A 57,671-nucleotide genomic window follows, 5' to 3' on the forward strand; every position below is an offset into this window, starting at 1 on the left:
CATTAGTATGATTTTGTCTTTTGGGTCTAAGGAAACTGAAAAAGTATGGAACGGGGAACGAGTGCGAAAGTGGCCGATTGAAATACAAACTGCCGGACGAAGAAAGTTGAGAATGTTAAATAACTCTCAAAAAATTTCAGATCTAAGAATTCCTCCTTCCAACCGACTTGAAAAACTAAGTGGAAACTTAAAAGACTTTTACAGCATACGAATTAACGACCAATGGAGAATTATTTTCTTGTGGGAAGATGGAAATGCTAGTAACGTTGAAATTATTGATTATCACTAAAAAATGAAGAATATGGAAAAGCTACCGAACATACATCCAGGCGAAGTACTATCAGAAGAGTTTTTGAAACCCATGGGAATTTCTGCTTATCGCTTATCCAAGGACTTGCATATTCCACAAACACGAATAAGCGAAATATTGAAAAAGAACCGAAGGGTAACCGCTGATACAGCTTTAAGATTGAGTAAGTACTTTGGAACAACTCCGAAATTCTGGCTTGGACTTCAAGATGACTATGATATAGAAGAGGAACTCGGAACCAAGACTGACGAACTAGAATCAATAGAAAAAGTGACGACAGCCCAACAATATGTATAAGGCATGTGCTTACGTGCTATTCACATTCTGCATCAGAACTTGACCGTGAATCTACCGCTGGGAAAAGGCTGTGCTTTTTACTGACTTCAGTTCGCAGGATTTTTCATCTTTTCCCAAAGGATGCCTATGGCACTGAACGCAGTGCCATTATGATACTTTGTGAGCACCCCCTTGCCTGGCGCGGTAAATTCATTAGTTTTATCGGAACTTGCCAAGCTCGTGTGCACTCCTGCTAGCTTTGCGTCACGATTCAGCCATCATCACAATGAGACATTTATTTGCCACTATCTTCTTAATCTTTTTTATCGCCGTAACTGCGAACTGCCAAACACAAGCAGAGATGAACCAAGAAGCAGCAACTGACTACAAGAAGGTAGACGCTGAACTCAACAAGGTTTATCAACAGATCATGAAGGAGTATGCTGACGATCCAACTTTTCTAGACGCTCTACGAACATCTCAACGTAACTGGATTACATTTAGAGACTCTGAACTGAAAATGAAATATCCTGACCGTGAATCTGGATGGTATGGAAGTATTCATCCAATGTGCGTTTCATATTATTTGGCTGAACTGACCAACGAACGAACTACTAAACTCAAGACTTGGCTAACAGGAATAGAAGAAGGTGACGTTTGTGCGGGATCGGTAAGGCCGAAAAGTTAACAAGCGCTTCCATGAATAATCTATTGGGGCCTGCAGCCCATTCAAGTCAGCAAAAACCCATCATACTTTCTTTTTTCGATCTTCTTTTTCCAGTTCTTCGGGATTTGCAATCCTGAAGAAATGAGCGCTGGGATTGACAATCCGGTTATATTATGATTGGTGTGGATGGAAAATCTCCAACTCCAACAGTCAGATTAGAAATCCCAATGAACTAAGAGAATGAAAATTTGCTATGCATATTTCCAAACTCAATTGTTTCCTAAAAAAGAAACTTTTATTTTTGACTTAGCGTTAAATTTTACGACTTGAAGAGATTTGAAGTAAGCTTTCTTGAGGAAGCAGTAGAATTCCTGGATCAATTGGATGAAAAGGCAAGAGAAAAAATTATTTATAATGTTAAGAAAGCTCAATGTCCAATGATAAAGAGCTTTTCAAAAAGCTAACCAATGATATTTGGGAGTTCAGAACACTCTTCAAGAAGACATATTACCGTTTATTCGCTTTTTGGGACAAGACTGAAAGTACTGAAACACTCGTCTTAACGACTCATGGACTTGTGAAGAAGACAGGCAATACTCCTAAAGGCGAAATTGAACATGCTGAGCAGATTAGAAAAAGGTATTTTGAAAACAAATAGTTATGGCAGCTTTAAAAACATACACCCTTGACGAAGTAACTGATAAATTTATCGGTAAAAGAGGAACAGCGAAAAGAGAAGCATTCGAATATGAGCTTAAGCTTGATCTTATAGGAGAAGCCATCAAGCGTGCTCGAAAGGAACGAAATCTAACTCAGGAACAACTGGGAGAACTGGTTGGCGTCAAAAAGGCTCAAATTTCCAAATTGGAGAATAGCTTAACCGATGCAAGGTTTGAAACCATAATCAGGGTTTTTAAAGCCTTGAATGCAAAAATCAACTTCAACGTGGAACTCCTAAACGAACACATGGAACTGACTTAAAGCTGATAACCAACACTTCCATGAATGGCCTAGCCGGCCGAATCAAACTGCCTATCTGATATTTCAGTGCAACTCGACCGAAAGTCTCCTATAATCATACCCACTAAAAAACCCAGCCTCATCGGACTGGGTTTCACTAAAACCGCAACGTTCTAGCATTGGTCGCCTAACCTAAGTAAGTCTGGAATCTCAATTAGTTGGGCTTCCTTTTATCGTAGAGTTTCTTCACGCCGTAGGCTCCACCGGCTGCTAAGAGGAGGGAAAGTCCTCCGTCTATAGGTGTGGCGGGTGGTGCACTTTGCGCCATCAGCGGCAGCATAAATGCGAAACTTAGAATGCTGTATATGATTCGTTTGTTCATGATTTCTAGGACTACCAACGATGCTATACCCGAGATTTCCCGTAGTGTTTCTCTTTACGGTATAGGTCCCGTTCCCAACCAGACTGCCATTCACCTGCAATGTGCCCCCAGACTCTAATGTTAAATTAGCTCCTGAAACTACGGCTAGATCTTGAGTGCGTACAATACTCGCTGAGGGGATCACCGGTTGGTTTCCTACAGGCTCGATGATGATGTTACTACCTAATCCAGGTATGCCAATATCCCAGTTGCTTGCGTCATTCCAATCACTACTCGTAGCACCAGTCCAGGTATAAGCAAAACCAGCCAGTACTATATCCTCTACTGAGATATTCACTGATAATGAAGCAACATTCCCACTAAAGTCTTCTGCCTCTACTTCGATTGCATATACATTGTCTTTATCGAAATCTTGCGGATTGCTGTAGTCAGGTGATGCGACAAAAGCAACAGCTCCAGTAGTACTGTTGATCGTGAATAATGAAGCATCTGCACCCCCAGTGATGGAGTACATGGTTACGGCACAGTTATCAGTGGCTTCTACCAGGTAAGCAGTACCACTACCTCCATCGTCAAAACTGGCAGTGTTGGCTGAAGTGATGACTGGGTTTTGGGTATCATTTACCGAGATGGCAGTAGAGTGAATCAGTGCAGTACAGCTGTTTGCGTCTCTTGCATAGATGTCGTAAGTGGCATTGGTCAGATTGTCAAAGCTACCCGATGGCTGAAAGTTGGTTCCGTCCAGGCTGTATGTATAAGGACTCGTTCCTCCGATGGCAGAAACTGTGAGTGATCCATCGGTATCTCCATCGCAAGAGACTGGTTGTGTTTGTGCCAGGTTCAAACCCAATTGAGCTGGTTCAGTGATGGTGATTCCGGTCTGAGAAACTACGCAACCTTCGGCGTCTCTCACACTTGCGGTGTAAGTGCCTGCCGATAGTCCGGTAAACGTATTGGATGATTGATAAGCCCCTCCAATACTGTATTCATATGGAGTGCTGCCACTATTTGCCGTTATAGAAATGGTGCCATTGGCATCTCCAAAGCATAGGTTATTGGTAGAGTTAGTGGATACCCCTGCTATAGCTAAATCATTTTCTGTTAAAGTCAGATAGACCAATGAATCATACCCTTCGGAAGAAGCCATCATCTCAATATAGTTGCCTCCGCTTGTCAGTGATTGAGATCCAAAGGAGTAAACTGTGGCAGGGCATAGAACATCATTGGTGGATTCTTCATACCCATAGGAGTACACCTGAACTGCGCCAGCATCCACAATGGCTCCATTATCCTTTCTGCGTAAGCCAACAGCATAACGATAACCAGACCCTATTAAAGCTAACCCTTCACCTGAGCTCCCAGTAAAACCATCACTGGAAACAGTGGTGATTGATTGTGTGGAGAGTCCTCCCCATGTGGTACTATAGTTTACCAAATAGGCATAGCCGGTTCCGGATTCGGCGATGACCATAACATCACCAGTCGTGTTCAGGTCTAGACTAAAACCCAAGAGTGCACCGGTTCCAGAGCCCTCTATAGTGCTTCCTTTTTGTATCCAGGAAGTGGTGTTGCTATCCCATTCAAAAACTTCTACCATGCCACGATTGGTCGATGTGGTACTATGGCTGTAGGCTCCTATGGCGATAGTACTGCCATCACCACTCAAGGATAGTCGTGCTCCGAAGTAGTCTCCAGAGGCAGAGGATCCCGTAATTTCCGAGCCCATGAGTGACCATGTGTTTGAAAGGTTTTGATAGATGGCCACTGCACCATTACCACTGTTATGACCTAGTGCCACACGCGTCCCATCATCACTCATATCAAGCGTGAAGCCCGAATAACTGGCGGAAGAAGTAAATGAATTACCAACCTGCACCCAATCACTGCCATCAAATTCATAGACATAAACCGCACCTGTTTGGGAGTTCTCGAATGGAGCAGATACAGCCACAATATTTCCACCAGCACTTATTTTGACTCTACTGCCATAGCCCTCAGTACCCTCAGTGAGATCGCTACCTCGCTGTACCCATGAGCTTCCATTCCACGCATAGACTCTAACGAACCCATTGGTTCCCAGGAGACTTCCACGATTGCTGGAGAACGCAATGACACTACCGTCTCCATCTACACTGACATCTAAGCCGATACGTTCATTGGTAGATCCGACAATCGGTGATCCTTTGAGGCTGTAATCATCTTCAGTGAGTTCCAAAACAGCTACTCGCCCCTGGCCGCTACCATAGGAGTTGGAGCTGATAATATAAGTGGATCCATCACTTGAGAAATCAATGGTTTCTCCAATCTCCTCACTTGTAGATTGTCCTAATATTTCGGCACCCAACGTATGCATAGTTTGAGAGAACCCTTGGACTCCTAAAAATCCAAAGAGTATTACAAATAAATGTCTTTTCATGATGCAATTTTTTATTAGCAAATTGCAAAATGGATATGCTGTAAAGTGACGTGTTTAGTGAACGATCAGAATGACTTAAGGAATGCGACCAGTGGATTGAGGATCGATCACGAGAGGCCGATTTTGGCGATTAGTTCTAAAAACTCCTCTTTCTTACGCTGGGCGATGGCAATCATACTTCCTTCGCTCATTTCCACGTCTCCTCCTTCAGCTTTGTGGATTTTTACCACATGGGCAATATTGATCAGATGTGACTTGTGAACCCTGAAAAACCCCAAAGAGGACAATAGTTCATGATAGTACAGCAACGTCTTAGAGACGATGATGCGTTCGCCGCTGGTGAGGTGAAAAATGGTGTAGCTGGTGTCGGACTCACAACGCACGATGGTTTGTATGGGCACTACATGGATCTTGTCCAGTGTTTTTAGTACCAGTTTTTGGTCTTTTTTAGCTTCCAGGTTGTATCGCAGAGTTTCCAGATGAAAGCTAGAAGCCTCTCCAATGGCCTGTGATGCCTTCTCTATATTTTCTTTTAGTGCTTTGAAACTCAGTGGTTTCAGGAGGTAGTTGACCGCACTAAACTCAAACGCTCGCAGGGCGTATTCACTGTGTGCAGTGACAAACAGCACTTTAAAAGGAACTCGATCGAACTTGGCCAATAAATCGAAGGAGGTGTGTTCCCCAAGTTTGATATCCAGAATAACCAGGTCAGGGTTGGTGTCCTTAATGGCGAGAAAAGCGTCATCTATATTGCCCGCGGCACCTACTACCTCAGCAGGTAAGTCCTCGAGCATCGCCAGAGTTCCCTCACGAACATTCTTTTCATCCTCTACTACGAAGATTTTCATATAAACTCTTTTATTGGGAGTGTAATTCGGACAACAGCTCCCGGATGCCTGGAGTTGTTTTCCAGCACAATATTATACTTTTTAGCATCCTGATAAAGTAGGTTGATTCGATCATTGGCAATCTGAATGGCTTTTGATGAGTCTTTTTTCGTTTCTTTCAAGCCCACTCCATCATCAGAGATGGTAATAACCATGTCATGACCATTTGCTACTAATTCAATGGCAATGTGACCTCCGGTAGTTTCTTTAAACCCATGTACAATGCTGTTTTCCACAAATGGCTGGAGCAGGAGTGGAGGTATCAGGGTCTCTACTAATGGTTCCTCACAGTCGATCCGAAATTCAATCTCAGGGAATCGTAGTTTTTGGATCTCCAGGTACTGCTCAACGATACTTAGCTCTTCTTGTACGGTAACCCACTCTTTGGAGGAATAGGTGAGCAGCTTACGGGTCAGCTCACTAAAGGTGGTGAGGTATTCACTCGCTTCATATTTATTGCCAGTGAATATAAAAGCGTTAATTGAAGCCAATGCATTGTAAAGAAAGTGAGGGTTCATCTGCGATCTCAAGAGTCGTTGTTCGGTCAGAAGTTTTTGCTTTTCGGTAGCGATTCTGCGCAGCCTGGAGACGAAATAGAGCAGCCCAACGACCAGAAGTATGATGGCAGCTAAGCTTACAATGAGAATCAGCTGACGGCTGTATCTCAGTTCGTTGATTTGATTTTCCTGCTTGAGGCTAATGATCTGCTGTTCTTTTTGCTCAGTATCATATTTGGTTTGCAGTTCTTGGATCGACTTGATTTTCTCTTCATTGAGGATACTGTCTTCAAGCAGACGAATGGCCTGCAAGGTTTCGATGACTTCTTCATAGTTGCCTTGCCGTTGGTTGATGTATGCAGACAACTCCATAAAGTACAGTTTATCTTGTCTTAAACCGTAGTGTGCTGCAGACCTTATTCCTCCATCAATTTGTTTGGCCACCTCGTCCAGTTGGTTCAGCTCCAGATAGCACAGGGTGAGCAGGTATCTGGCCCTCACCAGTATAGTGGGCTCACCATTCTGCTCGGCTTGCTCAATACACCGCTTCAGTAGAGTGATGGCAAACGTATAATGATCCTCCCGATACTCCAGACTACCCATGTTGTACAAGATTAGAGGGATTCGTTTGAACTGGTTGGTGAGTTCGGAAAGCGCTAATGCTTTTTCGAAAAAGAATCTGGCAGAATCGTAGCGCCCCAAATCAATGTAGGTGGATGCCAGGTTTGTTCGGTCCAGTATCATCAAATCGGAATTTTCCATGTTGTCAGCAAGGTCGATTAGTTGGATTTCCAATTTTTTGGCTTGCTCAGGCTCGTCCAATACGGAGTGAAGGTTAGCCAGGTTTTGAGTAGCTCTATGGATCCTGAGCGGATCGTTTAAGGTGTTGGCTAACTTGAGGATCTGAATGGCCAGGCTCATTGCTGAGTCGTATGCATTCATTCGCCTGAAACTGATACTCATGTTGTGTGCCACATCAAACCTGCTGAGCGTATCGGTAAATGTGGTGATGGATTGATTTCCTTGACGGATCACTTCTTCATATGCTCCGTTCTTTCTGAGAAATGAGATGCGAGCAGCCAATGCGCGCTGTTTCCATACCGATTCGGCAGAGAATAGTGTTAAGGATAAGAGTGAATCAGTTTTGTCAATTGCCACCTGTGTTGGCAATAGATTGTAGGACTTGATTAAATAATAAGCGTGCTCAGATGTAAGTGGATCCATGCTACGAACAGCGAGTTGCATAGACTGATAATCATTGGTCCTGTCGAAATAGGCCAATGAGTCGCTATCCTGGTTTGCCAATAAACAATGCTTGGTTATAGCTATTAAAAAGATGAAGCTTAATATGAACCTGGTCACTTGGATGAAATTAGTGATTAATTCTACTTAAGCAAAAAGCTATCGAAAGTAGAATCCATTCCCTTGTGTGAGATGGTTTATTCCGTTATTTTGGAGGGATGAAAACTTGCTAGCTGTAACTAAACGTTTAATAAAACGGCTAGCGAGAATTATAAGGCGTATATGTTTCACCAGTGAAACATATACGGATGTTATCGGCAATACTCGCCAAATCATCATGAACTGCATCTTCTGTAAGGAGCCATCGGACAACTCAAAAAGCGTAGAACATATCTTGCCTGAATCTCTTGGGAACGAGGATCATGTTCTCAAACCGGGTGTAGTCTGTGATAAGTGCAATAACTATTTCGCGACAAAAATCGAAAAGGTTGTTTTAGATAAACCATACTTTAAAAATGTAAGACACAGAAACTTCATCAGAACGAAAAAGGGAAGATTGGTTCCAGATAAGGTGTTGTTTCCTCATAAGGATGCAGGTTGGACAGACTTTTGGATCGATGAAAAGGGATTTATCCTGAACTCAGAGGATTCCAACATTGCTAAGATGATCAAAAACGGTCAACTCAATAAAATGATAATGCCTATCATAGGTGATCCTGAACCGAATGATAAGGAGGTTTCACGATTTCTAGCAAAAGTTGGATTAGAGTTTTTAGCCTACAAGTTTCAAAATGAACAACCTTGGATTGATGAGTTGGTAAATAAAGTAGAGCTGGATCCAATAAGAAATTATGCACGATATGGTGAAGGTACTTATTGGGAATATCATCAAAGACGAATTTACACCGAAGAAGACAGATTTGTTGATCCTGTAAATCATCCTGAACCCTACGAAATACTCCATGAATTTGACTTTTTATATACAGAGTCTCAAATAATGTATTTTGTGATGGTCATTATGGGAATCGAATATGCAATTAATTTAGGAGGTTCAGAAGTTAAAATTTATGAAAACTGGCTAACTGAACACAACAACATTTCACCTATACGCAGATTTTCAGAATATATGATTGACAGGAAAAAAATATGAATTTTCAATGGAAAAAGATCGCTGACAGGGGTCAATACGCAATTGGCTTTATTGATATCTACGAATTGCAAGGCAAACAAAAAGCTATTGCAATAATTCACTACTTACCCCAGCATAGCGACAAACAACAGAGAGTTGTACTAACGCTAATTCTTGAAGGCAAAAAAAGGGAATGGACTGACGGAACAATCAGCAGCATTTTCGAAGATGCTGAGTTTAGAATTAAGAATTCCGAATACTTCAAATTCAACAATTTGAATTCCCTAGAATACATGGATACGCAGCTTTTTAACGTCAAATCAATTGAAGGATTTGATTATCTCAATCACGGAGATTTTTCATTCGAAAAACAGTAATAATTAGGAGATAATGGAAACGTGCCTAATTTGTAATAAGAAACTGGTTGATAGGACATACTACGAAGCAAACAAATCAGAATTTTTTGAAGATCCAGCATTCAAACACAAGGAACATATTATCCAAAACGCTATTGGAGGCAGACTTAAAAATTCTGAAATACTCTGTGAAAGTTGTGGTGGCATTCTTGCAGAATTGATTGATGCCCCTTTCGTTAAACTATTTCAAATATTTACTGAGAAGTTAAAAGGAAAAATATCCAAGGAACGAAATAACAAATCCAGTCCAATTATTAATGGAGTTGATCTGCGAACAGGTCATCCGGTTATTTATAAAGATGGCATTGTAAGTCCAAAAAATCCCTATTATATCATAGATGAGAACTTATTACTGATCAAAATTTATTGCAATCAATCTAGTTTGAAGCATTATCGAATCCATGCAATAAAAGAGATCAGTAATTCAGGGGTCGATACCAGCAAATTCAATATTGAAGAAAGTTGTGAATTCCCATTAGATGAAAATATAGGCCTCAACTTTTCACAAGATGTTGAAAATTTCAATGAAAAGTGGAAAATGGGATTCATTAAAATAGCAGCAGAATTTGCGTATTCTCATGGTATCAAAAGATCAGAAATGCCCAGAGTATTAGATATTTCATCTAACAAATTAATTGACTCTGGAAATGTCATTCCTTTTTTTCCAATAGGAACAATGGATTCATTTTTAGAACAAAATAGAATGCATATAGAAAGAGAATTTCCAACGCATACTATTATACTTTTTACTGAGCCTAAAAATGACGGGAATTATCAACTGACATGTTACGTAGACTTATTCAGCACTTTTCAATATTACATAGTACTTAACGACAATTTCAAAGGTTTCGAAATCTATAAGACCTTTCATCAAAAGTTATCAAAAGAATTAAAGCCAGATATTGACGTCAGTAAAGTAAGAACAAAGTATCTGAAACAACTAGCCGAATCTATCCAAGTAGATTTTGAAAAAATTAAGGGCAAAACAATCCAAAAAATTCGAGAATACTTGCAGAAAGAATATGATAAGTTACAACCTAATTATGAGTTGGATTTGGAAGAAGAACTTAATCATATGCTGAACAGACTTATGATCGGTCTAGTGACTTCAAGAGGCCCAATCGTCAATGTACCAGAAGACATCATGCATGTTGCCAATTCATTTAACGGAATATCTGAAGAAATGCGATTATCCATCATGATGGATTTAAAAACATACTTCGTATCAGAAGATAACTTTAAATCTGAACACTTTCGGCAACTTTTTATTGAGCCTGACGGTAATAATGGATTTGAATCAATGTCAACCCCTCAGGAAATTTTAATAGAGCTTCAAAGAGACATGGAAGCTATGAGGAAGTATGGTAGTTTGAAATTTGGACACCTCAACTATTATGTTGACAATGAGTTCAATAAGAAAAAAGCCGATAACAAATGATATAGCACATGCCTCTACAGAGAAACTTGATACTGATATGTAAATCCGAAACTTTATCGATATTTGAAAGACCAGAGGCACGTGCCATATCTGGTCGTTAGCGAGAATATATGAACTTAGGTCTTCCAGATAAACTTCATCAACTCTTAGTGGCTGTCGGCTTATTTCTGCTGGGTTTTGGCTTTCTAAGGATGGACAACAAGGATGAACAGTACTTTAGGGCAATAGATGAATATCGCTTTCTGACCGATTCACTTGAACTGTTAACTCTTGAGCGTAACTACTCACAAAACTTATTGACCGATCAAAGTCGAGTATTATCAAAGAAATATGATGTTGATGACCCAATTCAGGTCAATGATTCAACATTAACATTCATAAGAATTTTGAGTGGATCTGATGATGCAGTTAAGGTTACTCAGTTAATAGAACCTTTGTATAAAAATTATTCAAGAAAGAATTTCGAACTTACACTTCTCTCCAAAAAGATTAAAAAAGAAAAAACCTACCTTGACGAACAATTAAAATTAAAAACAGCTGACAATGAAGGAACTGAACTTCTATTAAACATTGGATTAGTTTCCCTTGCTTTGGGTATTCTAATCTGGCTAATTCATGAAACTGATAAGCCAGTTAATACTACACCTAGATGTCATAGCTGCGGTAGAAGATTTTCAGCAATAAGAAAGAAGGGAACAGAATCAGATGGAGCAGTAAATGATTCATTTTGTAGCACTTGTTATCAAGAAGGACAGTTTACTGAACCTAATCTGAACCTTGAAGAACTGATTAAACGGGTGAAAATCGAAATTCCTCGAAAGAGATTCTTGAAAAGGTATTTTACCATCTTAAGGCTTAAACGACTTGATAGATGGCAAAACACTGAATACTAAATCTCGCTAACATGCGATATAGCGAATGGCCAAACTGCCTTCCAATAGCCTGCTAGACATCCCGCCTATCTGCCGCCAGGAATCGGAAGTGCTTTCTACTTTCTTCTGCTCGCAATGAAGGTTTTGTTGCATTTACTGCTAAGTCCAAGTTGATCAAACATTATGAAGCAGCTTTAGGTGCTTATCATTTTGGAGGGCATAAAATGATCATTCCGACAGATGCATCAAAAAAACTGGTAGATAAATACTTTAAAACGTAGAAGACATGAGCTTTATTAAAGAACCAAAAGGTGTAGACTTCACAATTGAAAGTGAAACTCTGACTGAAAAAGATAGAGAGGAAATCAGCAAGTTCATTGCCGAATACAAGCAGAAATCGAAAAGAAAAACACCTAAAAAGGAGAGACCGCATACAACAAACTAAAATGAATATGCGAACTGAGCGATTTTCAACCATTTGTTGGTCTTATGACCAACAAACATTCTGCCTATCGCTAACTCAATTATTACTTGTAAAAAAGCTGGAAGAATAGATGTGTTTGGTGATAACATCAAACCCGCGAAGGCACCGACCATACTCCGTCTTCATCCCCCAATGACATCCAAATTCCCCACCCACATGTAACCTCCAGATCCTAGCCGAGTATTTATTGATGCAACCTTTCATTAAATGAGAGGTCTTTTGATCAAACTACTCTGAAATGAATCACTACCTAAAGGTCACCTTCCGCAATTTTTTCAAGCACAAAGTCTCTTCGCTCATCAACCTGGTTGGGTTAACCACTGGCCTCACTTGTGCGTTTTTCATCTACCTCTGGGTACAGGATGAGTTCAAGATCAACAAATTTCACGAAAAGGATGATCGCCTCTTCCGCGTGATGGAGTTTCAGACCTATTCCAATGAGGTGTTTGCCACCAACTCCACACCGGGAATCCTCGGACAAAACCTGAAAATCGACTTTCCAGAGATCAAGTACGCCGCTACCACCACCTGGATCAATCCGGGGTTGCTATCCCATGAAAACACGTACTTTAAAGAAGATGGCTACCACGTCGGAGAGGATTTTTTCAATATTTTCACCTACCCATTGCTGGCCGGAGATCCTGACAATGTGCTGAAAGACAAGACGTCTATTTGCATTTCTGAGAAAGTGGCGAAGAAGTTTTTTGGTAGTGTGGACGGTGCCATGGGCCAAACCCTCCGTTATGAAGATGCACGCAACTTTATAGTGAGTGGTGTCTTTGCAGACATCAATCCCAAGTCCACCCATATTTTTGATTTTGTCTTGCCTCTGCAGGATTGGCTGGATCAAAATGAGTGGGCCACACATTGGGGTAACAATGGCCCGCATACTTATGTGATCCTACAGGAAAACACCGAACCGAATCACGTGACCCAGAAAATCTCCGGATACATCCATACCAAGAATGAGGATAGCAATGTAGACCTGTTTCTCAAAAAATACTCCGAACAATACCTCTATGGCAAGTACACCAATGGCGTGCTGGATGGTGGTCGAATTGATTACGTTCGGCTGTTCTCCATTATTGCCGTCTTTATCCTGGTCATCGCCTGCATCAACTTCATGAACCTGTCCACTGCGCGGGCTTCTAAGCGGGCGCATGAAGTAGGGGTGAGGAAAGCTCTTGGTGCAGACCGTAGTTTGCTCATCCGTCAGTACATCGGGGAGGCCTTGATGATCTCCTTTTTTTCCATGCTTTTTGCTTACCTCATTGTGGCATTGCTGCTGCCTTCGTTCAACGAAATCACTGATAAGACCATCGCGCTGGAGCTGACTCCTCAACTGCTGGCGATCTCCTTCGGTACAGTAGTGTTTACCGGAGTGTTGGCTGGCAGCTATCCCGCTCTCTACCTCACACACTTTAATCCGGTGCAGGTACTAAAAGGAGAGATCAAAAGCTCCGCTGGAGAGATTTGGGCGAGAAAAGGTCTGGTGATCTTCCAGTTTACCATTACCATTATTTTGATCGTAGGGGTAGTGGTGGTACAAAAACAGACGCAATATGCCTTCACCAAGAACCTGGGATACAGCCAGGACAATGTAGTCTTCTTTACTCAGGATGGAGGCATTCCTGATCAACGAGAGGCTTTCTTCAATGAATTGCGACGGATCCCCGGTGTGGTCAATGCTGCAGGTACCAGCCACACCATGGTGTCACAGATGAGCAATACCAGTGGACTGAACTGGCGCGATAAAGATCCGGAGGCGCGAATTCTGTTTGAAAACATCCGAGCGGACTATGACTTCTTTGAGACTATGGGTTTTGAACTGGTTCAGGGCCGATGGTTTAGTAAGGAATTTGGTGCCGATACTACACGGATGGTCATCAACGAAGCTGCAGCCAAAGTAATGGGTTTCACGCCGGAGGAAGCCGTTGGTGAGACGATCAAGCTTTGGGATGAATATGACCTTCAGATCATCGGCGTACTGAAAGATTTTCATTACATGTCTATTCATCAGGCAGTGAGCCCTGCCTTTTTTAGAATCGAAGACACAGGAAATGTGGCTGTGAGACTGGAGGCAGGTAAAGAAGTGGTCACGATGAATGCAATCGAACAGCTCTATCAGAAATTTAGTCCAGGATTCATTTTTGAGTATGAGTTCCTGGATCAGCGCTACCAGCGTTTGTATACCTCCGAGCGACGCATCGGTACACTGTCGTCTTATTTTGCCGGCTTTGCGATCCTGATTTCCTGTCTGGGACTCTTCGGGTTGGCAGCATTTACTGCTGAGCGCAGACTTAAAGAAATTGGTATCCGAAAGGTGCTGGGAGCTTCCACCACCAATATTGTGATGATGCTTTCCGGAGATTTCACCAAGCTGGTTCTCATCTCCATTTTACTGGCACTGCCTGTTTCTTACTATTTCATGAAGCAATGGCTGGAAAGCTTTGCCTACAAGATTGACCTCAGTCTGTGGATCTTTGTTGGTGCTGCGGTGATTTCTCTGGTCATTGCTTGGCTCACGGTGGGTTCACAGGCGCTGCGAGCTGCCAATGTCAACCCGGCTAAGTGTCTGAAAGATGAATAGATTTTGTATAAGTAATGCGCTTTTGATTCGTGTGTCACCAATTTGTTCTTCGGGATTTGTAATGTCGAAGACATGAGTTCAAGGATTTACACTCTGGGTGGAATCTTATAATAATGGATTAAAAATCCTCAACTCACCACATTCGGATTACAAATCCGAATCAAACCAGCATCACAGCTCAAAATACTCTGCCACCCGCACTTGCTTCAGTGCTGATTTGCCAGGAGTAAAAGCGACGAGTTCCTGTTCAGCAATGCGCACCTCTTGTTTCCAGTAATGCCCCATGAATGTAGAGTTGACCAGCTCTGCCTTGATTCCAGCTTTTGTGGAGGTCAGGTTTTCCGGCCAAACGCCTACTTGTTTGGCTGTGCTTTGAATACCAAACCATTCGAAATCCTTTTTCTTGATGACATTGAATGGCCCAAACAGGTTAGCGGTGACTTCACTTTTCGGGTCTTGATAGACCTCCTGGGGTGTTCCCTGTCGAATGATGTTGCCCTGATAGAGCACGGATAGCTGATCAGCTACCTGCATGGCATCTCGCGTATCATGCGTCACCAGCAGGATGGCGGTTTCGGTTTCCCGAGCCAGGTGTCGGATTTCACTGAGTAGTGAGGACTTGGTACCCAGGTCCAAGTTGGAAAAAGGCTCATCCATGAGCAGTACATCTGGCTCGTGGGCCATGGCACGGGAGATGGCTACTCGTTGTTTTTCGCCACCGGATAGAAGGGAGATGTCCTTGTCCCGCAGATGTTCAATGCGAAAGAGTTTCAGTAGCAGGTTGATTCGTTCCTGTTGGTAGTCTTTGGTGTAGGAGAGCAGTTCGTACCGGATGTTTTCCATCACGGTCATTTTGTGTTTCAGTTTAAAGTCCTGATGCACAATGCTGATTTCCTCATAGCCTGGTACCAGCCGATCTTTCGGTCCTTCAATCACCTCACCATCTAGCAGCACTTCTCCTTCATCAGCGTCTAGCAGCCCGGCAAGTATGCGGAGGAAGGATGTTTTACCCGACCCACTGGGACCCAATAAAACATGAACATCTCCCTTGGTCAACCCGAGGGAGATGTTGTTCAATATTTTGCGGCTATCAAAAGCCTTCGAAAGATGCTTAGCCTCTAAGATTGGAGCCACGTTTTGTTCGTTTGAGGCGAATTTAGGTTAGAAACAATTACCCAGAATAAGTCACCCGATAAATAGCGCCTCTCAGGTCATCAGAGATGAGCATGGAGCCGTCTTCCAGAAACAATATAGCCACAGGACGTCCCCAGGCTTTGTTGGTTTCTTCATTCAGGAAACCGGTGATAAAGTCTTCATAAGCAACACCTTCTCCATTTTCTATTTTCACGGTGGTAATCTTATGTCCGGTGTGTCCAGCTTCTTGTGAGCGGTTCCAAGACCCGTGCTCGGCGATAAAGGCCAGCATGTTGTACTCAGCAGGGAACATATTTCCTGTATAAAATTTCACGCCAAGTGGAGCTACATGTGGTCCAAGGTTTTGAGCAGGTGCCACAAAATCCTCACAAGGATATTTGTCACCGAACTCAGGGTCTTTGATGTATCCGCCATGGCAGTATGGATAGCCAAAGTGCTGACCAGCTTCCGTTGCTCGGTTCAGCTCACAAGGAGGGATGCTGTCGCCCAGCATGTCTCGGCCATTATCGGTGAAGTACATATCGCCCGTTTCTGGATGCCAGGTGAACCCAACCGTGTTACGCACACCTGAGGCGAATATTTCCCTTCCAGATCCATCTGCATTCATGCGAGTAATGGAAGCATAAATGCTGTCTTTGCTTTCGCAGATATTGCATGGAGCACCCACAGGTACGTAGAGTTTGCCATCAGGACCAAAATCGATAAACTTCCATCCATGATGACCATCAGTAGGGTAGTCTTCGTAAATCAGTTCTTTGGAGATGGCATTGAAATCATCTTCTATAGATGGGTATTTCCAAAGCTTACTGACTTCCGCTACATACAGATCGCCATCGCGAAATGCCACACCGTTTGGCATGCGCAGACCTGAGTCCAGGACATAGCGCACATCGGCCTTGTAATCACCATCGGTATCCTTTATCGCAAAGACCTGGTCACCGTTTCGATTGCCAACGTAGAGTACTCCAGAGGGGCTCATGGCCATGGATCGGGCATTTTTGACACGAGCATAGAGGTCTATGGAAAAGCCAGTGGGCAGTTGTAGTCGGTCCAGCTCCAGATCGGTCATGTCCTGCAGGTCATTGGTTTCTTCTATGGCGCTCCAGGTCTCAACGGTATCATCTGTAGCCGGGCTGCTGCAGCTAATCAGTAAAATGGTTAAGCTGAAAATAAGTGTGGTAAATTTCATTGGATTGGTGTTTTTAACAATACTCTATTCAGGACTTATTGTTTGAAGATTGGGATTGTTCTTTGAGCAATGACTTGATTTCGGTGAGTTCTTGCTGCATGTTATTCATATGATCAATCAGCTGCTCATGTTCCACGTGCACAAATTGCTTGATGTGTTTTTCTTCTTCCTGCAGGCTTTTTTGATGCAGTTCATTCATCGTATTGACCACAATAGCAATGAAGATATTCAGTGTGGTGTAAGTCGCTATCAGTATAAATATGATGAAATAAATAGTGGCAAAGGGCATTTGCTCGATAATTGGGCGAGCAATATTAGAGGACCAGCTCTCCAGTGTCATGATCTGAAACAGGGTGAAGAAGGTGTCCGACAATGAACCAAAATACTCTGGATACGCTTCGCCAAACAGGTTGTTGCCAATGACTGCAAATATGTAAAAGATGATCACAAGTAGTACGCCAATCCAACCGATACTGGGGATGGCATGTAGTAGTGACTCAATGATGATTTTGAGTTTAGGAATGTTCTTAAGCAATCGCAGCGTTCTGAGGATACGCAGCGCACGCAGCACGGCAAAGGAGGCACCAATACTCGGTATGATCGATACCAGGATGACAATGCCATCAAAGAGGTTCCAGGCACTTTTGAAGAAACTAAGGCCGTAAGCATAGAGCTTTAGCACTATTTCTATGACAAATACGAAGAGGATGATCCGATCGATCTGATCAATGTAAAATCCGAAGGCATTCATGTAATCCGGACTTGTTTCCAGACCTATGAGAATGGAATTGAGAATGATCAATCCTACGATAAATTTTTGGAAAGCATTTTTCTCAACGAAACGGCGCACATTGGTTTGCGTCATAGATGGTCCTGTTTACTTGGAGCTGCAAAAGTAACCCTGAATCGGTAAAAGCGATTCAGGGTTTTTACGGATGGTAATTCAGTTATTTGGATGTTTATATTTTCGCGATCATGGTGAAGGCACCCCAGTAAATTGGGTCATTGAATTCTTTCTTGATCTTGCGCTGAGCGTTGTTAAAAGCGGTTCGCTTGTCCTGACCGTTTATCCAGTTGTTGTAAAACTCTACCATCAGCTGCTGGGTCACCTCATCAGATACCTGGAAGAGCGACATGATGATGGCATCTGCACCAGCCACCAGGAATGAACGCTGGAGCCCGAAAACTCCTTCACCTTGTTGAATTTCACCACGGCCGGTTTCACAGGCCGAAAGCACGATCAGCTCAGTCTGGTCAAAGTTCAAACTCATGGCCTCATAGGCAGTAAGGATTCCATCCTGGATATTATAGTTTTTCGTGGCATTGACCAGTACATCTCCACCTCCCTCTGTGAGTAACCCTGCTCGTTCCAGTGGGTTGTCATCTTCCTCAAACAGCAATTCAGGTTCTTTTCCTTTTTTTGTTTGATCCTGGAAGAACCCGTGGGTGGCGATATGAATCAAGGTATAGCTTTGGGCACGTTTGATCTGCTCTTCGGTGGCATTAGAGCCGAGATAGGATTCAGTATACCAGCCTTTATCTTTCAGAAGCTTGGTGATCGTATTTACTTCTGTTTCGGTACCAGGTAGCTGCTGAACCAATCCCTGTCCCACAGAGTTGGCCTTCTTGATGGCTGCTTCCTTATTGGCGTCATTTTCATAGTAGGTTGGGTTACCCATGAGCAAGGCTGTCATGTTTTCATCGGCTCCAGCCTTTTTAGCCTCTTTTCTGGCTTCTCTGGAGCGCAAGGCAGCAATGGTGCGTGAGTTGTTGATCACACGGACATTTTGTAGGTCGATCACGAATGTGGTATCGTCGATTAGCAAGGACTCTACGTTTAGTTGATTGTAAATACCATCAGGTGACAGGTACACTACGTCTTTGTCTTTGATCACCTCATGGATTTGTTGCCAGTAGATCTGGTAGGACCTGTTATCAGGTATTTTGTATTTGGTGGCATTTCGATGGTACTGAAAGTGCTTTCCTTCCATCTCTTTTCCATTTTTGAGTAGCACCAACTCAGGATTCCTTTTGGTATCCGCTGTGACAATCAGTGCCGCATATCTGATGGAGTCTTCATTGAATTTGTTGTCAAACTCACGATACCGAATGATCTCCACTGCAGCTTCATTGTCTTCCAGTGATTTTCTGATGTCATTCCAGCTGTATAGTTGGAATTCGTAGGAATCCTGAAACTCCTGGGAAATGGAACTGAGCTGCTTTTCCAATACGGCAATTTCATCTTTAAGCTTCGGGATATCCACTTGATTTTCAATGAGCTGCTCTTCACTTTGAGCCACGGTAGTGGTGAGGTACTCCTTCTTTTCTACCCATTGTTTGAATAGTTCTATCAACTCAGCATTGCCACTATTCATGATGCTATTCCGTGTTTTTCGAGATGAACTGAGCAATAGTCCTTTGGTAGTCAGCGCAAAATCGTACATGTTTTCCAGGTATTTTTCTTTTGACTGACTATATGCTACTGCGATGGTGTTGTAAAACTCAAAATCTGGTTTGATTTTGTTCCAAAACTTGGATTTTTCTTCTTCACTTAATGTTGGGAAGTATTCTTTGGTGTAAGCCAGATAGGAGGTAGTGGTTTCACTGAGTATGTCCTCCACTTTGTTCAGTTCGCCATTGATATAGTAAGCTCTTGCCAAACGACTTTGGGTATTAAGGTAGTCTGGGTGTTGGTCACTAAACAGGATTTTGAAGTATCGGGCAGCCCTTTCATACTCCTTTCGGGCTTCCTTAAAGTCACCCGTAAAACTGTAAATGTCTCCTTTGATGCGTGCCACCTCTCCAGAGCTTTTATTGAGGTTGCTCAGGGCATCACGCCAGATTTCGTCGGCTTGGTTGAGGAGCTTCAGTGCTTCATCATACTCCTTGCGTTGTACATGCACGAAAGCCACATTCTTGAGAGATTCTGCATAGAGCGGGTGGAACTGACCAAAATTACTCTCCGTAATGTCTTTGGCCAGGCGGTAGTACTTGTCTACCACGGCCAGATCACTACCCAGATAGTAATGGATGTTTCCAAGATCATTGTAAGTATCAGCCAAAAGAATATGTCCGTCTCGCAGTACCTTTTGTCGGATTTTTAAGACATCAGTGGCATTGACCAACGCGGCCTGGTAGTTGCCAAGCTCCACGTAAAGTTTGACCATGTAGCTCAGGTTTTTAGCAAAGAGCAGTGTAGAATCTCCAAAAACAGTCTCAGCGATTTTCACACTTTTCCGAAAGTTCGATTCGGCCTCAGGGTAGTCACCCTTGATCAGGAACATCTCACCTAATGCACTGTATGGCTCAATTAACCTTCGGCTATTATCCTTATAGATTTTTTTGCGTTCACTGATCACCTCATTAAGCAGTTCCTGGGTTTCACTGTATTTCCCCATTCGGGTGTAAAGAAACGCCAGGTCGGTTATGGAGTTGAACTTCAGCTCTTTGTTAGCAGTGGCCAGTCTGTTGTAGATGGACTCGGCTTTGTTTAGCTGGTTGATCGCTTTGCTGTACAAACCGATGGTCCCATAGAGATAAGCGGCATTGTTGAGGGCGTTGACAAATTCTTCTGATTTTCGTTCGCCGCCTCGTCGGATCAGTTTCAGTGCCTCATCCGTATTTTGCTCGGCATCTTTGTAATAGCCACCCTCTATCTGTAGCCTGGCCAGCTCCACTAGTTTATTTCCCAGTTCTTCCTTTTCGGTGTTCGGGTTGGCTCGCATGGCATCCACCACTTGTTGGGTCAGTTTGATGGGATAGTCGAAGTTACCCACGATGGTGAAGTATTCCATTAGGTCATTGACCATCCGCACATAATCAGGGTGCACCGTGGAAAGCTCTTCGAGTGCTTGCTTGTACGGTTCATCGGCCAGCATTTGATAAGCTTTTTGCGGATTCTCAGAGTACTTAAGATAATAGCCAGCATAGTTGACCTTGTAGATGTTCAGCGCCAGGGTGTTAGCTCTATATCGTAGCCTCAGACTTTTCCCCAGCTCTTCATAAAACTTTTCAGCTATTGGGTAATTCTGGCTCCGATTGGTTCGAAAAATGTAGTCTAAAGCAGCTTGCACTACGTCCGTTCGGATGCGGTGATCGGCAGGCAATAGGCTGCTTGACTTGCTCAGTAAGCCATTAATTCTAACTGCTACATTTTGGTTGGGGTCTTCCTCATAGGTACGCAGAAGTGATCCATAATAATTAGATACCAGGTATGCATAGTCGCGCTTGACATGTGCCTTAATGAGCTGGCTTTCCAGGTTGTTGTATGTGCCCACGGCGTCAGTAAACTTCTCCTCTTCCAGACACGCTCGGATGTCCACATCTGCTGCTTTTTCATACAATCTGCCGGGAGGCTTCAATGCAGTAATTCTACCAGCTAGTTTTCTCGCTTCTGAGGAGTTGCCATAGTCCAGATAAGTATTGGCCTCAGCTATCCTGAAGTCTACATAAGCAGGTGACCTGCCATCCACCAACCGATTGACCTGTTTGCCTCTGAGGTCCAGCAAATCGATGGCTTTGGCATACTCGCCTTTTCGGCGTAATATTTCCACTTCGGCAGCAAACATCCTCACCAGCAACTGGTTTTTGTAGGTTTCATCATCAGAGGTCACCGACTCATAAGCATAGGAGATTTTCATCTTGGTGGGCCATACTTTAATCAGATCGTCCAGTATTGGCTTGGCTTCATTGTATCGGCCCAGTTCTATATCAACTAGAGCTCGTCTGATTTTAACTTCCATTTCTAGCACTTCACTTTGAAGGTAGGAGGAGGATAGCTCGTCCGCCATGCTTTGTATGCTGTCAGCTTTTCGGAAATTACCATAGTCCAGGTAGATATCTACTAGCCTCAATAAGCCCATGGTGTAGTTGTATTGATGCCCAATTTCTTGTTGGTCCAGGCCCGTGAGTGCCTTCTCTATACTCGCAGACATGCCATCATAGTCCGCCATGGCTTTCCTGGATTTGGCCTCCATGACGTAAGTGAGAGGATACAATGAAGGGTCATCCTGGTATTTTTTCTTGATATGCTTTTCTCGCAATTTGTCTATTTGCTTTTGCACTTTGTGGTATTTACCCTTGGCAAATTGCTTTTCGGCTTTACTGAATACTTGCTCCCATGTTTGTCCATAACTACCAGCAGAAAGTAGTAAAAGAGCAATGAGACTTAATAATAGGCGTTGCATGATTCGGTGGTTTTGGGGACGATATACGTATGCTAAGTTAAAAATAGTGAATCCCAAACCATAATGCCATTCTTTGGGCTAATAGTGAGTGCTCCATGACTTCAGAGCTTGTATACACCGATCCCTCATATAACTTTGCGGCATGATAAGTATCAATGACCTCTCATATTACATCGGAGATCGTCCCATCTATGATGAAGCTTCTCTCTTCATCGGCCCGAAGGACCGCATAGGGCTCATCGGACTCAATGGAACCGGTAAATCCACCTTGCTGAAAATGATAGTGGGTGATTACCAGCCCACCGCCGGTGAAATCAATATGAGTAATGATACCAGCATCGGTTTTCTCAACCAGGATTTGCTTTCGTACCAGACCGATGATTCAATCTTGCATGTGGCCATGCAAGCTTTCAAAGAAACACTGAAGATCCAGGAACAGATCGATAAGGTGCTAAAGCAGATGGAGGAAGACTATCAGGACGATCTGGTAGACAAACTTGCTAAGCTTCAGGATAGGTTTGAGACCAACGAAGGATACTCCATGCAGGCCAAAGCGGAGGAAATCCTGGAAGGAATTGGCTTTAGTACTGCTGATTTGCAGCGACCTTTGCGTGAGTTTTCGGGTGGCTGGCGCATGCGAGTTATGCTGGCCAAACTACTGTTGGAGAAGCCTTCTCTGCTCATGCTGGATGAGCCGACCAACCACCTGGATTTACCTTCGATTGAATGGCTGGAAAACTACTTGCAGTCTTATGAAGGTGCGGTGATCATTGTCTCTCACGACCGTCGATTCCTCAATGCGTCTATCAATAAGATCGTGGAGGTAACTGGCTATCAGCTAAATCTCTACAATGGCAATTATGACTTTTACCTGGAGGAAAAAGAGCTAAGAAATGAAATCCAGCAAAATGCCTTTGAAAATCAGCAGCAGAAAATCAAACAAGCCGAGCGATTTATAGAACGGTTCAAAGCGAAGGCCACCAAGGCTAAGCAAGCACAATCACGTGTGAAGATGCTGGAAAAGATGGATCGGATCGATGCGGTGGTGGATGATACCATGCAGGTGGATTTTAGATTCAATTTCAAAACCAAGTCTGGCAGGCATGTAGCACGCTTACATGAGATCAGCAAAGCCTACGGAGACCTGCAGATCCTGTCTCATACAGATGCTCACATTGAGCGCGGAGATAAAATAGCCCTTATCGGAGCCAATGGTAAAGGAAAGTCTACCTTACTGCGGATCGTGGCTGGCACGGAGTCTTATGAAGGGAAGGTGGAGAATGGTCACAATGTGTCTACGGCCTTTTATGCGCAGCATCAGCTCGAATCCTTGCATGTAGACCATGAGATTCTCGAAGAGCTCAAACAGGCCGGCTCTGGCAAGACGGAGCAAGAGCTTAGGAATGTGCTCGGTTGCTTTCTCTTTTCTGATGAGGAAGTATTCAAAAAGATCAAAGTGCTCAGCGGTGGGGAGAAGTCCCGTGTGGCCTTGGCCAAAACGTTGATTTCTGAGTCCAATTTTCTGATGCTGGATGAGCCGACCAACCACCTGGATATGCTGTCAGTGAGTATACTGGTGCAGGCATTGCAGCAGTTTGAAGGGACATTTTTGTTAGTGTCTCACGATCGGGACTTCATTTCCAATGTGGCCAATAAAATCTGGTGGATCGAAGATCAGGAGATCAAGGAATATCCAGGCACCTATGAGGAGTGGCACTGGTGGTATACCAAAGAGCAGGAAAAGAAAAAGCAGCAGCAAGTAAGCCAGCAAACAGCCCAAAAAGAAATCAAGTCGTCGGTAAACACCAAGCCTAGACACGATCAGCCGCAAAAAGAACTGGAAAAGGAGATCAGTCAGATCGAACAAAGGATTGAAACCTTAGAAACTGAGATTGCAAAGCTGGAAGAGGAGCTAGCTAAACCTGAAGTGTATGAGGATGAGCAGAAACTCTCCAAAACCACGAATAAATACAATAGTAAGAAGGCCGAACTGGAGAAATTACATTCGCGCTGGGAAGAGCTAGTGGAGAAGATGGGTTGATTTCAGCCGATTAACTGGTTACCCTTTTCGCTTCAGATATGGATGGCAGCCCATAGGATGGAAGTACTTCATTCAACTTGTCCAGACCTTCATTTTCGAGTACATTCAGATCAAATCGGACTTCATTGTCGAGATCTTTTCTGAAAATCACTTCACCAGCGAAGTGCTTGACTTCTGTGATGGACTCAATCGATATGGACTTGCGAGTGACGTAATTTCTAAGGATTCGATTGTCCTTGATAATAAGGTACGGTTGGTTTTTCTCCAGATAAAGCAAAACCCCATACATCAGACTGATCACCAGATAACCATAAGCAAAAACTTTATCAGGATTAGCAGCGATAGAGGCTATTCCCAGGGACAACCATACAAAGAGAAATATGCGGTATTGTTTCAGCCGCTTGTCGTTAAAATAAAGTCTGAATTCTTTCATGATGATTTTACTTTTTTACCCATCCAGTATTTCATTATCAGTGCAAAACCCAAGCCACCACCAGCCCATATAGGTAGAGAGATTAGTGCAAAATCTAATGTCAATGGCTTGTCAGCTATAAAGGGTATTAGGAGCGTCATGATGAGGTACATCAATCCTCCAAAGTAGAGACCCGTTTTCCACCATTTGACATTCTGATGAGTGAGTTCTAAGGAGATATTTTCAAACCTTGCCGGTTGTTTGGCGAGCCAGGACTGTTTCCACCGATCTATCCACCAAAACCATAGCGGATAGGTAATAGCCAATATCAGCCAGGAAGTGTAATTTCTCAGGCAAGGGATAATCTCTCCACATGAAGGGCAGTACAGCCCAAACCAATTCTTAAAGGCATTTTTGTTTTGTACTGACCAGGTACGGCCATCGTGCATGGTCTGGCAGTGTGGGCAGCGGACATATTGGCGTTCCATCAGCGGTTTGTCAGAGTCCAAGTCAAAGTAAATTGCTTTTGGCGTTCGCTGGCCGAGCACTAGTTCATTGATGACAATTCCAGGGTTGATTACGTAGTGAAGCATGGTGTGGTGCTTCCAGTTCCAAACCTGATAGGTTTTCCCGTCTATTTCTTCTGTTTGCATACTAGCCTGTTGCAGCTGCAGAAGCAGCCATATGATTAGTGTAAATTACCGTGCAGAAACATGCACAGAGAGCGAGCAATGTTGCGTTGAGCTCACCAGGTAACATGTTTTCTTGCACCTCATAGTCATTTTTAAATTTAGTCCAGCTGCTGATGGTGTGCAACGTAAAAACGGTCTTTTTTTGCTCATCAGTGATATCATAATGTATTTTGAAAACACCCTTGGCCTTAAGCATAAATTCCCTGTTTCGTTTGTTAAGGTCTTTTAGTTGAATTTTCAGTTGGCTTTTCCAGTTGCTGGTGATTGTGCCTATGGTAAGTCCATTTTTTTTAATCTCAAATGAAGTCCCCCAAAACCCTTTTTGCTTCACTTCTATTTTTTCATGCCGCAGTTCGATAATGGCATTGGACGAATACCATTTGGGAAACTTCAAGACACCCAGGGGTTTATTGCCTTTGCTTAGCACATAGGTTCGCTTCTTGCTAATCAATTTCTTATTCATTCCGCTAGTGATTGATCTAACAGATGAGTTGATGAAAAGTGGAGATTGTTACAGAAACGACAGAAAAAATGAAAAAGACATCATGTGATGGCCTTTTATTAGTACTGGTTAAGTTGTTTACATTGCCACCGATTCCGGTGTGAATTTCTCTACTTTGTTCGGATTAGGATCTAGTGAGGATAAATAAGCGAAAATGGCTCTTAGATCTTCTTCGGTCATGCTTCCATACATGGTCCACGGCATTACTGTTTGCATCTCACCAGAGGATACCGCGTGTGGTGTGTATGTGGAATCAGTGTAGGCTTTGAATCGTTTCACGAAAAAGTCTTCATTCCATGCACCTATGCCGTTGGCAGGATCAGGTGTGATATTGGCTGATCTCACCACACCAAAACCAGGCATTTTGAACTCAAAACCCCCAGCCATGTAGAGGTCCATGATTCGTTCTCCTTTGGCTGTTTGAGGAGTATGGCAGTCTCCACAGGCTGCTATCGTCACCAGGTATTCGCCAGCAGCCAGCTGATCTTCTGGATTAGGTTTTGGCTGTGGGTTGGCAGGTTGAGGGATGGTATGAAGTATCACACTCATCGGGAAGTCCGCCTCTGATGCCGCCACTTCATTTTCAAGCGGCTGTAGCGATCGAATGTAGGCAATAATGGATACTACATCTTCATGGGCCATTTTTCCATAAGAACCATAGGGCATAATTGGGAAAATTGGATCTCCGGATTTGGTAACACCAGTAGTAATCAGTCGATATAGCTCTCCATCAGTCCACTGACCAATACCTGATGGGGTGATATTTTTGGCAGTGAAGCTACCGGGAAAGCCAAAGTTGTGATCGAAGACCTCTCCACCCTGACCGAAAGTGCCCGAAACTAGCGGACCCGAAAACTTGGACCAATCTCTCTGGGAGTGGCAGTCCATGCACACTGTTACGCTATTGGCCAGATAGGCTCCACGTTCCAGTAGTTCTGGGGTTGTCTGTACTTTCATTTGTGGAGCATCTCCCACATTGGGCAAGCTCACTTTGACATAACTAATGCCTATGATGATCAAAAGAACAATGACGGCTAGTATGAAGCCGAGGATTTTTAGGATTTTCATGTTGTTGGTGTGGTGATTGTTAAAAATATCCGACTATCGCTTGACTACAAAGAAGTAAACGATGGCTGTGATTACATTGAAGATAAGGGCACAAATGATCCAGAGAAGTTTGCTACCACCTGACATGCTCTTTTGATTAGAAACCACATCATAAATCACCCAGATAGCACATACTAATGCGATAATATATCCTGCTGTCATAAAAAATTAGGTTTAAAAGGTCTTTTGAATTACCGGAAATATTTTGGATTTTCCAAATATCGCATTCGACCTAATTTCTACCGGAATGCCCACGGCTTCACATGAATTTATTAGCTAACCATTTGCGAATCGGCTCATCGTAAAATTTCAATGAAGCATAGGAAAGTACTGTGGTAGCAATTAGCAGACCAATACCAACTAAAAGGCCTTGACTCAGGGGAATGTTATTTTCAGTAACCCAGGCATAAAATACATAGGTGAACGGGAAATGTATGATATAGATCGGATATGAAATATCACCTAAGAAAGTGCAAATGCGTTCCATCCCTTTATGCTGGACCTCCCCAATTGCACCGAGATAAATAATTACTGGGAACACTAGAATAACTGTGAGCGAGTCGTAAAGACCGTTGATCCAAACTTGATCATAGCCTCCCACTCTAGGGAAAGAGAGAGCAACAGTAAGTAGAAAGCTACAAATGAGAAACGTATTTTTAATCCTACCTACTTTTACTAATCTACGCAGGAGCATACCTGCCACGTAAGGGAATAACAAGCGTGTAAAACCAATTCTCAGTTGCTCTGGATCCAGGGCCCATCCTCCGATAATATCACCCTTCGGGCTAGTAACTGCTAGATGAATTAAAGCCAAAGCGGCAATTAACACCAAAATAGCCATGAACACTTTGGAGAGCTTACGCAAAACAAGTGCATGCAAGATATTGGCGATGTACTCGAAGAATAGCGACCAGGCAGGACCATTTAAAGGATGCATTTCACTCCAGCCTCTAATGTCCATTGACGGTGGAATTGGTACTAATGTATATCCAATAAGTGTAATTATTAGGAGTTCCCATACCGGGGTCTCAGCTATTAGTGGAAAATAGGCGGACTCCCCAAAATAGAAGCAAATGGCTCCGACGGTCATACCCATTATGATCATAGGATGAAGTCTGACGACTCTCCTTTTGAAGAAGTCTTTTAGAGTCATCTGATGCCATCGGTCATCATATGCGTGAGCCATCACATACCCTGAAAGCATAAAGAAAAAGTCCACAGCCAAATAACCGTGATTAATAAATTGTTTGACGTGATCACCATTGGAGTAGACCTCCAGAACATGAAATAGTACAACAACGAGTGCTGCCACACCTCTTAGGGCATCAAGAATTTTAAAGTGTCGTTTTGAATCAGCAAAGGATGAACTTGATCGTATCATCTGGGTGAATCTGGGGTTCGTTAATTATTTAAAAATGACATCCATTCTAAAATAAAATTGGGATGCTAAGTCTGTCATTTTTTTAAAGTACGAAAGTTATAGAATCTTTTTATTGCATTAGTGTTTGAAATAATGTTTTGCCTTTATGGATATTATGAAATATAGTTTTTACATCCCTGCAATTCCGGTTAATTTTCCGCTGCATTGCCCACACCCCAGCAAAGAAATACTACATGAAACAGGACAAACGCATCGTGGTAAAGGTGGGAACAAACGTGCTCACCAAAGAAGACGGTACACTTGATAAGCTGATATTCAGAGAGATAGTGGTGCAGCTGGTCAAACTGAAGAAGCTTGGTTGGAGCCCGATTCTGGTCTCCTCAGGAGCTGTAGGCGCTGGGAAGAGTATTTTGGGCGAAAGTCATATTCAGGATGAAGCGATCCGTCGCCAGGTATTTTCAGCTATTGGGCAAACATCTCTGATGAAAAGGTATTTCGAACTTTTCATTGAATATGACATTGTCTGTGCACAAGTGCTGGCTACTAAGGAGGACTTTAGCGGTGGAGAACATTACCAAAACATGATCAATTGTTTCGAAGGATTATTGGCTGAGGGAATCGTTCCGATAGTCAATGAAAACGATGTGGTGTCATTAACTGAACTGATGTTTACGGACAATGACGAGCTTGCCGGCCTCACAGCTAGTATGGTCCAGGCTACCAAACTAGTGGTTCTGAGCAATGTCGACGGGATCTACAATGACCGACAAGAAGTAGTGCCAGAGATACATCCGGAAGACGATCACGTGAGAGCGTTCATTTCTACGGAGAAGTCTGGCTTGGGCAGAGGAGGCATGCTATCCAAGTATGAAATAGCCAGTAGTACGGCCGCCAGTGGAATAGAAACCCACATCGCCAATGGGAAAAGAGACCATGTGCTTTTGGATATTGTTAGTGGCAAGCGAGTTGGGACATTTTTTTTGACAAAGTAGTTATGGAAAGAGAGTTACTGGAAGGATTGAAGGCCGTTCAAAAAGCGAGTAGAAAACTCATTGGGATAAGTGATGACTTGAAAAAGCAGATACTCAACGAAGTGGCCGATTTAGCTACCAATCGGAGCGAATCCATCCTTGAGGCTAACGTTAAAGATCTCGCTCGAATGGACCCGGAAGACCCTAAATACGATCGGTTGCTTTTAAATCAAGATCGATTGCAAGGTATTGCCGACGACATGCGTAGTGTGGCAGCCTTAACCAATCCACTCGGGCAGGTGCTGGATGAACATGCCAAGGAAAACGGGCTCATCATTTCCAGAGTTTCAGTCCCTATAGGTGTCATTGGTGTGGTCTATGAGTCACGTCCTAATGTGACTTTTGACGTATTTGCTCTGACTTTTAAAACCGGCAATGCCTGTGTGTTAAAGGGAAGTAGAGATGCCGCAGATTCTAATGAAGCCATTGTAGCTGTGATTAAGGAAGTCCTACGAAAATACAATCTGGAGGAAGCTTTATTATTGGCACCAGCTGCTCGTGAAGCCCTCCCTGTTATCCTTACAGCTGAAGGATATGTGGACTGCATCATCCCCAGAGGTAGTCAAGGGTTGATTGATTTTGTTAGAAAGAATGCATCTATACCGGTAATCGAAACGGGGGCTGGGATTGTGCATACCTATGTAGACGCTTCGGCTACTGTAGAGAAAGCCAAGGCCATCGTTCTGAATGCGAAAACCAGAAGAGTGAGTGTCTGCAATGCGTTGGATTGCTTGATAATTCATCAAGATCTGATCAGTGCACTCCCGATGATTGTGAAGGGTATGGATGAACGATTTGGTGTGGAGATAATGGCTGATGACAGGAGCTTTGGGGTCTTAACTGGACACTATCAGGAGTCTTTGTTGAAACCTGCTGAGGAATCAGACTATGGCGTAGAATGGCTTAGTCATAAGATGACTATCAAAGTAGTAGATTCATTAGAAGAAGCATTGGAACATATCGCTACTTACAGTTCAAAGCATAGTGAAGCCATTGTAGCCGAGGATCAGTCAGTTATTGATCAATTCCTAATGCGAGTGGATGCAGCTTGTGTCTATGCCAATGCCAGCACTGCCTTCTCTGATGGTAGTGAGTTTGGGCTTGGGGCTGAGATTGGTATCAGCACCCAGAAGCTGCACGCAAGAGGGCCAATGGGCCTGCGAGAGATGACTAGTTATAAGTGGATTGTGAAAGGGGATGGACAGATCAGGGCCTAGCCATTGATGTCTGGATTCACCACTCCATAGATGTAGTCATCGCATACCTGATCATTTTTAATGGCTGATTTCTTTAATATTCCTTCCAATTCAAATCCAGCTTTCTCTAACACCCGCATGGAAGGTTTGTTGAAATCAAAAACTCCTGCTTGAATCTTGGTCAGCTTCATGGTTTCAAACCCATAGGTCGTCATCAGTTTGACTGCTTCCGTGGCTATGTTCTTGTTCCAATAGGCCTCACCAATCCAATAGCCCAAATACCCAGTGTTTCGAAAAACATCTTTCATCCGATCTATGCCGATCACACCTACCAGGTCATTCATGAAGTATATTCCCATGCTCGTGGGTGGGTTCTCACTCGCCTTCGACTGGATAAATTCCAGCGCATGCTCAGTCGTGTAGGGATGAGGAAAAAAATCTCTAACATGATCCCAGATCTTCTTGTTGTCAGCCAGGGAGGCCAAATGGGTAGCTTCTCTGCTTTCTATTGGTTTTAGTGTCACGCTCATTTTACTCCACTTCTTCGCTTACAATTTGGATGACATTATCTAATTCATCCTTTAGGGTTTTATAGAAATCAGATCGGAGTTGGTTGATGTTCTTTTGAGCATAAAGAATGTTTCGCAGCTCATTATCTGTGAGGAAGTCAGCATTGAGTTGGCCATTTGTATCGAAGCGAAGGTTCTTCATGAAATACGGCTGAGTGAAGTTTTGGGTGTGATCGGTCATCGACTGGTCCATCTCCCGCGCAGCTCGGTACCACTGTTCATAGAGCTCTATGATAGCCTTGCGCACTTCTAGTTTTTCGATAGTTCCCAGGCTGCCGGTAGATTTTGCTGACTCATAGGTGACCACTTGTGGCTGAAAGGATGGAATAAACCCAATAGAATAAACCAAGCTGGCAAGGGAGTCTTTGTTATAAGTTTTGCCAATTGTTGCTCCCGTTAGTATATGGAGGCTTTTGGTGATATTCTCATTGATAGTCAGCAAGGTGTCCAGGTAAAACTTATCGTTATCCAGATCGGTCAGCAGGCTGGTCAGGTATTGCTGCTCTAGTTTGGACTGTTTGTTTTCATCTTTCCAGCCTTCAAGGTAAAAGGCGATAGTGATGCCCAATATCACCACTAGAAGATTCGTTAGGTGATCGCCCCAGTTGATTTTTTTCATGGTTGTAGTCGATATTCCTTCCAAACTACAAAAAAATCTCATGCGTTTTGATGTTGTCAACTAGTCAATTCTCATTATGAAAAGAATGCCTATCATAACGAGAAGAAGTGTTGGCGTTTGAGGCTTTATCAAGAATCAGCCTGTCGTTTGAGCAGGCCCATCCCTGAAACAAAGAAAATAAAGCCTAGAATGGTCATAGCCCATCCATTAAGGGAGATAATGGGCATTCCGAAAATACCCAGAACGCCAAATGTCAATCCTAAAAATCCGATTAGTACTAGTGATATTGCAATGATCTTAATGGTCATAATCTGTGGTTTATTCAATTTAGATCAAGCCCTATGCCAGAATTCGTGTTTTCTGGATCAAGAGAATGCCAAAAAGGTCTTCAGCATACGAATGCCATCTTCTTGATAAATAAGACAGATTGCCATCTGCCAGAGAGTTGTATAGTTTCTTTTCTTCTTTGGATATCTCTGTGTTGAATTCTAACTCAGAGCTGTCGATGTTCTTAGAGCCCATATGCCATTCTTCGAAAAATCGCTCGTCTGTGGGTGCACAGTATCTGATTACAGAGCCGCCATGTCTCTTATCTTTCAAAATTCGATTATAAGTTTCCATTACGTTCGTTAGGGGTCCTTCCAATACCTGGATAAACCGGTCCTCTGAATATAGTAAGACTCCGGTCAGGTCTTTAGATGGATTGTTTTTTCTGGAGCTTTCAAGTATTTCATCGATGCACGCCTGATCACATGAGGAATCTCTGATGCTTGAATACACCAGTCGGTAGAGTGGGGAGCTATCTGGAGCTTTTTCAGTGAAGTAGACCTTGCTGATTGCGTAAAGCATTTTGAGGATTTTGGTATCTCCCTGATCCACCCATTCGTGGAGTTGTGCCTTAAGTTCTTTTACTGTCATTGGTTGATGATTGTCTTTGATGGTTATTAAAAATGTATACTCAGCAACAAACTCAGGATGATGTGAAAGTGTTTGATGCAATTGATTTTAGACACTGTGAGCAGGATAATTTTAACTTTTCTAAGAATTCACTGCACTCAGCTAATGAATCAGAATTATTAGGAACAATCTTTTGCGTGAACTCTTACTTTATGTAGATGTATCCATCTATAACAGGACATATATGCCTTTTCATTTCCTCTCTGAAGGATACGTCTGTATTATCCAAACCGAATTATAAACCAAAAATCGACAACAAAAATGGCTAAATGTTTTGCATTGATGGGGTGGAGTTTGCCCGTAATCGAAAGTATGGAAAAGCTTGGAAAACCGTATGTAGTGGTTTCGTTTCCTGATTTCGAGCCCTATGCTAAAGAAAATAATATTCCCTTTGTATCCTATCAGCTGGATGAATGGAGCGATTCGTCCAACTCACTTGACCTGTTTGAAAAGCTAAAACCTTTTGAAGTAGATGTGGCCGTACCGCTTTTTGAAGAAACAGTAGAGTGGGCAGGAGCTCTTAACTCTATCTATCGAGGAGATCCACGTGTCCTCAACAGGGCTTTCCTGTTCAGAAACAAGGCCATGATGAAGCGTAAGGCACTTATTGGAGGATTGCGGGTAGGGCTTTTCGAAGAAGTTTACAACAAAGAAGGTGTCAAAGCTTTCATGAAGCGACTCAATGAAGCCAATCTTCAGCTTGATGGCGAAGAAGACAGCTGGGTTCATATAAAACCCTTTGCAGCTGCTGGCACAGTCGGTCACCGATTGCTCAAATCGATGAAGGATATTGATGAAAAGTGTGAGGATGGAGATTTCCCTTGCTTGGCTGAAAGTCACCTCCCTGGCAGAGAGTTTTCATGCGAAGCATTTATCAATAAAGGTAAAGTTCGCTTCTTGAACATCACTGAATACGTACACTTGGGTTATTCTAATTTCATTCCCGAAGGACACTATCTCAAGTCAAAACGTGACCTGATTCACAAACACGTGCAGAAACTAGTGGATATCTTCGGTATCGAATACGGAATGGTTCACCCCGAGTGGTTCCTAACTGAAAATGATGAACTAAACTTCGGAGAGACAGCCTGCAGAATACCCGGTGGTCACATCTTAGAGCTTGCTAGCAAATCATGGGGCTTTGATGCGCTGGCGGCGTTTGTCCTCTGCCACGACCCAAATATTACGGAAGAAGAACTGGACGAGATCTTTCCAGACAAGGATCATTGGCCAGAAAACTATCATGGCAATGTGATGATCTATCCACAGAGAAGACAGTTTTCTAAGCTGGAGATACCTGAGGAGCTGAATAATGAACCTTACTTTGTAGATCACACGTTGGTACCGCCATTGAGCACTCAAAAGCTCAGTGGAGACAGAGGCGGATTTGGTAATCACTTCGGTACGATCAACTTTAAAGGAGAGGATCCAGACCGAATGACTGAATTGCTGCTACATTACGAAACGGTTGATTTTTACGTCTAGATCAGAGATAAATGTTTGTTGTGGTGTCACCTCTGATACCACAACTTTTTTTAACAACTCAAACACCGATAGAGCACTATTGAACAAATGCAAAACACCACGGATAGGGTATTTGATAATTTCGAACAGAGTTTTCAGGAGTTTCAGGAGGCCACAGACCTCACCAGGCCAAACAAAGCGACGAAACTAGCTTCTCAGATAGATATTTTGAGCCTTACCAGAGATGGACTCACCTACCTCTATCAAAAGAGTGGTGACCTGGACAAGGCGGGGATATTTGCTGGTACTGCCTGGAACGAACCGGATAAGTTGGTTCCTGCCCTGGTCAAAGGCACACTGAAGGGCGGTCATCCATCATCCAGCTTTGAGATTTTGTCAGAGCTGCGGCTATTGGCTTACGCTAATGGGGACCACCAATCTACCGTAATAAATGCCGCTGAAGCTCAAAATTTCCTAGAAGAGGTCATGGTTCACAACTTGGAGTTTGCGCTGAAGGAACCAGCCGAAGAAACCCGAACGATGATGTCGGAACGCGAACTGAAGAAGGCCTATAACCTATTCGGATTCATTATTTCTGAAATTGACCTGGGAGGAGTCTATGATAAGTTAGCAGAAGAGATTCGATTGATTTGCGAACAGCGGCCTATTGTGACCCGCAAGGCGAGGGAGCTGATTCGCCTGGTAGATGCACGATTCGATACTTCAGGGAGTAGTGATGTGGACAAGTCGGTAAGATTGTATATCAATGCCGTTTATAAGCCCTCAAAGAATGCGGAAATCCATTCATCTATTGAAGAATACCAAGTCTTTTTAGATAATGTCAATCGGCAAACGCTCGAACAGGAAGCGGATGCATTTGGGTACTCCATGCATGCAACTGGGCTGGTTAGCAAGTATCATTCCCTGTTGCTGAAAAAGTTAGTAAAAGACCATCCTGAGTTGGTTCCTAACTGCCTGGACCTGAACGATCGGGGTAAAGCAGAATGGGAGAAATTTCATGAGATGGTATCTACCCTGATCTTGGAAATCGTGAGTCCTGACAACTGTCAGTGCATTTACGGATTAGCCAGAATGCTCGGTATGAACCTGTTTTCACGACGTTCTTTGCGTGTGGGTTTGGAGAATCTGCGCAAAATCAAACTCAACTCCCAGGTAGAAAAGCGAATCATCAAATCCTTGATTCATCCTGATGTGGATGTGTCTGCTTTGCAATATTTGCTAGGAGGTGTCATCAAGGTGCTAGGACAGCCTCTTGGAGTGGGTCAGGGTAACAATCCGACATGCCAAAGTGCACGAGGTATTAGCATGTGGAGTCAGCACGCCCCGGCTAAGCTGATTGATATGATCATCACGGTGGCCACTCAGAATAACCTGATCATGCGCTTTGAGAATCACGATCTGGTCTCTAATCAGTTGGGAAAAGGTCTGGTGGATAAGCTGGATTATAATTTAGATCCGGTTTCTGTCCTGTTGGTGCCTCATCTGGATAAGATCTACAACGAAATGATGAAGCGGTCAGTAGGAAGAGGTGATGATCCGCACAAGTGGGTCAACCCGGCTATGTATGGCCAGTGGATCCAACTGGGGTTTGCATCCTGCTATGACTACCTGTCCAATTCTATTCTCGATTTTGAAGGGTTTGTGCGCATATTTTATGCAGCTTTTCATCCCGATTACAATGGCGAACGCGAAATGGTGTATCCAAACCCTGTGGGGATTTTCATTACCTCATCCAAAGGTGATATGGTGGGTTTTCACGCCATTTCTTTACTACGGATAGATCGTGATAAACAAGGTGAAGTTCGAGCTTACTTCCTCAATCCCAACAATGAAGGACGCCAAGACTGGGGACAAGGAATTAAACCTGCTGTATATGGACATAAGGAAAAGCATGGTGAGTCCAGTTTGCCGATCGGTCAGTTTGCCGCACGGATCTATGCTTTTCATTACAGTCACCTGGATGTTTCGCATCGGGTGAAAGAAGTGCCTGATTCGGTACTCAAAAATGTAGAATCTCTCGCTAAGGATAGCTGGGGTAAATCGTATCTATGGAATAACCAACAAAAAATATGGTAAGACACTCATCAAGAATCGAACTGAGTCAATCTTCACTTACAAATAACATCAATTTTATTCGCAAGAAAGTCGGGCCGGGTGTTCGTATTTCTTCGGTCGTCAAAGCAAACGCTTATGGTCATGGTATCGCTCCATTTGTACAAATGGCAGAGAAAGCAGGTGTAGATCATTTCGCTACTGCATCGGCTTTCGAGGCAGAGGAAGTACTGGATGCAAAGTCTGATAAGTCAGACGTTATGATCATGGGTATTCTCTATGATGAAAATATAGACTGGGCTATTGAGAACGGGATCGAGTTTTTTGTGTTCAATTATGACCGACTGGAATTGGTATTGGAGCACGCCAAAGCATTGGATAAGCGAGCTCATGTCCACATCGAAGTGGAAACTGGCGCCAACCGTACCGGAATGCAAGCTTCAGAATTCCCCAAAACACTCACGTTTCTAAAAAAGCACTCTGACCATATCGAGTTTACAGGACTTTGCACCCATTTTGGAGGTGCTGAGAGCTTTGCTAATAAGTTCAAAATCGACTCTCAACACAATCGATACAAAGAGTTTTTGAAGCAGTGCAAAAAGAAAGGACTCATGCCAAGAATACGGCATATCGCCTGCTCTGCGGCGGCATTAGCTTACCCGGATACCGTCTATGATCTGGTGCGGATTGGCGTAGCGCAATACGGTTTTTGGCCAAGTCCTGACATCTACTATGCGCATTTGCAAGAAATTGGAGCCACCACTTCCAATGGTGCACTCAAGCGTCTTTTCACCTGGAAAACGGACGTGATGGATCTACGAAATGTCGATGAGGGTGAATTCATAGGATATGGCACCAGCTATCAGGCAACGCATGACATGAAGGTAGCAGTCTTGCCACTGGGATATTCTAATGGCTATCCGCGAGGGCAGTCTAACCGCGGACATGTTTTGATCAAAGGTAAGAAGGCACCGATTGTTGGGTTGATCAATATGAACCTGTTCATGGTGGATGTGTCTCATATTCCCGGTGTGGAAGTTGGGGAGGAAGTAGTGCTGGTTGGAAGACAAAAAAGCAATACGATCAATATCAGCTCATTTACCCAAGTCATCCAATTGATTAACAACGAAATGCTTAGTCGACTGCCTTATGCCATCCCACGAAAGATCGTGAAGTAATGCGACCTTACTCAGATATAGAAAAGCAAATCATTACCACTCTTGTAGGCAAAGAAACAGATGTAGTCACGCTTATCGATTTCATTGCTCCAGCTTGGTCTAAGGGTAAATTTGAGATTAGCAGCTATCAGCAGAAATTGGTGGTTTACCTGGAAAAAGGTCAAATGGATGCGGTGATGGCTTATATCCTTGAGATTATTCAGTTGATCGACTACCTCGAAAGGAGAGGTTACATCTCTAGCTGGGTGGCGTTTCCAATGAGTGATAATACAGCTACCTGTGGAGATAATCCTGGAGGTTTAGACCCTCAGTTCCTGCCTGATTTGTCCGTGGCTTCCAAGTTGCTCAATTTGGCCAACCGAAAGTATAAGCTGCATGCATCGCTAACGGATTTGGTAGCTCGGAACTTCAAGTCCCAACGAAGAAGAGAGATCAAACAAATCAAAGCTATAATCTCCATTGGTTTCGTATTATTGATTGCCGTGAGCGGGTTGAATATGTACATGAACTATCGGGTGATCGAAGATGGCATCAAGGTGGAAATGAAGCAGATACGAAAAGAGAATGCTGCTCTTCAACGAAATCAAGAGCTGAGCAAAGTCATACTGGATACATTGTCTATGCAATCCGAGCAATTGCTCCAAATGGCACAGCGTACCCACGGCAATACGGAGAACCTCCAGCAGATGCAATCATTGCTAGAGAGACAAACCAATCAGCTGAATTATATGCGGCGAGGGCAGAAGGCACTAGCGGTGATTGTGGATGAAAACCGCGAAATATTGAAGAAAACCGACAGTTTATTAAACAAAACCCCTAATAATTGATTTCTTTGTAGGAGAGCAACTCCAGCAACCCAATCCAAAATTTTTTAGTTATCAGCAAGAAAGAAACAATAGTCATTAAGTACGGTGGGAATGCTATGGTCAATGACCAAATCAAGCTTTCTGTCATGAAGGACATTTGCAAACTTCAGCAGGCCGGTCATCGGGTGGTGGTAGTTCATGGTGGAGGTCCCTTCATCAACAATATCCTGTCTACAGTAAAAATAGAATCAGAGTTTATCGGTGGTCATCGGAAAACAACCCCTGAAGCGATGAAGTACATCGAGATGACACTGGTGGGAGAAGTTAATACAGGCTTGGTTACCTTAATCAACCATCTTGGGCAGCGAGCAGTCGGTCTCAGTGGAAAGGATGGCGGTCTCGCCAAAGCTACCAAGCGATTTCATGAAGATAACGGCACAGAAGTAGACCTGGGCCAAGTAGGTAATATTGAATCAATCGATACTACCATTATTTTCGATTTACTGGATAAAGGATACATCCCTGTGGTGGCTTGTGTGGCACCAGACAAGGATGGCAACACCTACAACATCAATGCAGACATGATGGCTGGTGCCGTGGCTGGAGCAGTTGGAGCGGATCATTATTGCGTGCTGACGGATGTCGATGGACTGAGAATGGATAAAGATGATCCGTCTTCATTGATAGAAGAATTGGCCTACGGGGAACTGGAGCCACTTTTTGATCAAGTGATCGTTGGAGGGATGATTCCTAAAATTGAGTCGTGTCAGATAGCTCTTGATGCGGGTGCCAAATCCGCCAGAATCATCAATGGAACCAAAGAACAATCGCTTATTGAAGCGCTCATCGATAAAAAACAAACTGGAACAATCATATCTAAATAACCAATGAGTTACTCAACAGAAGAGTTACACGAACTAGATAAGCAGTATTATCTTCCCACTTTTAGACGTTATCCTTTAGCCTTTAAAAAGGGTAGTGGCTCCCGCCTTTGGGACATGGAAGGTAACGAGTACATTGACGCACTAGCTGGTATTGCTGTGAACAATGTCGGCAATTGCCACCCGAAAGTGGCTGATGCTATTAGTAAGCAAGCGCATGAATTAATTCACATTTCAAATTTTTTCTTATCAGAACCTCAAGTGAAACTGGCCAAGAAATTAGCCGAGTTGTCTGGCATGCAGCGGGTTTTTTTTGGCAACAGTGGGGCTGAGGCTGCAGAAGGTGCCATCAAGATTGCCAGGAAGTATGCCTCCAAAAATGGAAGAGGCAGCAAGATCATTGCCATGAAAAATGCCTTTCATGGTCGGACTTTAGCTACAGTGGCCGCCACCGGTAAGGAAGCCATGATGAATGGTTTTGCTCCGATTCCTGAAGGATTTATGCATGCGCCATTTAATGATCTGGAGGCAGTCAAATCCATGGTTACTGATGAAGTAGGAGCCATCATGCTAGAGCCTATTCAAGGTGAAGGAGGGATCAACCCTGCAGACAAGAAGTTCATGAAGGACCTGAGAGCTTTCTGTGACGAGCACAACCTGGTGTTAGTGTTTGATGAAGTACAGTGTGGTATTGCCAGAACAGGTAAAATGTTTGCTCATGAGCACTTTGGTGTGAAACCAGATGTCATGACCTTGGCGAAAGGTCTGGGCGCTGGTGTACCAATCGGAGCAGTTTTAGCATCCGAGAAAGCTGGCCAGGCAATTGACTGGGGCGATCATGGAACCACTTATGGTGGTAATCCTTTGGTCTGTGCAGCCGCATTGGCTAACCTGGAAGTAATCGAGGAGGAGAACCTGTTGGCTCAGGCAACCGAGAAAGGTCAGTGGATCAAAGATAAAATAGCATCTGTCAAATCTGATTATCCAGAGATCAAAGAAGTTAGAGGTTTCGGTTTAATGATTGGAATCGAATTGACGGTAGAGTCCAAACCAATCGTGACCACTATGATGCTGAAACATCGTGTAATCGCCAATGCAACAGCTGGTACTGTGGTGAGATTAGTACCACCACTCAACATCCCTCAGGAGGATTTGGAGACGGTTATCGAAGTATTATTGAAATCAATCAAAGAACACAGATAAATGTCAAAATTTAATGTAGCCATTGTAGGAGCTACCGGATACACCGGATCGGAATTAGTACGAATACTGATCAATCATCCGGATATCCACATCAGTGCAATCACATCAGAAAGTAGAAAAGGAGAGAAGTTCTCCGATGTGCATCCGCAGTATCGGGGAATTTTTGAGCCGGTTTTGGTGAGTATCCAGGATATTCCCCAATACGATTTAGATCTTGTTTTTCTGGCACTTCCGCATGGAGTGTCGATGGATTTTGTCAAGGAAAACCATGACAAGGATTTTAAAATTGTTGACTTGAGTGGTGACTTCAGACTGTCGTCCAGAGACGTGTACGAGTCGTGGTACAACAAAGACCATAGCTTTGAACCCGGTTTTGAATCCGCGGTATTCGGCTCACCCGAACTGTTTCGCAAACGGATAGCTGAAGCCAAATTAGTGGCGAATCCCGGATGTTTCCCCACTTCAGCGATTTTGGCATTATCACCTTTGTTGAAGGAAGATATCATTGTAAAAGATTACATCACCGTCGATTCAAAGACAGGGGTTACCGGGGCAGGGATCAAGGCCAAACCGAACACTCATTTTCCGGTAGTGAATGATAATTTCACTGCTTATGGTGTGAAGAATCACCGACATACCATTGAGATTCAGGAGATCATCAGCAAATACGCTAATAGTGAGGCTTCCATTTTATTCACGCCACATTTGCTACCGGTAGATCGTGGAATTCTTTCTACCTGCTATACCAAGCCAAATCGTGAGATTAACACTGAGCAGCTGGAAAAAATCTATCATGATTACTATGATAATGAGCCCTTCGTCCGTGTGTCAAAAGAGCTACCAAATCTGAAGCAGGTTCGTGGCACTAACTATTGCGACGTTTTTGTAACTTATGATGACAGGACCAACACCATTATTACCATTGGGGTAATCGACAATCTGGTGAAAGGAGCTGCAGGTCAGGCTGTGCAAAATATGAACATCATGCTTGGGTTAGAAGAGACCGCAGGCTTAACCATAACACCACTACAACCATAAACTAAACGACTTTTTATTGTGAACATGATTCGAAACATAACCAATGTTAGAGGAATTAAATGCTGGGGTGCACACACTGGTGTGAAATCGATGCGTCGAGATCTGGCCATTATGTACTCAGAGGTTCCGGCTAAAGTTTCAGCTGTATTTACACAAAATCTGGTTGTAGCTGAACCAATCAAACTAACTAAGAAACATCTGGAGCAAACAAGCTATACCGCACAAGCGATCGTTTGTAACTCGGGTAATGCCAACGCTGTAACAGGCAAACAAGGAGAGGAAGGAGCTTTGGCCATGGCTAAAGCTACAGCCGAAGAGCTCAAGATCGACACCAATCAGGTGATGGTGGCTTCTACCGGAGTAATTGGTCGGGCTTTTCCTACCGAAGAAGTAGTAGAAGGGATCAAAGAAAATGTGAAGAAGATTTCTGAGAACTCAAGAGCTGGAAGCTTTGCAGCAAATGCCATACTGACGACCGATACCTTCGCCAAGGAAGGTTTTGTGGAGTTTCAGATTGATGGGAACACCATCAATATCGGTGGGATTGCTAAAGGATCTGGAATGATTCATCCAAACATGGCAACCATGCTGGCTTTTGCCTTCACTGATTTGAATATCGATCAGAAACTGCTGGATAGAGCATTTAAAGAAGCTGTAGATGATTCATTCAACATGATTACCGTAGATGGGGATACTTCTACGAATGACATGGCCAGCATCATGGCAAATGGCCTTGCCGATAATGAGATGATCACATCGGCAAGTGATCCGCACTACCAGACGTTCAAGGAGAAGCTGCACGAGCTCATGACGCACCTTGCTAAGCTGATTATTTCTGATGGTGAAGGTGCTAGTAAATTCATCGAATACCATTTGACTGGAGCTAAGACGAAAGAAGATGCTCGAAGGATGGTGCGTGTCGTCTCGGACTCATCATTAGTGAAAACAGCAATGTTTGGTCGAGACCCGAACTGGGGACGTGTGTTGGCAGCCATGGGCCGATCGGATGTTCAGTTTGATCCCAATAAGGTGGATCTCTGGCTGGGCAACGAAAATGAAGAGGTGAAAATGCTCGAGCAGGGAAAACCATTGGAGTTTGATATGAACCTGGTCAAACGCATCCTCAAACAATCAGAGATTATCATCAAGATGAAACTCAGAGAAGGTAGAGCATCGGCCATTGGGTGGGGTACTGACCTGAGCACGGACTATGTGATGTTCAACTCGATGTATACGACGTAAACCAAACCCGGCGGAAAGCTACTTTCCGCCGAAAGTTCTCTCTGGATACCACACCAATTGGATGAAGTTGAACTCGATCTGGTCCAACGAAAAGGTTTGACCAGAATCCATGTTTACATCCAAATTCGGGAAGTACCTCAAGTTCGTTCTGAGCAACCATTCCTCATGATTGGTCGGTCGAATATCCCAACCAAAACTCAAACCTGGTTTAAAGCCTTGAAACGAGCCAGCTGAACTTGCATTGATTTGAAAGTCCGTCTCATCTATTGCGAGGTTTTCCCAACTGATTGCTGGACCTATAAATGGCACAAATCCATGGTAGTCTCCCAGAAACTTGAGGGCTTCAAGTGACAAGGCTTTCCTTTTTATCAGCTGATCTACCCCATGACCGGTAAGGCGAGTTTTTAAAGGGCGATATGCCAGATTTATCTGAATGTTGGGTTCATGAAAGAAGTAGCCTATCCCTAGGTCAAGAAAGACTCCATCTGTTTTCGGTTGATCCATGTGTGGGTGAAGTTCAGCATTGTGTTTACTTTCAGCTACATACCATGTGCTGGATGGACCAACAGCCACCGAAATACCGCTCAACCGGTGGTCTTCATGGAGTTGTTGTGCATAAGCTTCGGACTGGCCATTTTTCCAGGTTTTCTCTGCGCCAATAGTGGTATCTATGATGAACTTATAGCTGGCAGTAAACCATAACGGACTGACGATAGCAGTTCGTTGGTCCGCTCTCGAGTAATAGTAATCGATATCGTTGCGATAAGTGTAGTTAATGCCAAGCTCGAGCAACTGATTGTGAAACTGATAGGACAACCCAGTCTGCCCTGGGAATAAGACTACTCTTTTCTCAATACCTGATCCGGATTGGAAGTAGGTCGGATTAATGCTGAATCCTAGATAAGGACGGATTTTTTTTCGTTCCATTCTCCATGGATAGTATTTAAATCCGGTTTCCGTATCTGTTCGGAAAATCGAGTTTCCAGATTGAATGCCTATCAAGTCGATAGCCACATAAAAGTCAGCATGTCCCCAAAAGTGAAGTCCACCGATTTGGAGCTTTGACTCAGTACTCCACGTCATGGGTACGTTGTTCAGGTTTACTTGCTGGTATTCGAATGTTCGGGTACCATTGGCAGGTAAGTAGCGTTGGGTTAGACCGATGGTTAATTGAGCAAATCGGTGCCTTGTTTGTCCCCCGTCAATGTAGACCTGACTAAGTGATGAATACCCAAGCAATAAAAAGAAGGTGAACAAAGTCAGATGTTTCATTGTGCTATCGTTCTGATATTCTTCTGTCGGTATTTTCTTACAACGCCAGCAATGACTGGATTGAGTAGAGCGGGTGGCAGAACCCAGGCCAGCCAATTATAATCTTCTGGCATGAACAGTCGGCTGTTCTGCACGGCAAATGCTGTGACAGCAGCTACATAGCTTCCGCCAATCGCACTGATGTGCTGGTATAGCCACCATAGATGCTGGCGCTCTTTGTTGGACAAGAAAAACCGAATATCCCTTACTCCACTACTGATGGTAAACGCCCCAAATAACAGAGAGAGAGCACCTAACCAGTGAAACCCTTTCACCATTAAGAAGATGTTGATTCCATAACCAATCAGCCCAAGGCCAAATAGTGCAGTGATGATAGAAACGGCCCAGTCGTACCAATGAATGTTATTGGTTTTACCTCTTTTCAAGACTCTAACACCAACAAATGAGGCATAAAATGTCAATACGCCAATTACCATCAAGAAGAAGCTGAATCGATAAAATGCGATGATGAGGAATGCGCTTAAGCAGATCCACCACATAGCACCTACATAGATTCGCCCTGTGATAACGTGATTTTTAGACCCCTTTCGATTGAAGAAATTAATCAATCCAAGAATGAGAACGATAGATCCGGCTATAGCATGAGAGTATGTGAGAAGTGTTTGCATGGTCCTGGTTTTTTTACAAACCAATGGCACTCAACACAAATCTCTGAAGTGGATCGACTGAACTGTCGATTAATGGGGATGAATTGTAATTAGGCCTTTAGCTTTTTGGTTTCTACCAGCTCAGAAGCCTGTTGAATATGTCTTAACTCGTGCCAAAGAATGATTTTGTTAGCATACTCCAGAGAGTACACGATCAAAGGGCTGGCGGGAGAGGTGATATACGTTTTTTGATGGTTGATAGCATCACTAGCCTTCACCAGTTCTATTAAAGAGTCATGATGCTTTTTGAATTCATCCAGTTTATTGAGGGTAAACTCTTGTTGCCTTGGTTCGAACTTGCGGACAGTTTTGAGCTTCTTTTTATTATCTGGATCTACCGAGTGTAGGATGGACTTGCCCAGAAAATTGGTCACATAGCTAAATCGCGATGTGAATGGGTTCCGATGGTTGCCTGCCAGGATTTTTTCATATTTAGGAAAGTACAGAGAATTGGTCACTATGATATGATCGATTAGTTCTCCTATGCTCCATTTACCCTCTCTGGGCCGGTTATTAAGCTCTTCCTCAGTAATAAGTTGGAATAGCTCCTCCACCTTTGATGGGACTTCTTGCGCTTCCTGAATCCAATTCTTTAAATAGCTGTTATTCATTGGTTTGTTTACCGATTATCCTGCAAAAATGGTGCATCAATTTTCAAAATGGACTTTTTTACAAAAAATCTGTGTGATATAATTTTGAGGTGATGTGAACCAAATGTTTGAATTGACCATGAAACGAACCTATTTCATTATTTCTTGCCTTGTGTTAACTATAGCCTGTGCTGATACCCAATCAGACGTGATGACAGGAGAGTTAGTGCCTTCTCATTTTGAGCAACAGTCTTTGCCAGGATCAGAAGTCAGTTATGTATACTCTGATAGTGACGGCAAACTCTTGATAGAGGGAAATGAATTAAACGGCATGAGGCATGGCACCTGGTTAACATACAGTGATAAGGGAGCGATCTCCGAGCTGATTACCTATCATAAAGGTGTCAAAGAAGGAGTTGCGATCAGTTTTGATGATAAGGGTAACATAACAAAGAAGTCCATTTACCACGATGATAAACTGTATGGGAACTTCACCAGTTATAAAAATAATAAGGTTATCGAATCCAAATATTACACTGATGGAGAGCTCAACGGACTGGCAAGGAAGTACTATGATTCGGGTGTGTTGCTGGAAGAGTCAAACTATGTCAATGGGCAACTGGACGGAATCTCCAAATGGTACGATCAGGAGGGTAATCTATCCATCGCCTATGAGTATGAAAATGGTCAGTTGGTTAACAAAAATGCAGCGGTAGATTGATTAGCTGAGTTTCGACTTTTCTTCCGTTTCATCAAGTTTCCGTTCCAGCTGATTGATCTTGCGCTGGATGCTTTTGAGATATGCCAGCATCTCGGCATGTTCCTGATGGACAAACTCGCGCATGCGTGCCTCTTCATCCTTCATCTCTGCTCGGTTGAGCTCGTTCATCGTATTGACCACAATGGCGATGAATACATTCAAAGTAGTGTAGGTGGCGAGCAGAATGAAGGGAACGAAGAATAGATAAGCATATGGTAACTCCTGCATCATCGGGCGGGCAATGCCAGAAGACCAGCTTTCCAGAGTCATTACCTGAAAAAGCGTGAAGAACGTTTTACCCATATCACCAAAGAGCGCTGGAAATTCGTCTTGATACAGGTCTGTGCCGATTACAGCGAATATGTAGAAAATCATGAACAAGAGCACGGCTATCCACCCGATACTCGGAATGGATTTGAGCAAAGACTCAATGATGAGCCTAAGCTTTGGGACATTTTTAATTAAACGGGCCGTTCGGAGGATACGGAGTGTCCTTAGAATGTGAAGTGGACCAGCAGCTGGGATCAGTGCGATCGCCACTATAAGGAAGTCAAAGAGATTCCAGGCATTCATGAAAAAGCGATGCCTGTAGGCTACTATTTTCATGGCTATTTCCAGGGTGAAAATCACCAGGATGTATTTGTCGATTTGGGTAAGCCATGATCCTAAGGCATTGGTGATGGTCGGAGAGGTCTCCAAGCCAATGGTGATAGCATTGAGTACTATAAGTCCAATGATGGTGTATTGAAACCCTTTCGTTTCGAGAAAACTCTTAAGTTCGTCCAGGTCTTTCAGACGATAGAATATCAGTTTGAATGGGTTCTTAGTTTCGTAGGCCATGGTGATTTACACAATGATAAGCCATTTATGCCATATTAGGCAACTTATCAGTTCTTGGCCAGTTATTCGGCAGAGGCTCTGGTGTAGGTAGTGGTTTCTCTGCAGCCAGTCTGGGAATTGGTAGACTTGAGGGTCATGTCATCACCTGAAAGATCCATCTGTATGTTTCGACAGGTTACTTCACCTTCCTCATCTATACATAAGGTGATGCGACCCGAACCCAGCTCAAATGTACCAGATTCATTCATAGTAGATCCATCAATGGACGAGCTCATAGAATACACCTGATTCGCAACTTTCTCTTCGTTAATAATAACTGTGTCCACTACAAAAATGAATGAGAGACAATCGCCAGAGGGACAGTTGTAAGAAACCGAACCATCATTCGTACTTTCTGTACATTGGATGCTGAGTGTCTCAGAGGCGTACCACGTTCCCAGGATGGAAGCGGTTTTTGGTGCAGGATCGTCTTTTTTGCAAGAGATGAAGGTAACGGTGATCAATGCACTTAAAAGAAGTAGGGACTTATTCATAACACACATACGTTTCACTGTAAAGATATATTGTATTGTTGAGAGTTTTTGTTGGACTGAGCAAAGAGGTCAGAAACTCACCTAGGTTCAACAAGATCTTTTAATGCCATTCGCTTCACTCTTCCGTCCAGTTCATAAAAGAGATACATTCCCTCAGGAGAAATAACTGGAGTTAATTCCCATGAGCCGGTGGTGTTGAGCGGGGTGAGAGGTTGGGGTTTGGTCCAGGTTTGTTCATCGCGAAAGCTGATATAGAGTTCGATCTCTTTCGATTCAAAAAGGTATCGATTAAAAACAATGAATCTTTCTTGAGGATCAATGAATAGATCGTTCTCACTGTCAGGGGTATTGAGTGATACTACTGGCTGTGGCTCCTCAAATTGACCATTCTTCCATTCTGACTTGTAAATGTCCATAGATCCCTTTCCTCCAGGTCTGTCTGAGTTAAAATATAAGTGACCCTCGTTGGTAATTGAAGGGTAAGATTCGTGGTTTTCAGAGTTAATGCCTGACAGATACTCTGGGGTTCCCCACTTGTTATCATCATACGACACTCTCCAGATATTTGCAGTGGTGGATGGATCAACTTCTCCTGGCCTTGGTCTGGTGGAGTTGAAATATAGCCAGTGACCATTTGGGGAGAATACAGGGTGATAGTCGTTATAACTACTGTTGGTATCAAGAGGATCTGATTGGGTCCAGCCATTGTTAATTTTCTTTATTTGAAAGATTTTGTAGATAGGATTGCCAGTCAGCTGGTTTATTTGTCCTGTTGGTCGGGAAAATAGGATCACGTTTTTTGACCAATGAATGGTGAGGCCATTTCCAATCTGTAAACTATCGATTACCCGCAGATAGTCGTTGTTTCGCTCCTGACAACTACAGAAAGGGATTGTAAAGATCAGTATGATTACAAGAGACAGGATTTTCAAACAAATTGACGTTTAATGAAAGATTAGCCAGTCACTATTTCTACGTTACTAATAGCACTTAAGGTTTTACATGATTGCAGAATATTAACTCCTGCGGAAGAGATGTACAGAAATAGGTCAACTCACTTGTAAACCATCAATTTTAGTCTTATTGGGGTATTAGCAATGATTAATTACTCAAAAAAGTGTTTTTATTTGAGTAACCATCAAACAACAATCATGACAGACAAAATGCACAATACAATTATTGATATTGGCGGGGATTCGTTTACCACAGAGGATGTGGTGGCTTATGACTTAGATAGTGCTTTTTTGGAACCCAACCAGATTCTCTTCTTCATGAGATTTTCTCAACGAAGGATTGTCTCATTATCTGATAATTTGGAAGTTATATCACGGCTATTGAACATGAATTCTTCAATTCACGAAGAAGTAGGTTTTTTATATCAACATTAAAGTATAGAATAAGTCATCTACTTCCCATTCTAGTATATACAGCTACTGTGTTATATAATACAGGAGTAAGGATATATTGGGTTGGGTAGGAGTGAGTTTGGAATGAGCAGCAAAAAAAAAGCACTTCCGTTTCTGAAAGTGCTTTTGTAGCGAAGGGGGGAATCGAACCCCCGACCTCTGGGTTATGAATCCAACGCTCTAACCATCTGAGCTACCTCGCCCTGTGACGCTCTAACCTCCCGAAACATCGGGGTGAGCTACCTCGCCATGTTCTTTTGTGTTCCGAACCACTAGATCTTTGGATTAAGACACTGCGCGTGCCGCACTATTCGTGTAAATCCAACGCTCTAACCATCCGGGGCGCGTAGCCTGAGCTACCTCGCCTTTTGACGCTCTAACCTCCCGAAGCATCGGGATGAGCTACCTCGCCATATTTGTTGATTTGATCCTTTTTTATTCAATCAAATCCGCTATATTGACCAGCAGATAAGCAACAATTCGACCTACTCTTGCTGGCCACATCCGTAAAAGGAGTGCAAATGTAAAAAGTTTTCTTTTTTATCATAGCATATTGTCGATTTCAATTTTTTTTTTACCTTGATTCAAAAAACTTCACCTATGCCTAAGGAAAAATTTATTGGTGAGTATCCCATTAACGCGTCCAAAAAAATGCTTTACCCGTACTTCAGCACCGCTTCTGGCCTTGCCCAGTGGTTTGCTGATGATGTCAATATCAACGAGGATAAAGTCTTCACGTTTTTGTGGGATGGAGATGAGAATAAAGCGCGTATGGTATCCAGTAGGACCAACTCCCATGTGAAGTTTGAGTTTATAGACGATGAGGATGACGATCCTCCTTACGTAGAGTTTAAACTGGACATGAATGAACTGACTCAGGAAGTATTCATACGAGTGACTGATTACAACGACATGGACCCAGAGGAGACTGACGAGCTTTACGAAAGTCTAATCCATGACCTCAAAGAAATTGTAGGCGGGTAAACTATCCGTCTTTTTCTTGCGTTTTCCCTTTTGTAATTCTTAAAGCATATTTGCGGACCGAATGCGCAAGATCGACAAACTCATACTTCAGGCCTTCATAAGTCCTTTCATACTCACTACCGTAGTGGCCACCTTCATCTTGGTGATTCAGTACATGATGAAGTATTTCGATGACTTTGTGGGAAAGGACCTTGGATTTGATGTTTTCGCCGAGCTTATATTTTATTTCAGTTTGAACATGCTCCAGGCGGCATTGCCACTTGCGGTACTTGTTTCATCACTGATGACTTTTGGTAATCTAGGCGAGCACTTTGAGCTCACTGCTATTAAGAGTGCCGGCATTTCCTTACTCAGAGCCTTAAGACCCATATTCTTTTTTGTAGTGCTCTTGACTTTTGGTGCCTTTTATTTTTTCAATAATGTAGTGCCAGCTGCCAATTTACAAGCCTACAGCTTGCTATACGACATTAAGCATAAAAAGCCAGGTTTAGACATCAAGGAAGGGGTATTTTACAACGGTATCCCAGATTACAGTATCAAAGTAAAGGAGAAATTGCCCGATAATCAGACCTTAAAAGAAGTGCTGATCTACGACCATACAGGCGGTAGAGGGAACAATAGGGTTATTTTGGCTGACTCTTCCAGGATGTACATGATCAATAACGAGCGCTACCTCAAGCTAGAGCTCTACGATGGAAATTATTACAGTGAAGAAGCCAAACCACGCACTCAAGTAGATCAGTTTTATCGGACGGAGTTTGATCGGATGGATATGGTGTTTAACCTGTCATCTTTTGATCTCAAACGAACCAAAAAAGAGTTGTTTCAGAACAACCGGCAGATGAAAAATATTGCAGAACTAACCGTAGATATCGATTCGCTGGAGTATTCAGTAGTGGAAACTAAATACGGATTCTTCCGAAACACCAAAGGTTTTTTTGCTTATCACATGGATTCGGTAGAAATATCCATGAAATCGATTATTGATGCGCACAATGAGCGCATGAATCAGCAGGATCAGGAGGAAGAGGATAGTGTGCAAACCGAGCTTCAGGCATCGCTGCTGCCAACTTTTCTTATCAATCAAAAATCTCCGATTCGCGATTCGTCAGCTAATGATATAAGAAGGAAAAAGAAGGAAATCATTGCGCGAGATCGGTCCATCACTCTGTCGGATGGGTTGAAACCAATCCCGGAAGACACCGCTCAAAAAAGTAAAACAGTGATGATTGATACACTCAGTTGGGAGTTTCTCAACAGTCGGTCACAGCAGGTAGATTTGCTCCAAACCGCCAAAAACCAAGCACAAAACATCAAGGTTAATCTCAGCTCGGTGAGTTCTCGGGTGCAGAACTTGGAGCGGGATTTGAATAAGTGGATCATTGAAAAGTGGAAGAAATACAGTCAGGCGTTTGCCTGTATCGTGATGTTTTTGATTGGGGCACCACTAGGCTCCATCATTAAAAAAGGAGGTTTGGGAGTTCCAGTAATTGTGTCGATACTTTTCTTCTTAACCTATTACATCATCAATATCATTTGTGAAAAGAACGCACGAGAAGGATTGATAGATCCGGCCTTTTCAGTTTGGGTTGCCGATTTAGCGCTACTACCTATCGGGTTATTCTTTTTGAGACAGGCCCGAATAGATGCCAGGTTGTTTGATACTGATTTTTATAACATTTGGATAGATAAGCTCAAAACCAGATTTGCTAAAAGTAAGTAGTCGTACTATTGCTTTTAAATAGAAAGCACTCTAAATTTGCGCTTTGATTTTAAGGGACAACAAGAGAAAACGAAAGAATGTATTTAACGAAGGAAAAGAAAGAAGAATTCTTCACCAAATACGGAAGCGGTAAAGAGGACACAGGTTCGGCTGAAGGACAAATCGCTCTTTTTACTCACCGTATCAATCACCTCACTGAACATTTAAAAGCAAACAAGCAAGATCACGCTACTCGATTAGGCTTGATGAAATTGGTAGGTAAGAGAAGAAGATTGCTGGATTACCTTTACAAAAAGGATATCGAGCGATACAGAAGCATTATCGCGGAACTAGGAATCCGTAAGTAATTTAGAAGACAAGTTTATAAGGGGAATTCAACTCAGGATTCCCTTTTTTTATCTATTAAGGCGCCTGAAGAAAAAAGTAATATATGAGGCTCCTTATCACTATTTAATACTCAACATTTTATGAAGCCTCAATACACGGTTAAAAAATTTACGTTGGCTGACGGTAGAGAAATGTCTATCGAAACTGGCCGCCTGGCCAAGCAAGCTGACGGATCTGTGGTGGTAAGAATGGGTGACACCATGCTGCTAGCCACCGTTGTTTCAAGCAAAGAAGCTAAAGAAGGAGTGGATTTTCTTCCTCTTTCGGTCGATTATCAAGAGAAGTTTGCTGCATCAGGTAAAATCCCTGGTGGGTTCTTAAAGAGAGAAGGTAAACTATCTGATTATGAAGTGCTAATCTGCCGGTTGGTAGACAGAGCGTTAAGACCGCTCTTCCCTTCTGATTATCATGCTGATACTCAAGTGATGATCTCACTGATCTCAGCGGATAAGAACGTATTGCCTGATGCATTAGCTGCATTGGCTGCATCTGCCGCTTTAGCAGTTTCTGATATTCCATTTGATGGACCTATCTCGGAAGTACGAGTGATCAAGAAAGGTGATGAATACCTGGTTAACCCAACTCCTGAAGACATGGAGGAAGCGGTATTGGACTTGATCGTAGCGGGAACTGCAGACAACATCATGATGGTGGAAGGTGAGTCCAAGGAAGTGAGCGAAGATGAGATGCTGGAAGGCATTAAAGTAGCTCATGATGCTATTAAGATCCAGTGCCAGGCTCAGGTTGAGCTAGCGAAGGAAGTCGGTGCTACAGAGAAACGTGAGTACGATCACGAACCAAAAGACGAAGAATTAGCAAAGAAAATCAACGATTTCTGCTACGACAAGTGCTATGAAATCGCCAAGAAAGGTTCTGCAAATAAGACGGAACGCAGCGAGGCATTTGCGGCTGTAAAGGAAGAATTCCTTGCACAATACTCTGAGGAGGAATTGGAGGAGTTGGATGATTTTCTAGTGAAGAAATACTTCCATGATACTCAGAAAAACGCCGTTCGAAATTGTGTTTTGGATACCAAAAAACGACTGGATGGAAGAGACCTGGAAGAAGTAAGACCTATCTGGAGTGAAGTAGATGTGCTTCCAACTGCTCATGGTTCTGCAGTATTCACCAGAGGTGAAACTCAGTCATTAACTACCGTAACACTCGGTTCAAAAATGGATGAGCAGATGATTGACGGAGCGATTCATTCAGGTTATAATAAATTCATCCTACACTACAACTTCCCGGGCTTTTCTACGGGAGAGGTAAGACCTAACAGAGGTCCTGGACGTAGGGAAGTGGGGCATGGTAATTTGGCCATGAGAGCGCTTAAGCCAATGCTCCCTACTGAGGACAATCCTTACACCATTAGGGTGGTATCGGATATTCTTGAATCCAATGGATCATCATCTATGGCGACTGTTTGTGCAGGAGCTCTAGCTTTGATGGACGCCGGTGTGAAGATCAAAAGTCCAGTATCTGGTATCGCAATGGGTATGATCTCTGATGGTGAGTCTGGTAGATACGCTGTATTGTCTGATATCCTTGGTGATGAAGATCACCTGGGTGATATGGACTTTAAAGTGACTGGTACGGACAATGGTATCACTGCTTGTCAAATGGATATCAAAATCGACGGTCTATCTTATGACGTGTTAAAGGAGGCGCTTTCACAGGCAAATAGAGGCCGAACTCATATTCTCAATGAAATGAGAAAAACGCTTGCTGAACCTAGAGGCGAGATGAAGGAAAATGCGCCAAGACTTGTTCAAATCAACATCGAAAGAGATCAGATTGGTGCAGTAATAGGACCTGGCGGTAAGATTGTACAGGAGATTCAGAGAGAATCTGGAGCTACGGTGACTATAGAAGAAACCGATAAAGGTGGTTTGGTCAGTGTATTTGCAGCCAACAAAGAATCTCTAGACGATGCAGTAAGCCGTATCAAGGCGATCGTAGCTGTGCCGGAAATCGGAGAGGTTTATGAAGGAAAGGTAAAAGCCATTATGCCATTTGGAGCTTTCGTAGAAATCCTGCCAGGTAAAGATGGTTTGCTACACATCTCCGAGATCAAATGGGAGCGCGTAGAGAAGGTAGAAGGCGTTCTTGAAGTAGGCGAAGAAATTAAGGTGAAGCTTATTGATATCGATAAGAAAACCGGTAAATACCGCCTGTCGCGAAAAGTTTTATTGCCTAAACCGGAAAAGAAAGAGGAAAGCTAATTAAATTTAGTGGTGATAGACAAAAGGCTGAACCTTGTTTTCAGCCTTAATAAACAAATCACCGTTAAATGAGACAGCTCAAAATCAGTAAGCAAATAACCAATAGAGAAAGTGAGTCACTTGATCGTTATTTGCAGGAAATTGGTAGAGTAGAACTGATCACAGCTGAGGAAGAAGTAATTCTTGCTCAGAAGATTCGAGAAGGCGACGCACTCGCCCTTGAGAAATTGACCAAGGCCAACCTTCGGTTTGTCGTGTCAGTAGCCAAGCAATATCAAAATCAGGGGTTAACCCTTGGTGACTTAATAAACGAAGGTAATCTAGGATTAATTAAAGCCGCGCAACGTTTCGATGAAACGCGCGGCTTTAAATTTATATCCTATGCCGTATGGTGGATACGTCAATCCATCTTGCAGGCATTGGCTGAACAGTCACGTATAGTCAGATTGCCATTAAATAGAGTAGGGTCTTTGAATAAGGTTTCCAAAACCTTCTCAGAACTTGAACAAAAATTTGAGCGTGAACCAACACCTGACGAATTGGCAGAAGTGCTTCAGGTCAGTGAGGATGAAGTAATAGATACCATCAAAATCTCTGGAAGGCATGTATCAATGGATGCACCATTCGCCGGAGGTGAGGAGAGTAGTTTGCTGGATGTCCTCGAAGATGAAATGGAAGATACACCGGACAACAGTCTGATATCTGATTCTCTATGTATCGAAGTACAACGGGCTTTATCTACGCTTACATCACGTGAATCAGATGTTGTCGCATATTATTTTGGATTAAATGGGAGTCATGCATTAACATTGGAGGAAATTGGGGAGAAGTTCGGCTTAACCCGTGAGCGTGTGAGACAAATCAAAGAGAAGGCCATTCGGCGATTACGTCATGCTTCCAGGTCAAAATCACTTAAAGTTTATCTCGGTTAGTAGCCAATATGACACTTTGAACCTTTCTGGTGTTTTTTTTGATACATAAAAGGATGTCAACCGTTGTATCATTGAGAGAATTGAAAATAAGATCAAATAATGGCTAAAGAGAGAGTAAAAGTATTAATCATTGGATCTGGCCCTGCTGGGTTCACAGCGGCTATTTATGCTGCCAGAGCAGGTATGAAGCCTGTTTTATATCAAGGTGGACAGCCAGGTGGGCAATTGACCATTACTACGGATGTCGAAAACTATCCAGGATATCCAGAAGGGATCATGGGGCCTCAGATGATGGTAGATTTTCAAAAACAAGCCGAACGATTTGGTACTGACATTCGTAGCGGTATGATCACTGGAGTGGACTTCTCCGGATGGCCACACAAAGTGACCGTTGATAATAAACAAGAAATTGAAGCAGAAGCTGTGATTATCTCTACAGGTGCTTCAGCCAAGTGGCTAGGACTGGAAAGCGAACAACGACTAAATGGTAGAGGCGTCTCTGCATGTGCTGTTTGTGATGGCTTCTTCTTCAGAGGTCAGGATGTGGCGATTGTCGGAGCTGGGGATACGGCAGCTGAAGAAGCTACTTATCTTTCGAAGCTTGTCAATAAGGTATACATGCTTGTTCGTAGAGATGAAATGAGAGCAAGTAAGATCATGCAGCAGCGTGTGATGAACGCACCAAACATTGAGGTGCTTTGGAATACAGAAACAGTAGAGGTTCAGGGAGACGAGGAAGTAGATGGTGTCAAAGTAAAGAATACCGAGACAGGTGAAGAGCGAGTGTTGCCTGTTCAGGGATTTTTCGTGGCAATCGGCCACAAGCCTAATACTGATATTTTCAAAGGCTTTATTGATATGGATGAAGCTGGTTATATCAAAACCATTCCAGGAACATCAAAAACAAACGTGCCAGGTGTATTTGCTACGGGGGATGCCCAGGACAAAAACTACAGGCAGGCAGTAACAGCAGCAGGTAGTGGATGTATGGGAGCTCTTGATGCTGAGCGTTTCATTGCTGAAAAAGAAGTGGAAATGCAGGAAGCTGCAGTTTAGTGATAAATCGAATAAACAAGAAATAAGATCCCGATGGTATCGGGATTTTTTTTGTGATGAAAATTAATATTCTAGCCATAGCAGCACATCCGGATGACGTAGAGTTATCCTGTGCAGGGACATTGATCGCTCACAAAGATCGAGGATATACCACCGGGGTTATAGACCTAACCCGTGGTGAGATGGGCACTCGAGGGACACCTGAAACGAGACAGGAAGAAGCTACTGAAGCCGGGAGAATCATGGGGTTGTCGGTGAGAGAAAATATGGAGTTTGATGATGCATTCTTCCAAAATGACAAAGAGCATCAGCTAGCTCTGGTTCAAAAAATTCGCAAATATCAACCCGATATTGTGATTACGAATACGACCTATGACCGTCATCCAGATCATGCGCGTGGAGCACAACTTGTTGAAGAAGCATGTTTCAAATCAGGTTTGGCCATGATACAAACACTCAATGCGGAAGGTGACCCTCAAAAACCATGGAGACCCAAAAAAGTCTATTTCGTGATACAGAGCACTTCCATTACTCCAAGCTTCTTTGTGGATATTTCAGGAGCACAAGATCGCAAAATGGAAGCCATTAGAGCTTACAAGAGTCAGTTCTATGACCCGAATAGTAAGGAGCCAGAGACCTACATAGCCAAGCCTGAGTTCATGAAAATGGTAGAGGCCAGGGCAGTGGAGTATGGTCACAGAATAGGAGTAAAATATGCAGAAGGCTTCATCACCAAAGACTTCATTGGGGTGAAGGACCTCTATAATTTAGCATAGTACACTCGCTCTTTGTCAAACCGACGAAGCGTGAGTAGCTGCTCTTTCTTATTTAAATCAATAATATTCAGTCCCGTTATTTGATGGTCCATCCAGGACAGGGCTTCAGATAGCGGGACTTTTTCATGGTAGTGATCTCGGCAATGATGGATAAATTTCAATACCCGAAAGCCATCCCACCATGCATAGTATCGTTGCTTGAAGTTTAATAAGCTTCCTGCTTGTGCTCTAATGCTCAGAAGAGATTGCTTAAAAGAGTGACGCTCGTAGAAATCAGAAATGGAGTCAGGTAAGTTTCCTAATTGCCCAGTTTTCCAAAGTTGTTCCAGGTCGAGGTTGACCAGTCTCAGATCCTCAAAAGTTTGTGGATGGTACACAGGATAAGCAGTGTCTACTTCTTCGAGGTAGCGATTAATAGCGTGCCCCGTTCCAAAGGGTACTCGATCTGAGACCCTATCCGATGGGTAAATGGTTGTCCCATTAATCTCCCCAACTCCACCCAGAGGCATACACTTATGAATAAAGTAAAAATCTTCTCCAGCCTTGCGGCGGTTCATTCCTCCTTGCTTCTGGTAGGTACTGCTTCTTACGGTTATACATGACCCGAGGGTCTGCACCGCGAAGGGATAGTTTGCTACTCTCAAGCCATTATTGTAGTACCTTAGATACAATTCATAGTTTAGAATTGCTTCATGATTTGGACCCTCTAACACATGTTCATAGTGTACCAATCCCAGGTTGAGGTTTGTGCTTTGATAGCTACTCCAAACTTCAGATAAATAACTGGTGGAACATAAACAATCCGCATCAAAGCAAACAATGATTCCGTCCTTACCTTGTTTTTCAAAGCTTCGTACAGCTTGGTCCATACCAATTTTGCGAGCCAGACCCACTCCAGCATGCTTTGAAGGTAAACTTACATGAATGTATTTCTGCTCGTATTTAACATTAACCAACTGGAGCTCCTCGATGCTTGTTAGATTTTGTGCGATTGC

55 protein-coding genes, 1 tRNA gene and 1 pseudogene (1 of these 57 running past the window's edge) are annotated in these 57,671 nt (G+C 43.2%); 30 read left to right on the forward strand and 27 right to left on the reverse strand.

Going from position 1 to position 57,671, the window contains the following annotated elements:
* Positions 1 to 7: 7 nt before the first annotated feature.
* From ACO067_RS21105 to ACO067_RS21125, 5 genes are all read left to right on the forward strand, one after another.
* Positions 8 to 289, forward strand: a complete 282-nt coding sequence (locus tag ACO067_RS21105) for a type II toxin-antitoxin system RelE/ParE family toxin (RefSeq protein WP_421877915.1) — start codon at positions 8 to 10, stop codon at positions 287 to 289.
* Between the two features lie 12 nt (positions 290 to 301).
* Complete coding sequence (locus ACO067_RS21110; RefSeq protein ID WP_421877917.1) at positions 302 to 607, forward strand: HigA family addiction module antitoxin; 306 nt, start codon at positions 302 to 304, stop codon at positions 605 to 607.
* Between the two features lie 265 nt (positions 608 to 872).
* On the forward strand, positions 873 to 1,274 hold the full coding sequence (locus tag ACO067_RS21115) for a lysozyme inhibitor LprI family protein (protein WP_421877919.1): 402 nt from the start codon (positions 873 to 875) through the stop codon (positions 1,272 to 1,274).
* Between the two features lie 409 nt (positions 1,275 to 1,683).
* Positions 1,684 to 1,911: a type II toxin-antitoxin system RelE/ParE family toxin gene (locus ACO067_RS21120; RefSeq protein ID WP_421877921.1), complete on the forward strand. Its 228-nt coding sequence runs from the start codon at positions 1,684 to 1,686 to the stop codon at positions 1,909 to 1,911.
* Positions 1,912 to 1,913: 2 nt separating this feature from the next.
* Entirely contained in the window at positions 1,914 to 2,234 is a 321-nt protein-coding gene (locus tag ACO067_RS21125; protein ID WP_421877923.1) for a helix-turn-helix domain-containing protein, read from the forward strand.
* A gap of 193 nt (positions 2,235 to 2,427) precedes the next feature.
* On the opposite strand, the gene ACO067_RS21130 is transcribed toward ACO067_RS21125, so the two are convergent.
* The 4 genes and pseudogenes from ACO067_RS21130 to ACO067_RS21145 all read right to left on the reverse strand — a co-directional run bounded on the left by ACO067_RS21130 (position 2,428) and on the right by ACO067_RS21145 (position 7,700).
* Positions 2,428 to 2,595: a PID-CTERM protein-sorting domain-containing protein gene (locus ACO067_RS21130; RefSeq protein WP_421877925.1), complete on the reverse strand. Its 168-nt coding sequence runs from the start codon at positions 2,593 to 2,595 to the stop codon at positions 2,428 to 2,430.
* Positions 2,596 to 3,343: 748 nt separating this feature from the next.
* Positions 3,344 to 5,011: pseudogene (locus ACO067_RS21135) on the reverse strand (SprB repeat-containing protein); the annotation flags it as partial.
* A 107-nt stretch (positions 5,012 to 5,118) separates the two neighbouring features.
* Entirely contained in the window at positions 5,119 to 5,859 is a 741-nt protein-coding gene (locus tag ACO067_RS21140; protein WP_421877927.1) for a LytR/AlgR family response regulator transcription factor, read from the reverse strand.
* Entirely contained in the window at positions 5,856 to 7,700 is a 1,845-nt protein-coding gene (locus ACO067_RS21145) for a histidine kinase (RefSeq protein ID WP_421877929.1), read from the reverse strand. The genes ACO067_RS21140 and ACO067_RS21145 overlap by 4 nt, the downstream gene beginning before the upstream one ends.
* A gap of 274 nt (positions 7,701 to 7,974) precedes the next feature.
* On the opposite strand from ACO067_RS21145, the gene ACO067_RS21150 reads away from it, so the two are divergent.
* The 4 genes from ACO067_RS21150 (at position 7,975) to ACO067_RS21165 (ending at position 11,513) form a co-directional block, all read left to right on the forward strand.
* Positions 7,975 to 8,787: an HNH endonuclease gene (locus ACO067_RS21150; protein WP_421877931.1), complete on the forward strand. Its 813-nt coding sequence runs from the start codon at positions 7,975 to 7,977 to the stop codon at positions 8,785 to 8,787.
* Positions 8,784 to 9,143 (forward strand): hypothetical protein, encoded by a 360-nt coding sequence (locus ACO067_RS21155; protein ID WP_421877933.1) that lies wholly within the window; start codon positions 8,784 to 8,786, stop codon positions 9,141 to 9,143. Before ACO067_RS21150 ends, ACO067_RS21155 begins: the two co-directional genes overlap by 4 nt.
* A 13-nt stretch (positions 9,144 to 9,156) precedes the next feature.
* Positions 9,157 to 10,620, forward strand: a complete 1,464-nt coding sequence (locus ACO067_RS21160) for an HNH endonuclease (protein WP_421877935.1) — start codon at positions 9,157 to 9,159, stop codon at positions 10,618 to 10,620.
* A gap of 110 nt (positions 10,621 to 10,730) precedes the next feature.
* Entirely contained in the window at positions 10,731 to 11,513 is a 783-nt protein-coding gene (locus ACO067_RS21165; protein ID WP_421877937.1) for a zinc ribbon domain-containing protein, read from the forward strand.
* A 6-nt stretch (positions 11,514 to 11,519) separates the two neighbouring features.
* Here ACO067_RS21165 and ACO067_RS21170 read toward each other — a convergent pair whose 3' ends face one another.
* Positions 11,520 to 11,645, reverse strand: a complete 126-nt coding sequence (locus ACO067_RS21170; RefSeq protein ID WP_421877939.1) for a hypothetical protein — start codon at positions 11,643 to 11,645, stop codon at positions 11,520 to 11,522.
* 133 nt (positions 11,646 to 11,778) lie between these two features.
* Here ACO067_RS21170 and ACO067_RS21175 point away from each other — a divergent pair, with 133 nt between their 5' ends.
* On the forward strand, positions 11,779 to 11,937 hold the full coding sequence (locus ACO067_RS21175; protein ID WP_421877941.1) for a hypothetical protein: 159 nt from the start codon (positions 11,779 to 11,781) through the stop codon (positions 11,935 to 11,937).
* A gap of 277 nt (positions 11,938 to 12,214) precedes the next feature.
* Positions 12,215 to 14,566 carry an ABC transporter permease gene (locus ACO067_RS21180; protein ID WP_421877943.1) on the forward strand — a complete coding sequence of 784 codons (2,352 nt, stop codon included), beginning with the start codon at positions 12,215 to 12,217 and terminating at the stop codon, positions 14,564 to 14,566.
* 171 nt (positions 14,567 to 14,737) lie between these two features.
* On the opposite strand, the gene ACO067_RS21185 is transcribed toward ACO067_RS21180, so the two are convergent.
* The 4 genes from ACO067_RS21185 to ACO067_RS21200 all read right to left on the reverse strand — a co-directional run bounded on the left by ACO067_RS21185 (position 14,738) and on the right by ACO067_RS21200 (position 22,096).
* Positions 14,738 to 15,700 carry an ABC transporter ATP-binding protein gene (locus ACO067_RS21185; protein WP_421877945.1) on the reverse strand — a complete coding sequence of 321 codons (963 nt, stop codon included), beginning with the start codon at positions 15,698 to 15,700 and terminating at the stop codon, positions 14,738 to 14,740.
* 37 nt (positions 15,701 to 15,737) lie between these two features.
* Complete coding sequence (locus ACO067_RS21190; RefSeq protein ID WP_421877947.1) at positions 15,738 to 16,910, reverse strand: PQQ-dependent sugar dehydrogenase; 1,173 nt, start codon at positions 16,908 to 16,910, stop codon at positions 15,738 to 15,740.
* A 28-nt stretch (positions 16,911 to 16,938) separates the two neighbouring features.
* The gene (locus ACO067_RS21195) at positions 16,939 to 17,775 is read right to left on the reverse strand and encodes an ion transporter (protein WP_421877949.1); all 837 of its coding nucleotides are present in this window, start codon (positions 17,773 to 17,775) and stop codon (positions 16,939 to 16,941) included.
* A gap of 94 nt (positions 17,776 to 17,869) precedes the next feature.
* Positions 17,870 to 22,096 carry a CHAT domain-containing protein gene (locus ACO067_RS21200; RefSeq protein ID WP_421877951.1) on the reverse strand — a complete coding sequence of 1,409 codons (4,227 nt, stop codon included), beginning with the start codon at positions 22,094 to 22,096 and terminating at the stop codon, positions 17,870 to 17,872.
* A 142-nt stretch (positions 22,097 to 22,238) separates the two neighbouring features.
* On the opposite strand from ACO067_RS21200, the gene ACO067_RS21205 reads away from it, so the two are divergent.
* Positions 22,239 to 24,137 carry an ABC-F family ATP-binding cassette domain-containing protein gene (locus ACO067_RS21205; protein WP_421877953.1) on the forward strand — a complete coding sequence of 633 codons (1,899 nt, stop codon included), beginning with the start codon at positions 22,239 to 22,241 and terminating at the stop codon, positions 24,135 to 24,137.
* A 10-nt stretch (positions 24,138 to 24,147) separates the two neighbouring features.
* Here ACO067_RS21205 and ACO067_RS21210 read toward each other — a convergent pair whose 3' ends face one another.
* The 6 genes from ACO067_RS21210 to ACO067_RS21235 all read right to left on the reverse strand — a co-directional run bounded on the left by ACO067_RS21210 (position 24,148) and on the right by ACO067_RS21235 (position 28,231).
* Positions 24,148 to 24,570, reverse strand: a complete 423-nt coding sequence (locus tag ACO067_RS21210) for a hypothetical protein (protein WP_421877955.1) — start codon at positions 24,568 to 24,570, stop codon at positions 24,148 to 24,150.
* Positions 24,567 to 25,202 (reverse strand): hypothetical protein, encoded by a 636-nt coding sequence (locus ACO067_RS21215; protein ID WP_421877957.1) that lies wholly within the window; start codon positions 25,200 to 25,202, stop codon positions 24,567 to 24,569. The genes ACO067_RS21210 and ACO067_RS21215 overlap by 4 nt, the downstream gene beginning before the upstream one ends.
* 1 nt (position 25,203) lies before the next feature.
* Positions 25,204 to 25,704 (reverse strand): hypothetical protein, encoded by a 501-nt coding sequence (locus tag ACO067_RS21220; protein ID WP_421877959.1) that lies wholly within the window; start codon positions 25,702 to 25,704, stop codon positions 25,204 to 25,206.
* Positions 25,705 to 25,821: 117 nt separating this feature from the next.
* The gene (locus ACO067_RS21225; protein WP_421877961.1) at positions 25,822 to 26,811 is read right to left on the reverse strand and encodes a c-type cytochrome; all 990 of its coding nucleotides are present in this window, start codon (positions 26,809 to 26,811) and stop codon (positions 25,822 to 25,824) included.
* A gap of 33 nt (positions 26,812 to 26,844) precedes the next feature.
* Complete coding sequence (locus tag ACO067_RS21230; protein ID WP_421877963.1) at positions 26,845 to 27,012, reverse strand: PLDc N-terminal domain-containing protein; 168 nt, start codon at positions 27,010 to 27,012, stop codon at positions 26,845 to 26,847.
* A gap of 97 nt (positions 27,013 to 27,109) precedes the next feature.
* Entirely contained in the window at positions 27,110 to 28,231 is a 1,122-nt protein-coding gene (locus tag ACO067_RS21235) for an acyltransferase family protein (RefSeq protein ID WP_421877965.1), read from the reverse strand.
* A gap of 233 nt (positions 28,232 to 28,464) precedes the next feature.
* On the opposite strand from ACO067_RS21235, the gene proB reads away from it, so the two are divergent.
* Positions 28,465 to 29,223, forward strand: coding sequence for a glutamate 5-kinase (proB, locus tag ACO067_RS21240; protein ID WP_421877967.1), 759 nt, complete (start codon positions 28,465 to 28,467; stop codon positions 29,221 to 29,223).
* Between the two features lie 2 nt (positions 29,224 to 29,225).
* On the forward strand, positions 29,226 to 30,479 hold the full coding sequence (locus ACO067_RS21245; protein ID WP_421877969.1) for a glutamate-5-semialdehyde dehydrogenase: 1,254 nt from the start codon (positions 29,226 to 29,228) through the stop codon (positions 30,477 to 30,479).
* Here ACO067_RS21245 and ACO067_RS21250 read toward each other — a convergent pair.
* The 4 genes from ACO067_RS21250 to ACO067_RS21265 form a co-directional block, all read right to left on the reverse strand.
* Positions 30,476 to 30,988 carry a GNAT family N-acetyltransferase gene (locus ACO067_RS21250; RefSeq protein WP_421877971.1) on the reverse strand — a complete coding sequence of 171 codons (513 nt, stop codon included), beginning with the start codon at positions 30,986 to 30,988 and terminating at the stop codon, positions 30,476 to 30,478. The genes ACO067_RS21245 and ACO067_RS21250 overlap by 4 nt on opposite strands.
* Position 30,989: 1 nt before the next feature.
* Positions 30,990 to 31,646: a DUF6090 family protein gene (locus tag ACO067_RS21255; RefSeq protein ID WP_421877973.1), complete on the reverse strand. Its 657-nt coding sequence runs from the start codon at positions 31,644 to 31,646 to the stop codon at positions 30,990 to 30,992.
* A gap of 128 nt (positions 31,647 to 31,774) precedes the next feature.
* Positions 31,775 to 31,954 carry a hypothetical protein gene (locus tag ACO067_RS21260; RefSeq protein ID WP_421877975.1) on the reverse strand — a complete coding sequence of 60 codons (180 nt, stop codon included), beginning with the start codon at positions 31,952 to 31,954 and terminating at the stop codon, positions 31,775 to 31,777.
* A gap of 31 nt (positions 31,955 to 31,985) precedes the next feature.
* A complete protein-coding gene (locus ACO067_RS21265) occupies positions 31,986 to 32,564 on the reverse strand; it encodes a BLUF domain-containing protein (protein WP_421877977.1) in 579 nt (192 codons plus the stop codon).
* A 300-nt stretch (positions 32,565 to 32,864) separates the two neighbouring features.
* Here ACO067_RS21265 and ACO067_RS21270 point away from each other — a divergent pair, with 300 nt between their 5' ends.
* The 8 genes from ACO067_RS21270 to argJ all read left to right on the forward strand — a co-directional run bounded on the left by ACO067_RS21270 (position 32,865) and on the right by argJ (position 42,488).
* Positions 32,865 to 34,088: an ATP-grasp domain-containing protein gene (locus ACO067_RS21270; protein ID WP_421877979.1), complete on the forward strand. Its 1,224-nt coding sequence runs from the start codon at positions 32,865 to 32,867 to the stop codon at positions 34,086 to 34,088.
* An 87-nt stretch (positions 34,089 to 34,175) separates the two neighbouring features.
* Complete coding sequence (locus tag ACO067_RS21275; RefSeq protein WP_421877981.1) at positions 34,176 to 36,164, forward strand: hypothetical protein; 1,989 nt, start codon at positions 34,176 to 34,178, stop codon at positions 36,162 to 36,164.
* Positions 36,158 to 37,318 (forward strand): alanine racemase, encoded by a 1,161-nt coding sequence (gene alr / locus ACO067_RS21280; protein WP_421877983.1) that lies wholly within the window; start codon positions 36,158 to 36,160, stop codon positions 37,316 to 37,318. The genes ACO067_RS21275 and alr overlap by 7 nt, the downstream gene beginning before the upstream one ends.
* Positions 37,318 to 38,145, forward strand: coding sequence for a hypothetical protein (locus ACO067_RS21285; RefSeq protein ID WP_421877985.1), 828 nt, complete (start codon positions 37,318 to 37,320; stop codon positions 38,143 to 38,145). Before alr ends, ACO067_RS21285 begins: the two co-directional genes overlap by 1 nt.
* A gap of 74 nt (positions 38,146 to 38,219) precedes the next feature.
* Entirely contained in the window at positions 38,220 to 39,008 is a 789-nt protein-coding gene (gene argB / locus ACO067_RS21290; protein WP_421878336.1) for an acetylglutamate kinase, read from the forward strand.
* Positions 39,009 to 39,011: 3 nt separating this feature from the next.
* Positions 39,012 to 40,208, forward strand: a complete 1,197-nt coding sequence (locus ACO067_RS21295) for an aspartate aminotransferase family protein (RefSeq protein ID WP_421877987.1) — start codon at positions 39,012 to 39,014, stop codon at positions 40,206 to 40,208.
* Complete coding sequence (gene argC, locus ACO067_RS21300; RefSeq protein ID WP_421877989.1) at positions 40,209 to 41,246, forward strand: N-acetyl-gamma-glutamyl-phosphate reductase; 1,038 nt, start codon at positions 40,209 to 40,211, stop codon at positions 41,244 to 41,246. It abuts the gene before it with no gap.
* A gap of 24 nt (positions 41,247 to 41,270) precedes the next feature.
* Positions 41,271 to 42,488: a bifunctional glutamate N-acetyltransferase/amino-acid acetyltransferase ArgJ gene (argJ, locus tag ACO067_RS21305; protein WP_421877991.1), complete on the forward strand. Its 1,218-nt coding sequence runs from the start codon at positions 41,271 to 41,273 to the stop codon at positions 42,486 to 42,488.
* An 18-nt stretch (positions 42,489 to 42,506) separates the two neighbouring features.
* On the opposite strand, the gene ACO067_RS21310 is transcribed toward argJ, so the two are convergent.
* The 3 genes from ACO067_RS21310 to ACO067_RS21320 form a co-directional block, all read right to left on the reverse strand.
* Positions 42,507 to 43,760: a hypothetical protein gene (locus ACO067_RS21310; protein WP_421877993.1), complete on the reverse strand. Its 1,254-nt coding sequence runs from the start codon at positions 43,758 to 43,760 to the stop codon at positions 42,507 to 42,509.
* A complete protein-coding gene (locus ACO067_RS21315) occupies positions 43,757 to 44,428 on the reverse strand; it encodes a hypothetical protein (RefSeq protein ID WP_421877995.1) in 672 nt (223 codons plus the stop codon). The genes ACO067_RS21310 and ACO067_RS21315 overlap by 4 nt, the downstream gene beginning before the upstream one ends.
* Before the next feature lie 89 nt (positions 44,429 to 44,517).
* Positions 44,518 to 45,078 carry a DinB family protein gene (locus ACO067_RS21320; protein WP_421877997.1) on the reverse strand — a complete coding sequence of 187 codons (561 nt, stop codon included), beginning with the start codon at positions 45,076 to 45,078 and terminating at the stop codon, positions 44,518 to 44,520.
* 118 nt (positions 45,079 to 45,196) lie between these two features.
* Here ACO067_RS21320 and ACO067_RS21325 point away from each other — a divergent pair, with 118 nt between their 5' ends.
* On the forward strand, positions 45,197 to 45,778 hold the full coding sequence (locus ACO067_RS21325) for a toxin-antitoxin system YwqK family antitoxin (protein ID WP_421877999.1): 582 nt from the start codon (positions 45,197 to 45,199) through the stop codon (positions 45,776 to 45,778).
* Here ACO067_RS21325 and ACO067_RS21330 read toward each other — a convergent pair whose 3' ends face one another.
* From ACO067_RS21330 to ACO067_RS21345, 4 genes are all read right to left on the reverse strand, one after another.
* The gene (locus tag ACO067_RS21330; protein ID WP_421878000.1) at positions 45,779 to 46,657 is read right to left on the reverse strand and encodes an ion transporter; all 879 of its coding nucleotides are present in this window, start codon (positions 46,655 to 46,657) and stop codon (positions 45,779 to 45,781) included. It lies immediately after the preceding gene.
* 62 nt (positions 46,658 to 46,719) lie between these two features.
* Complete coding sequence (locus tag ACO067_RS21335; protein ID WP_421878002.1) at positions 46,720 to 47,190, reverse strand: hypothetical protein; 471 nt, start codon at positions 47,188 to 47,190, stop codon at positions 46,720 to 46,722.
* A gap of 77 nt (positions 47,191 to 47,267) precedes the next feature.
* Entirely contained in the window at positions 47,268 to 48,122 is an 855-nt protein-coding gene (locus ACO067_RS21340; RefSeq protein WP_421878004.1) for a TolB family protein, read from the reverse strand.
* A 603-nt stretch (positions 48,123 to 48,725) separates the two neighbouring features.
* A tRNA-Met gene (locus ACO067_RS21345) sits at positions 48,726 to 48,799 on the reverse strand.
* A gap of 397 nt (positions 48,800 to 49,196) precedes the next feature.
* On the opposite strand from ACO067_RS21345, the gene ACO067_RS21350 reads away from it, so the two are divergent.
* The 7 genes from ACO067_RS21350 (at position 49,197) to bshB1 (ending at position 56,676) form a co-directional block, all read left to right on the forward strand.
* Positions 49,197 to 49,580 (forward strand): START-like domain-containing protein, encoded by a 384-nt coding sequence (locus tag ACO067_RS21350; RefSeq protein ID WP_421878006.1) that lies wholly within the window; start codon positions 49,197 to 49,199, stop codon positions 49,578 to 49,580.
* 61 nt (positions 49,581 to 49,641) lie between these two features.
* The gene (locus ACO067_RS21355; protein WP_421878008.1) at positions 49,642 to 51,303 is read left to right on the forward strand and encodes an LptF/LptG family permease; all 1,662 of its coding nucleotides are present in this window, start codon (positions 49,642 to 49,644) and stop codon (positions 51,301 to 51,303) included.
* Positions 51,304 to 51,380: 77 nt separating this feature from the next.
* On the forward strand, positions 51,381 to 51,650 hold the full coding sequence (gene rpsO / locus ACO067_RS21360; RefSeq protein WP_421878010.1) for a 30S ribosomal protein S15: 270 nt from the start codon (positions 51,381 to 51,383) through the stop codon (positions 51,648 to 51,650).
* 120 nt (positions 51,651 to 51,770) lie between these two features.
* Positions 51,771 to 53,912, forward strand: a complete 2,142-nt coding sequence (pnp, locus tag ACO067_RS21365) for a polyribonucleotide nucleotidyltransferase (RefSeq protein WP_421878012.1) — start codon at positions 51,771 to 51,773, stop codon at positions 53,910 to 53,912.
* A gap of 68 nt (positions 53,913 to 53,980) precedes the next feature.
* Complete coding sequence (locus tag ACO067_RS21370) at positions 53,981 to 54,844, forward strand: sigma-70 family RNA polymerase sigma factor (RefSeq protein ID WP_421878014.1); 864 nt, start codon at positions 53,981 to 53,983, stop codon at positions 54,842 to 54,844.
* Between the two features lie 99 nt (positions 54,845 to 54,943).
* Complete coding sequence (trxB, locus tag ACO067_RS21375; protein WP_421878016.1) at positions 54,944 to 55,900, forward strand: thioredoxin-disulfide reductase; 957 nt, start codon at positions 54,944 to 54,946, stop codon at positions 55,898 to 55,900.
* Positions 55,901 to 55,956: 56 nt separating this feature from the next.
* On the forward strand, positions 55,957 to 56,676 hold the full coding sequence (bshB1, locus tag ACO067_RS21380) for a bacillithiol biosynthesis deacetylase BshB1 (RefSeq protein ID WP_421878018.1): 720 nt from the start codon (positions 55,957 to 55,959) through the stop codon (positions 56,674 to 56,676).
* On the opposite strand, the gene ACO067_RS21385 is transcribed toward bshB1, so the two are convergent.
* Positions 56,661 to 57,671, reverse strand: partial view of a glycosyltransferase gene (locus ACO067_RS21385; RefSeq protein ID WP_421878020.1) — the 3' portion only. It continues 213 nt past the right edge of the window; only the last 1,011 of its 1,224 coding nucleotides appear in the window; its start codon lies beyond the right edge, outside the window; its stop codon occupies positions 56,661 to 56,663. The two genes, bshB1 and ACO067_RS21385, sit on opposite strands and share 16 nt — an antisense overlap.

The organism is Marinoscillum sp. (assembly GCF_965229915.1).
In the GTDB taxonomy this organism is placed as follows: domain Bacteria; phylum Bacteroidota; class Bacteroidia; order Cytophagales; family Cyclobacteriaceae; genus Marinoscillum.

Excerpts from the sequence above, each read along its gene's own strand:
- trxB (WP_421878016.1), top strand. The coding sequence starts at position 54,944 with ATGGCTAAAGAGAGAGTAAAAGTATTAATCATTGGATCTGGCCCTGCT.
- ACO067_RS21180 (WP_421877943.1), top strand. The coding sequence starts at position 12,215 with ATGAATCACTACCTAAAGGTCACCTTCCGCAATTTTTTCAAGCACAAA.
- ACO067_RS21245 (WP_421877969.1), top strand. The coding sequence starts at position 29,226 with ATGGAAAGAGAGTTACTGGAAGGATTGAAGGCCGTTCAAAAAGCGAGT.
- ACO067_RS21125 (WP_421877923.1), top strand. The coding sequence starts at position 1,914 with ATGGCAGCTTTAAAAACATACACCCTTGACGAAGTAACTGATAAATTT.
- ACO067_RS21225 (WP_421877961.1), bottom strand. The coding sequence starts at position 26,811 with ATGAAAATCCTAAAAATCCTCGGCTTCATACTAGCCGTCATTGTTCTT.
- ACO067_RS21220 (WP_421877959.1), bottom strand. The coding sequence starts at position 25,704 with ATGAATAAGAAATTGATTAGCAAGAAGCGAACCTATGTGCTAAGCAAA.
- proB (WP_421877967.1), top strand. The coding sequence starts at position 28,465 with ATGAAACAGGACAAACGCATCGTGGTAAAGGTGGGAACAAACGTGCTC.
- ACO067_RS21130 (WP_421877925.1), bottom strand. The coding sequence starts at position 2,595 with ATGAACAAACGAATCATATACAGCATTCTAAGTTTCGCATTTATGCTG.
- ACO067_RS21105 (WP_421877915.1), top strand. The coding sequence starts at position 8 with ATGATTTTGTCTTTTGGGTCTAAGGAAACTGAAAAAGTATGGAACGGG.
- ACO067_RS21275 (WP_421877981.1), top strand. The coding sequence starts at position 34,176 with ATGCAAAACACCACGGATAGGGTATTTGATAATTTCGAACAGAGTTTT.
- ACO067_RS21175 (WP_421877941.1), top strand. The coding sequence starts at position 11,779 with ATGAGCTTTATTAAAGAACCAAAAGGTGTAGACTTCACAATTGAAAGT.
- argJ (WP_421877991.1), top strand. The coding sequence starts at position 41,271 with ATGATTCGAAACATAACCAATGTTAGAGGAATTAAATGCTGGGGTGCA.
- ACO067_RS21335 (WP_421878002.1), bottom strand. The coding sequence starts at position 47,190 with ATGAATAAGTCCCTACTTCTTTTAAGTGCATTGATCACCGTTACCTTC.
- ACO067_RS21150 (WP_421877931.1), top strand. The coding sequence starts at position 7,975 with ATGAACTGCATCTTCTGTAAGGAGCCATCGGACAACTCAAAAAGCGTA.
- ACO067_RS21260 (WP_421877975.1), bottom strand. The coding sequence starts at position 31,954 with ATGACCATTAAGATCATTGCAATATCACTAGTACTAATCGGATTTTTA.
- argC (WP_421877989.1), top strand. The coding sequence starts at position 40,209 with ATGTCAAAATTTAATGTAGCCATTGTAGGAGCTACCGGATACACCGGA.
- ACO067_RS21205 (WP_421877953.1), top strand. The coding sequence starts at position 22,239 with ATGATAAGTATCAATGACCTCTCATATTACATCGGAGATCGTCCCATC.
- ACO067_RS21325 (WP_421877999.1), top strand. The coding sequence starts at position 45,197 with ATGAAACGAACCTATTTCATTATTTCTTGCCTTGTGTTAACTATAGCC.
- ACO067_RS21270 (WP_421877979.1), top strand. The coding sequence starts at position 32,865 with ATGGCTAAATGTTTTGCATTGATGGGGTGGAGTTTGCCCGTAATCGAA.
- bshB1 (WP_421878018.1), top strand. The coding sequence starts at position 55,957 with ATGAAAATTAATATTCTAGCCATAGCAGCACATCCGGATGACGTAGAG.
- ACO067_RS21200 (WP_421877951.1), bottom strand. The coding sequence starts at position 22,096 with ATGCAACGCCTATTATTAAGTCTCATTGCTCTTTTACTACTTTCTGCT.
- ACO067_RS21170 (WP_421877939.1), bottom strand. The coding sequence starts at position 11,645 with ATGCAACAAAACCTTCATTGCGAGCAGAAGAAAGTAGAAAGCACTTCC.
- ACO067_RS21355 (WP_421878008.1), top strand. The coding sequence starts at position 49,642 with ATGCGCAAGATCGACAAACTCATACTTCAGGCCTTCATAAGTCCTTTC.
- ACO067_RS21190 (WP_421877947.1), bottom strand. The coding sequence starts at position 16,910 with ATGAAATTTACCACACTTATTTTCAGCTTAACCATTTTACTGATTAGC.
- pnp (WP_421878012.1), top strand. The coding sequence starts at position 51,771 with ATGAAGCCTCAATACACGGTTAAAAAATTTACGTTGGCTGACGGTAGA.
- ACO067_RS21120 (WP_421877921.1), top strand. The coding sequence starts at position 1,684 with ATGTCCAATGATAAAGAGCTTTTCAAAAAGCTAACCAATGATATTTGG.
- ACO067_RS21310 (WP_421877993.1), bottom strand. The coding sequence starts at position 43,760 with ATGAAACATCTGACTTTGTTCACCTTCTTTTTATTGCTTGGGTATTCA.
- ACO067_RS21265 (WP_421877977.1), bottom strand. The coding sequence starts at position 32,564 with ATGACAGTAAAAGAACTTAAGGCACAACTCCACGAATGGGTGGATCAG.
- ACO067_RS21195 (WP_421877949.1), bottom strand. The coding sequence starts at position 17,775 with ATGACGCAAACCAATGTGCGCCGTTTCGTTGAGAAAAATGCTTTCCAA.
- ACO067_RS21160 (WP_421877935.1), top strand. The coding sequence starts at position 9,157 with ATGGAAACGTGCCTAATTTGTAATAAGAAACTGGTTGATAGGACATAC.
- ACO067_RS21330 (WP_421878000.1), bottom strand. The coding sequence starts at position 46,657 with ATGGCCTACGAAACTAAGAACCCATTCAAACTGATATTCTATCGTCTG.
- ACO067_RS21155 (WP_421877933.1), top strand. The coding sequence starts at position 8,784 with ATGAATTTTCAATGGAAAAAGATCGCTGACAGGGGTCAATACGCAATT.
- ACO067_RS21215 (WP_421877957.1), bottom strand. The coding sequence starts at position 25,202 with ATGCAAACAGAAGAAATAGACGGGAAAACCTATCAGGTTTGGAACTGG.
- ACO067_RS21370 (WP_421878014.1), top strand. The coding sequence starts at position 53,981 with ATGAGACAGCTCAAAATCAGTAAGCAAATAACCAATAGAGAAAGTGAG.
- alr (WP_421877983.1), top strand. The coding sequence starts at position 36,158 with ATGGTAAGACACTCATCAAGAATCGAACTGAGTCAATCTTCACTTACA.
- ACO067_RS21230 (WP_421877963.1), bottom strand. The coding sequence starts at position 27,012 with ATGACAGCAGGATATATTATCGCATTAGTATGTGCTATCTGGGTGATT.
- rpsO (WP_421878010.1), top strand. The coding sequence starts at position 51,381 with ATGTATTTAACGAAGGAAAAGAAAGAAGAATTCTTCACCAAATACGGA.
- ACO067_RS21140 (WP_421877927.1), bottom strand. The coding sequence starts at position 5,859 with ATGAAAATCTTCGTAGTAGAGGATGAAAAGAATGTTCGTGAGGGAACT.
- ACO067_RS21350 (WP_421878006.1), top strand. The coding sequence starts at position 49,197 with ATGCCTAAGGAAAAATTTATTGGTGAGTATCCCATTAACGCGTCCAAA.
- ACO067_RS21115 (WP_421877919.1), top strand. The coding sequence starts at position 873 with ATGAGACATTTATTTGCCACTATCTTCTTAATCTTTTTTATCGCCGTA.
- ACO067_RS21165 (WP_421877937.1), top strand. The coding sequence starts at position 10,731 with ATGAACTTAGGTCTTCCAGATAAACTTCATCAACTCTTAGTGGCTGTC.
- ACO067_RS21250 (WP_421877971.1), bottom strand. The coding sequence starts at position 30,988 with ATGAGCGTGACACTAAAACCAATAGAAAGCAGAGAAGCTACCCATTTG.
- ACO067_RS21110 (WP_421877917.1), top strand. The coding sequence starts at position 302 with ATGGAAAAGCTACCGAACATACATCCAGGCGAAGTACTATCAGAAGAG.
- ACO067_RS21320 (WP_421877997.1), bottom strand. The coding sequence starts at position 45,078 with ATGAATAACAGCTATTTAAAGAATTGGATTCAGGAAGCGCAAGAAGTC.
- ACO067_RS21255 (WP_421877973.1), bottom strand. The coding sequence starts at position 31,646 with ATGAAAAAAATCAACTGGGGCGATCACCTAACGAATCTTCTAGTGGTG.
- ACO067_RS21235 (WP_421877965.1), bottom strand. The coding sequence starts at position 28,231 with ATGATACGATCAAGTTCATCCTTTGCTGATTCAAAACGACACTTTAAA.
- ACO067_RS21285 (WP_421877985.1), top strand. The coding sequence starts at position 37,318 with ATGCGACCTTACTCAGATATAGAAAAGCAAATCATTACCACTCTTGTA.
- ACO067_RS21210 (WP_421877955.1), bottom strand. The coding sequence starts at position 24,570 with ATGAAAGAATTCAGACTTTATTTTAACGACAAGCGGCTGAAACAATAC.
- ACO067_RS21315 (WP_421877995.1), bottom strand. The coding sequence starts at position 44,428 with ATGCAAACACTTCTCACATACTCTCATGCTATAGCCGGATCTATCGTT.
- ACO067_RS21295 (WP_421877987.1), top strand. The coding sequence starts at position 39,012 with ATGAGTTACTCAACAGAAGAGTTACACGAACTAGATAAGCAGTATTAT.